At 57.7% G+C, this 42,931-nt stretch carries 31 protein-coding genes and 2 pseudogenes; 18 read left to right on the plus strand and 15 right to left on the minus strand.

Annotated elements, in window-relative coordinates; genetic code table 11:
- The first annotated feature begins 379 nt into the window (after positions 1–379).
- Positions 380–1,450 (plus strand): DUF4331 family protein, encoded by a 1,071-nt coding sequence (locus tag GSQ83_RS17810; RefSeq protein WP_158804246.1) that lies wholly within the window; start codon positions 380–382, stop codon positions 1,448–1,450.
- Positions 1,451–1,767: 317 nt separating this feature from the next.
- On the opposite strand, the gene msrA is transcribed toward GSQ83_RS17810, so the two are convergent.
- From msrA to GSQ83_RS17825, 3 genes and pseudogenes are all read right to left on the minus strand, one after another.
- A complete protein-coding gene (gene msrA / locus GSQ83_RS17815; protein ID WP_254065766.1) occupies positions 1,768–2,232 on the minus strand; it encodes a peptide-methionine (S)-S-oxide reductase MsrA in 465 nt (154 codons plus the stop codon).
- A 61-nt stretch (positions 2,233–2,293) separates the two neighbouring features.
- Positions 2,294–2,737, minus strand: a pseudogene (gene msrB, locus GSQ83_RS17820) (peptide-methionine (R)-S-oxide reductase MsrB).
- Positions 2,738–2,890: 153 nt separating this feature from the next.
- Positions 2,891–3,676, minus strand: a complete 786-nt coding sequence (locus tag GSQ83_RS17825) for a hypothetical protein (RefSeq protein WP_371418035.1) — start codon at positions 3,674–3,676, stop codon at positions 2,891–2,893.
- A gap of 47 nt (positions 3,677–3,723) precedes the next feature.
- Here GSQ83_RS17825 and GSQ83_RS17830 point away from each other — a divergent pair, with 47 nt between their 5' ends.
- On the plus strand, positions 3,724–4,239 hold the full coding sequence (locus tag GSQ83_RS17830) for an IS6 family transposase (RefSeq protein ID WP_256367242.1): 516 nt from the start codon (positions 3,724–3,726) through the stop codon (positions 4,237–4,239).
- Positions 4,240–4,759: 520 nt separating this feature from the next.
- Here GSQ83_RS17830 and GSQ83_RS17835 read toward each other — a convergent pair.
- Entirely contained in the window at positions 4,760–7,678 is a 2,919-nt protein-coding gene (locus tag GSQ83_RS17835) for a winged helix-turn-helix domain-containing protein (RefSeq protein WP_158804251.1), read from the minus strand.
- A gap of 1,666 nt (positions 7,679–9,344) precedes the next feature.
- On the opposite strand from GSQ83_RS17835, the gene GSQ83_RS17840 reads away from it, so the two are divergent.
- Positions 9,345–10,352 (plus strand): LysR family transcriptional regulator, encoded by a 1,008-nt coding sequence (locus tag GSQ83_RS17840; protein ID WP_158804252.1) that lies wholly within the window; start codon positions 9,345–9,347, stop codon positions 10,350–10,352.
- Between the two features lie 116 nt (positions 10,353–10,468).
- Here GSQ83_RS17840 and GSQ83_RS17845 read toward each other — a convergent pair.
- From GSQ83_RS17845 to GSQ83_RS17855, 3 genes and pseudogenes are all read right to left on the minus strand, one after another.
- Positions 10,469–11,694: pseudogene (locus tag GSQ83_RS17845) on the minus strand (IS3 family transposase).
- Between the two features lie 254 nt (positions 11,695–11,948).
- Complete coding sequence (locus GSQ83_RS31385) at positions 11,949–12,209, minus strand: helix-turn-helix domain-containing protein (RefSeq protein WP_158804253.1); 261 nt, start codon at positions 12,207–12,209, stop codon at positions 11,949–11,951.
- Between the two features lie 286 nt (positions 12,210–12,495).
- Positions 12,496–14,013, minus strand: a complete 1,518-nt coding sequence (locus GSQ83_RS17855; protein WP_158804254.1) for an AMP-binding protein — start codon at positions 14,011–14,013, stop codon at positions 12,496–12,498.
- Positions 14,014–14,493: 480 nt separating this feature from the next.
- Between GSQ83_RS17855 and GSQ83_RS17860 the strand changes: the two genes are divergently transcribed.
- Both GSQ83_RS17860 and GSQ83_RS17865 read left to right on the plus strand, forming a co-directional pair.
- Positions 14,494–15,849: a WcbI family polysaccharide biosynthesis putative acetyltransferase gene (locus GSQ83_RS17860; RefSeq protein WP_158804255.1), complete on the plus strand. Its 1,356-nt coding sequence runs from the start codon at positions 14,494–14,496 to the stop codon at positions 15,847–15,849.
- A 113-nt stretch (positions 15,850–15,962) separates the two neighbouring features.
- Positions 15,963–16,865, plus strand: a complete 903-nt coding sequence (locus GSQ83_RS17865; protein WP_158804256.1) for a WcbI family polysaccharide biosynthesis putative acetyltransferase — start codon at positions 15,963–15,965, stop codon at positions 16,863–16,865.
- Between the two features lie 37 nt (positions 16,866–16,902).
- Here GSQ83_RS17865 and GSQ83_RS17870 read toward each other — a convergent pair whose 3' ends face one another.
- The 4 genes from GSQ83_RS17870 to GSQ83_RS17885 all read right to left on the minus strand — a co-directional run bounded on the left by GSQ83_RS17870 (position 16,903) and on the right by GSQ83_RS17885 (position 21,228).
- Entirely contained in the window at positions 16,903–17,877 is a 975-nt protein-coding gene (locus GSQ83_RS17870) for a stealth conserved region 3 domain-containing protein (protein ID WP_158804257.1), read from the minus strand.
- Between the two features lie 685 nt (positions 17,878–18,562).
- Positions 18,563–18,910, minus strand: a complete 348-nt coding sequence (locus GSQ83_RS17875) for a hypothetical protein (RefSeq protein ID WP_158804258.1) — start codon at positions 18,908–18,910, stop codon at positions 18,563–18,565.
- A 22-nt stretch (positions 18,911–18,932) separates the two neighbouring features.
- Positions 18,933–20,210: a glycosyltransferase gene (locus tag GSQ83_RS17880; protein ID WP_158804259.1), complete on the minus strand. Its 1,278-nt coding sequence runs from the start codon at positions 20,208–20,210 to the stop codon at positions 18,933–18,935.
- A 151-nt stretch (positions 20,211–20,361) separates the two neighbouring features.
- Entirely contained in the window at positions 20,362–21,228 is an 867-nt protein-coding gene (locus tag GSQ83_RS17885) for a methyltransferase domain-containing protein (RefSeq protein WP_158804260.1), read from the minus strand.
- A gap of 327 nt (positions 21,229–21,555) precedes the next feature.
- Between GSQ83_RS17885 and GSQ83_RS17890 the strand changes: the two genes are divergently transcribed.
- Both GSQ83_RS17890 and GSQ83_RS17895 read left to right on the plus strand, forming a co-directional pair.
- On the plus strand, positions 21,556–22,077 hold the full coding sequence (locus tag GSQ83_RS17890; RefSeq protein ID WP_158804261.1) for a hypothetical protein: 522 nt from the start codon (positions 21,556–21,558) through the stop codon (positions 22,075–22,077).
- Positions 22,078–22,356: 279 nt separating this feature from the next.
- Positions 22,357–24,990 carry a glycoside hydrolase family 99-like domain-containing protein gene (locus GSQ83_RS17895; protein ID WP_158804262.1) on the plus strand — a complete coding sequence of 878 codons (2,634 nt, stop codon included), beginning with the start codon at positions 22,357–22,359 and terminating at the stop codon, positions 24,988–24,990.
- Between the two features lie 34 nt (positions 24,991–25,024).
- Here GSQ83_RS17895 and GSQ83_RS17900 read toward each other — a convergent pair whose 3' ends face one another.
- A complete protein-coding gene (locus GSQ83_RS17900) occupies positions 25,025–25,282 on the minus strand; it encodes an acyl carrier protein (protein ID WP_158804263.1) in 258 nt (85 codons plus the stop codon).
- Positions 25,283–25,286: 4 nt separating this feature from the next.
- Positions 25,287–27,182 carry an HAD family hydrolase gene (locus tag GSQ83_RS17905; protein ID WP_158804264.1) on the minus strand — a complete coding sequence of 632 codons (1,896 nt, stop codon included), beginning with the start codon at positions 27,180–27,182 and terminating at the stop codon, positions 25,287–25,289.
- Between the two features lie 1,745 nt (positions 27,183–28,927).
- Between GSQ83_RS17905 and GSQ83_RS17910 the strand changes: the two genes are divergently transcribed.
- From GSQ83_RS17910 to GSQ83_RS17945, 8 genes are all read left to right on the plus strand, one after another.
- Positions 28,928–29,848 carry a hypothetical protein gene (locus GSQ83_RS17910; RefSeq protein ID WP_158804265.1) on the plus strand — a complete coding sequence of 307 codons (921 nt, stop codon included), beginning with the start codon at positions 28,928–28,930 and terminating at the stop codon, positions 29,846–29,848.
- Positions 29,849–30,675: 827 nt separating this feature from the next.
- The gene (locus tag GSQ83_RS17915; RefSeq protein ID WP_158804266.1) at positions 30,676–31,362 is read left to right on the plus strand and encodes a ParA family protein; all 687 of its coding nucleotides are present in this window, start codon (positions 30,676–30,678) and stop codon (positions 31,360–31,362) included.
- A 997-nt stretch (positions 31,363–32,359) separates the two neighbouring features.
- Complete coding sequence (locus GSQ83_RS17920; protein WP_256367244.1) at positions 32,360–33,055, plus strand: replication protein RepA; 696 nt, start codon at positions 32,360–32,362, stop codon at positions 33,053–33,055.
- A 491-nt stretch (positions 33,056–33,546) separates the two neighbouring features.
- Positions 33,547–34,125 (plus strand): tyrosine-type recombinase/integrase, encoded by a 579-nt coding sequence (locus tag GSQ83_RS17925; RefSeq protein WP_256367245.1) that lies wholly within the window; start codon positions 33,547–33,549, stop codon positions 34,123–34,125.
- Between the two features lie 4 nt (positions 34,126–34,129).
- Positions 34,130–35,569, plus strand: coding sequence for a DUF6880 family protein (locus GSQ83_RS17930; protein WP_158804268.1), 1,440 nt, complete (start codon positions 34,130–34,132; stop codon positions 35,567–35,569).
- A gap of 397 nt (positions 35,570–35,966) precedes the next feature.
- The gene (locus tag GSQ83_RS17935) at positions 35,967–36,152 is read left to right on the plus strand and encodes a hypothetical protein (RefSeq protein ID WP_158804269.1); all 186 of its coding nucleotides are present in this window, start codon (positions 35,967–35,969) and stop codon (positions 36,150–36,152) included.
- 252 nt (positions 36,153–36,404) lie between these two features.
- Entirely contained in the window at positions 36,405–36,785 is a 381-nt protein-coding gene (locus GSQ83_RS17940; protein WP_158804270.1) for a type II toxin-antitoxin system RelE/ParE family toxin, read from the plus strand.
- Positions 36,769–37,092, plus strand: a complete 324-nt coding sequence (locus tag GSQ83_RS17945) for a DNA-binding transcriptional regulator (RefSeq protein ID WP_158804271.1) — start codon at positions 36,769–36,771, stop codon at positions 37,090–37,092. Before GSQ83_RS17940 ends, GSQ83_RS17945 begins: the two co-directional genes overlap by 17 nt.
- A gap of 297 nt (positions 37,093–37,389) precedes the next feature.
- Here GSQ83_RS17945 and GSQ83_RS17950 read toward each other — a convergent pair whose 3' ends face one another.
- Both GSQ83_RS17950 and GSQ83_RS17955 read right to left on the minus strand, forming a co-directional pair.
- Positions 37,390–37,737, minus strand: coding sequence for a conjugal transfer protein TraD (locus tag GSQ83_RS17950; RefSeq protein WP_158804272.1), 348 nt, complete (start codon positions 37,735–37,737; stop codon positions 37,390–37,392).
- A 37-nt stretch (positions 37,738–37,774) separates the two neighbouring features.
- Positions 37,775–38,056 (minus strand): conjugal transfer protein TraD, encoded by a 282-nt coding sequence (locus GSQ83_RS17955; protein WP_158804273.1) that lies wholly within the window; start codon positions 38,054–38,056, stop codon positions 37,775–37,777.
- A 212-nt stretch (positions 38,057–38,268) separates the two neighbouring features.
- Here GSQ83_RS17955 and traA point away from each other — a divergent pair, with 212 nt between their 5' ends.
- The 3 genes from traA to GSQ83_RS17970 all read left to right on the plus strand — a co-directional run bounded on the left by traA (position 38,269) and on the right by GSQ83_RS17970 (position 42,703).
- On the plus strand, positions 38,269–41,403 hold the full coding sequence (gene traA / locus GSQ83_RS17960) for a Ti-type conjugative transfer relaxase TraA (RefSeq protein WP_158804274.1): 3,135 nt from the start codon (positions 38,269–38,271) through the stop codon (positions 41,401–41,403).
- A 4-nt stretch (positions 41,404–41,407) separates the two neighbouring features.
- Positions 41,408–42,121 carry a DUF6118 family protein gene (locus GSQ83_RS17965; RefSeq protein WP_158804275.1) on the plus strand — a complete coding sequence of 238 codons (714 nt, stop codon included), beginning with the start codon at positions 41,408–41,410 and terminating at the stop codon, positions 42,119–42,121.
- 318 nt (positions 42,122–42,439) lie between these two features.
- A complete protein-coding gene (locus GSQ83_RS17970) occupies positions 42,440–42,703 on the plus strand; it encodes a hypothetical protein (protein WP_158804276.1) in 264 nt (87 codons plus the stop codon).
- The last annotated feature ends 228 nt before the right edge of the window (positions 42,704–42,931 follow it).

A 42,931-nucleotide genomic window follows, 5' to 3' on the forward strand; every position in this document is an offset into this window, starting at 1 on the left:
CCACCCGCTACGACCGCTGCGCACACACCTTCTTCTCCGCCATCTGCATCGCAGCCAGTGTCACCTTCTATCTCAAAGAATGAGTCCTGACCCTAGATCTTAAAGGCAAGTTCTGGAATGGCATATTTGCACTCAACACGAACTTCAGCATGATAGGGTATCTGACGATCGCAGTCTTCGTCGCGAGCTGGGTTTTGGCTGTGGTAATATATCGAATTCGTGGGTATGATCGGATCGGGGGCCGGATAAACTTATGACTTCCGACCGGTTCAAGGTCCTCGCTGCCCACGCGGGACCCAAAACTACCCATTATTGCAGTGTGCGGGGCTAGGTTCGACTTGCCTTCGCACCCGCGCAACGATCAAATTGAGGTTTCGTGATGTCGCACCATTTCGACACACCAAGCGCGCTTGAAGATCCGCGCATAAATGTTTGTGATATGTATCTGTTCTCTGGCCAGCCCGGCACCACGGTGATGGCTATGACGGTAAACCCTGACGCCGGGCTCTCGGCGCCGAGCAGCTTCCGCGAAGAGGGGCTGTATGCCTTTCGGATCGATCTCAATGATGATGGAAGAGAGGAGGTTGTGTTTAAGGTTCGATTCGGCGCTCTTCATCATCCGAATGGAGACGAACATCGGCACGAACAGTCCTTCGAAGTTCGGCGTGCGACCGGATTGGGACCTCTAATGGGATTAGAGGGTGAACTTATTGCCACGGGTAGCACGGGTGTTGTAGTCGAGGGCGCTGGCGGCGTCCGCTTCCTCGCTGGCTTGGCCCCTGACCTATTTGCCGGCGATGCCGTTGCGCTTGGGAGCTTTCGTAAGGCCTTGTACAGTGACCACAGATACGATCGCTCTGTATTCCTTAACGCCAGAAACTTCTTTGCTAGACGAAACGTGACAGCAATCGTGCTCGAGGTCCCAAATTCTCTCATCGGCGAGGGCCGTATTGCTGCCTGGGCAACGGCTTCGCTTTACGGCCACGCACCTGAAGTCCAGGTGTCGCGATGGGGCCTGCCGCTGATCACGAATTTTTACATGCCAGACGCCGAGATGAAGGAACGGTTCAACCGGGCCATGCCAACCGACGATCAGACAACGTTCATTGCGCGGATTGCTGAAGTAACGGAAGAGATTCTTTCGCTGGGGGGCGCGTCCGAACAGTCGGCCGTCTACGTGAAGCAGCTGATCGCGCGCCTGTTCCCGACGATGTTGCCCTACGAGATAGGCACACTCGCACGTTTTGACGTAACCACCTTTAATGGAAGAGCGCTGACTGACGACGCGATGGATGTTATTCTGTCCCTTGCAACGAATAGCCATCTTACAGATGGCGTAGCGCCTGACCCAACGCGAACAAGGGCGCACTTCCCGTATTTCGGGGAACCTTATTCTTCATTTGAGCAAGCTGAATTGGCTCCTGCGCGACCTAAACGGACGCTTACCTAAACGCGCCGTTCGCGCGCCGTGGCGTCCTAAGGCTAGTCCCTCCAGTTTGCCCTTTCTGGGATCGCAAATCGATGTAATCTTTCCACGTGGTTTGTCAACAAGCGCCAACAGGCTCGGGGACCCGCGTGAGTGGCACCCCGAGCACCAGTGCTGAGGGAAAAGCAGCATTCGATTCCGCCTGCCGAGCTCGTCGAGTGTGACGGGGGGCGCAGAATGCCTGAGCATCGATCGAATATGGAACAAGGAGTTTAGGTGCCCTTCGCCCGATGATGCCATGGGTCATAATCCTACCCCGGGTTGCGGTGTTGTCGATGGCGTCACGCCGCCGCGTGTCGGTGGGCAAGCTTCCACCCCGGCCGGACGAAGTGGCATGAATAGCCGTGCGGGATCCGCTCCAGATAATCTTGGTGCTCCGGCTCGGCCTCCCAGAAGTCGCCCGCTTCGGTGACCTCGGTCACGACCTTCCCCGGCCAGAGACCTGACGCATCGACATCAGCGATCGTTTCCTCGGCAATCCGCTTCTGGTCGCAGTTCGCGTAGAAGATAGCTGAGCGGTAGCTTACGCCGCGGTCGTTACCCTGACGGTTCAGGGTCGACGGATCGTGGATTTGGAAATATAACTCAAGGAGTTCCCGAAAGCTCACCTTTTCTGGAAGGAAGGTGATCTCAATCGCTTCGGCGTGCGTGCCGTGGTTTCGATATGTTGCGTTCCTGACGTCGCCACCCGTATAACCGACTCGGGTCGAGACGACGCCAGGCAATCGCCGAATGAGTTGCTGCATTCCCCAGAAGCAGCCACCGGCGAGAATGGCGCATTCAAACGTTGCAGTCATGCTGGGCGTCCTATGCCGAGAAAAGTTTCTTAAAGTCCTCATACCCTTCATGCTCCAACCGATCGCGGTGCACAAAGCGAAGGGAGGCGGAGTTCATGCAGTACCTCAGCCCTCCCTGATCTCTTGGGCCATCCGGGAAGATGTGGCCGAGGTGACTGTTTCCATGCTTAGAACGGACCTCGGTACGGGTCATGCCATGGGTGCTGTCAACCTTTTCGACGATGTTTGCCCCATCGATGGGCCTGGTGAAGCTCGGTCAGCCTGTGCCGCTGTCAAATTTGTCGAGGGAAGCAAAAAGAGGTTCGCCGGAGACGACGTCGACGTAAAGACCAGGCTCTTTGTTGTCCCAGTACTCATTGGCGAAAGCCCGTTCGGTTCCATCCGTCTGTGTTACGCGGAACTGTTCAGGGGTCAGCCGAGACAGGGCTTCCGGACTCCTGTGGTAAGTTTTCATATGCGAATCCTAATAGGCGTTGGAGGAAGGGAGGCTGTGCGCTTTCGTCCAATAAAAGACGGCTATGCAGCCCAGGCAACTGAACCAAATGCGGCATCTCCATTTATGCGCCCCCACGCAAAAGTAGGAAAGGCGGCGGGGCAGGGGACGCTGTCAATACAGTTCCTTGAGTACGTCGGCCGAATACCGTTTGAGTTTTGAGAACTGACCACGACGGACTTTGATGGGCCATTCTGGGTCTACGAGCATACCGCGGCCAATGGCGAACAGATCAAAGTCGTCGCGCTCCATGGCTTGCAGTAGGTCATCGAGGCCGCGAACCTCTCCAACATCGCCAAGTAGCAAAGACTCAACGTGGTCGCTGGTTATGCCGACAGAGCCGACGGAGATAGCAGGTTTTCCCGACAGGCGTTTTGCCCAAGCCGCGAGGTTGTGTTCGCTTCCAAACTCAGTCTCCCAAAAGCGACGCTGAGAGCAATGAAAAGCATCGACTCCGGCATCGACTAGCGGACGCAGAAAGCTCTCCATCTCCTCGGGGCCTTCAAACAGTTTCGCGCTGAAGTCCTGTTGCTTCCACTGCGAAAGGCGCAACGATATCGGAAAGTCGGGTCCAATCCTGCCACGGATTTCTCTGACGGTCTCGGCCGCAAAGCGAACGCGATTTTCCATAGGGCCACCGTAGTCATCGGTGCGGCGGTTCGTCGCTTTCCAAAAACACTGATCGAACGGTTTTGTCAGAAGTCGCGCCAGAAGGATGGTTTGCGGGGAGTGGCTGACGCCGTAACATCGTAGGCGAGGGACTGGGAAGCCGGGGCTGGCGGGATGAACTGCGTGTACTGTGGCTCGAAGGCGGTGACGGAGCGGCGGGAGATCACAGCGCGAGGCTACCGGCGGTTCCGCTGCCGGGACTGCGGGCGGCAGTTCAACGAGCGCAGCAATGGCGTCCTGAACCGGACCTGCCTGCCAAGCGACATCATCGCTTCGTCGTGTTCTGCCGGTTGCGCTATCGGCTGACCCTGCGGGATCTGAGTGAGATCATGGTGCTACGCGGGATCGAAGTCAGCCATGAGGCTATCCGCGACTGGGAGGCAAAGCTGCTGCCGGTCATGGGCGACGCGCTGCGCAAACGGCGTCACGGAACCCGGCGCGGAGCCGGGATCAGCTGGTATATCGACGAGACGCACCTGAAAGTTCGCGGCCGGTGGTGCTACCTCTACCGGGTGATCGACCGGGACGGAAACCTGATCGACGGGATGCTGACCGAGCATCGTGATATGCAGGCGGCCAAGGCCTTCTTCCGCTCGGCGCGGGCGACCATGGGCTTTCGACCGGACCGGGTCACGACAGACGGTCACGGCTCCTACCCCAGAGCGATCCGCACCGTGCTGGGCAAGACCGTGCGGCACCGGACCAGTGCCTACCTGAACATTATCGATATGATGCAGTCTGGTGGCGTGATCAGGCTCTTCCTGAAACAAGGTGATCGTCCACAACGGTTTTAAACCGCTGCGACCCGGCAACCGCAATCGCTATCACTGCGTGACACGAGTTTTCACTCACTTGGCCCTGCCGATCATGCCAATGTGGCCTGATCACGCGCCGCCTCTTTGCGAGGTTTGATCATGAGCCACCGCGAAGAAGGCGGCCGGACAATGTTGCGAGCCGAAAAACGAGCGTCGTGGCACTACGGCTGGGGCTGAGAGGGCTGCACATATGCCACTGGACGGATAACGGAACTCCATAGGAGCTTGGGCATTGCTCAGCCGCTCTGGTTAACGTTTCCTGCTCTTCACAAATTTCAACCATAAGAGGTTCTTCCGGAACCGGGGACCTAGCGAGCCTGCCTTCCCGCAAGCCGTAGCGAATGGGTCAAGGACGGATGTTTCCGCTCTCGACCTGATTGTGACGGCGACGAGGGCGAAGAAGATTGCGGAGTTCGCCGTGTTCTCTACAGAAGCGCTCGGCGGCATCATGGCTTTTGAAGCCTCGCATACACAGGGATTGGGCTCAGTCGGTCAATCTTCAGGGCGTGTATTTCTTGACTGGGCCGCCTGCGGGCGGCAGTGTTTCGAGCAGAGCCCCCGCAGCGCGCAGGTCCGCGGTGCCGAAGCCCTCTGTGAACCGCTCGTAGACGTGGGCTAGACATTGTCGCGCGTCGGCCGGTCGGTTCTGCTTTATTCTCAAGCTTGCGAGACTCGTTGCGGTTCGCAGTTCCCAGGACAAGGCGTTTTGCTGCCTAGCCAGCTCGAGCGCCCCTTCAAAGCATTCCTCGGCCGCTACAACCGAGCCGTCTCCGGTCTGAAGGAGCAACAGTTCGCCCTTTGCCCGCATAAGCTCGGCAAGATACCAGCGCTGGCCACCCAGGTCCGCTCTTGCGAGCGCCTCGTCTATCGTTACAAGCGCGGCGCTAAGCTGTCCTAGTCCGGCATAGCCTTCCGCCAACGCACCCAGGGATTCCGGGAAGAACATCGTCCAGCCGGTTTGTTCACATAGATCGAAAGCTGCGCGCAGCAGGCGTGAACCCTTGTCGAACTCGCGGCGTTTGATCAGCAGCTTGCCCTCCATGTAGTGCGATACGACTTTCCAAAAAGCCGCATTTACGTTGGTGGCGAATTCGTTCAGGCGCGCAACCTTCTGCTCTGCGGCGGGCAGGTCGTCCGTCATCAGCGCAACTGGAAAAGCAGCGATGTGTGTGACCCAGCAGATCGAGAGTTTGTGACCGTTAGCTTCCGCTTCTTCGTAGCTCACAGCTGCTTGGTCAATCGCCTGATCAACAAATCCCTGTAGCCAGAGCACTCGTGCTCTCATCGCTCGGGCCATTATCCGGTGGTCGTACAGGGACAAGAACGTGCGTTCATGTTGCTTCGGCGCTGCATGGTGTTCGATAACGCGTTCCAAGTGCCGCTGCGCTTCGCGTAGATTACCTGTATCGTGCAGCGCAATGCCCAAAAGTCGCTCGCCCAAGACGACGGCAGTCGGGTCGCCGCTGCGATACGCGACACTGGCGAAATGTTCCGCTGCATGGAGCGCCTTGAGACTATCACCATTGATCGAGTCCGTGAGACATTGGCCCCAAAGGGACCCCAACTGAGCCCCAGTGTCCTGCAAGTTCGTGGCAATTTCGAGCGCCCTGGCAAACGCCGTTCTGTGTCGTTTGATAGCTCTCATCGTGATCAAAGAAGCTATCCCGAACGCGAGAAGGAGCTGTAACAACATCGGGGCCATCAGGCTCGCTTCCAGATGGGGGCTTTCCAAACTGCGTTCGGCGTATTTGCCGAACTCGACCAGTAAATCAAGATACAGCCAGAACGAGGCATATGCCGCGGTAAGAACAATGCCGATCTCCGGTTTTCCGGCTGGTGAAAAGGACCAATCAAGCGCCGCCCGGATATTGTCGATCTCTAGGGAAAGGCGCGCCATACCTTCGGTAGCAGCCCGCCCCGACGCTCCTGCATCAAGTCTACCGAAGATCGGGGGCAACGAACTGGGCGAACTGGGCGCGACCAGATCTCGAAAGTATTCGGCGTGGCGCTGCGCCACCTGTTGGGTTTCACCGCCTTCAGTGAGTTTTGCAAGTGCATAAACTCGAGTGGTCTCGAGCATCCGCCACCGGCCGGCGTCCGCCGATCCGTCCTGTGTCACTAGCGACTTGGCAACGAGGTTTGCAACGCCGTCTAAGACGGCATACGAGTCACCGTCGGGGTCGCTCATGACAGCTGTCGCCGCATCAAGTGTGAACCCGGCGGGGAAGATAGCCAGGCGACGCAGAAGGCGTTTTTCCATCATAGGCAGAAGTTCGTAGCTCCAGTCGAGCGTTGCACGGAGCGTCTGGTGACGAGGCAGTGCCGTTCGGCCGCCGTTTGTCAGCAGGCCGAAACGATCGTTAAGATGCGTCTCTACCTCTCGCAGCCCGAGCGTGGCAGTGCGCGCGGCCGCAAACTCTATCGCGAGCGGAATCCCGTCGAGGCGCCGACAGATTGCTGCGACCACGGGCAGGTTCGGCGCATCCGCCGAAAAAGTGGAGTCCAGCGCCATCGCTCTACTAATGAAGAACTGAACTGCACTATGTTTGAGGATGTCGTCAGGCCGGTCTTGATTCTGAGGTGGCACGTCGAGCGGTGGAATTCGATAGACGCACTCGCCGGGAATCCCCAGCACCTCTCGGCTGGTTGCTAGAATTGTCACGTGCGAACATAAACGCACAATTGTGTCCACTAGAACTGCTGCCGCATCGACTAAATGCTCGCAATTGTCCAGAACGAGAAGGAGTCTCTTATCCCCGATGGCTCGAGCTACGGACTCAGAAGAGATCGCGTCGCCGCCTAGCTTCAGGCCAAGGGCGGCGGCGGCGACGGACGGCACTAGGCCCGCGTCTGACAGGGAACCCAGCTCGACGAGCCGGGCATCGCCCCCGAAACTGGGAAACAGGTCGCGGGCAACCTGTAGCGCGAGCACTGTCTTGCCTATACCACCGGGCCCGGTCAGGGTGACAGCCCGAAAAGCGGTCAGCCGATCCCGCAGACGGTGTATGGCGGCGGCTCGGCCGATAAGGTCGGACAATGCCGCTGGAAAATTGGTCGCGAACGGCGGCGTCGGCACCTGCATCGCCTCGCGAAGAATCGGTCTTGGCTCGGGAGCCTCCAGAAGTGGTGTCCAGTCACCGAGTAGTTGGTAGCCACGACCAGGCGATGTCTTCAGCATGATGCGATCGGCGCCAAGCGCCTTGCGAATTGCCCATATATGGACTTGAAGTGTGCTCTCCTCGACGACCGCCCCAGCCCACACGCGCGCCATTATCTGGTCTTTGGTGACGAGCTCGCCGGCAGACTGAAGAAGTACTTCGACGATTTCGAATGCGCGACTGCCAATCGGGACAACAACTTCGCGCCAACGGAGCTCTCGTCGACCCAGGTCGATTTCCCATTCGCCAGACCGATACACTGCTCGCCCGTCCGACCCGCTTCCCATGCCCCCTCCAGCCGCAGTCTTCCCGACCAAGACGGCGGTTAAGATCTTTTAAGACATTTTAAGAGCTGGCCCAAGGGATAATGCGCTTTCGCGGGGTGAGATGGCCATTTGTACGCGTTCTTCTCAGGCATTTGCGATTTGGCGGGCGTTGCTTGCCGCAGTCGGCAAGAGACCGTCCTCACAGGCGTACTTAACGCTGCTCTGGTGCAAAATGCTCGAGCCGCCGGGCGTCTATTGGCGTGCTGAACGTTGAAGGTTCCGCCCCGCGCCTTGTCGACGACGCGTCCGACCATCATGCCTCGGGTGCGCCGCCATGTTCCGAAGTTCAAGAAGCCCTGGCGGCTGTTCGCCGGAGCGACCGGCCAGCCTGGAGGATCGACGAGATATATCAAGATCCGGGGAAAGGGTTTTGTCTCTATCGCCGGTTGACCGGACAGGCACGACGATCAACTGCTGGCTGATCGCCAGCAAAGCGATCAAAAGCCACTAATGCGCTTGCAGACAGTCACCATGGACGGCCATGTCCGCGTCTCACCGCACAGTGCGCGAGTTAAAGGCCAATCAATCCCGTTTCTTAAAGCGCGAGCAAGAGCGAGTAGATAATCTGGCGGATGTCTTCGACAAGCCTTTCGGCGATTGGTCTTCACCCTATCCCTCGCGCGCAGCGGAAGGAGCCATGGTGCCACGACGATACGCCGGTGACCAAGCCTGGCGATCCGGTGAAGCCGCGGCTGCTGGACTGTTTCTATCAGAAAGAGAAGTATGAATTGGCCTAGCCAAATTTCGCAGCAAACATTCGAGCGCTGGTCATACCAAAACGAAACGCGCTTCGCCTTCGAATCCAGCGTCGGCGAACGCGACCGAGCTCTCCAGCGTCGAGGTATCCAAATCAACATGGACCTGGCTATCTTGTCCCACGACTGGTCCCACGTGAGAGGCTGCAAGCCGCCCGACCCACCTAACACTCGCTCGGCAAATAATGCGTGGGCGGCCACCGCAGCAGTCACGAACACGAGGTCCGAAGAGTCCAACGGTCCGGCTGCGGCAAGCCCAGTAGCAGGATGCAAGGGGCCAGAAGATCTAGCCAGGAAAATTTAGATCTGCACCAAGGTTTTCAGGGCCTCTTCCGGAGATAACGTCGTTAGGAGGTGAACCAATGTTCAAGATCACGGCTCTGTTACCATCCCCTCGTACCACGGTTCAATCCAATGTGCTGCGGTGAGAATGATGCCGCCGGCACCGTTCCAGAAGAAGAGGGCTCGCGAGTGGCCGCTGTCGTTCTCACAATGAGTGCATCAGAGTTAATGTCCCAATTTGGGCTGTGGTGGCCCCATGGCCCCTCCGTGCGAGAACCTTCGGGAGGGTTGCCGTGAAGTTCTTGCCTAAATCACCCCCTCGGCGGTTGAGGTTTCGCTGGCGCTCGGGTTCCAGACGAAGTCGAACTTCGAGGCATTTTTCGAGCGATTCGCTGCGCGGCCGCGTCAGATGTGGCGGAGAACCGGTCGCGACCTGAGGACTGAGGATGGTCGGCGACGTGCGCCAAAAGAATATTGCGGAGCCGCGAATGGAATTCGCTCCGTACCCTAAAGGGTCCTTAATCGCTTTGACTTGCCAATCTTGCCCCTGACCGAGGACGCCTATGGAACTTCAACAGATTCGCTATTTTCTAGCTCTAAAGCGGACACTCAATTTCTCCGAAGCCGCGAAGCAATGCAATGTGACTCAGCCAGCTCTCACGAGGGCCGTGCAAAGGCTCGAGCAAGATCTCGGTGGCGAGCTGATCCACCGAGAGGGTCGTCTGACCCATCTGAGCGATCTAGGGAAAGCAGTGTTGCCGATGTTAGAGCGGACTCTCGCCGCAGCCGACTCGGTTACCTCCCAGGCTAAGGATTTCTGGTCTCGGACGAGCGGGAAGCTCCGCATCGGCTTGATCCCGTCGGTCTCTGCTTTTCTGATGACCGAGCCTTTGTCGGAACTGTCACTCCGCGCACCGGGTTTGCAAATCGATCTCATCGAAGATAAGAACGAGAACCTGATCCAAGCTCTGCTAGACGGCGATATCCACGCGGCACTAGGAGATGGGACGGAAGAGTTACCTATGCGCATTGATCATTGGCAACTGTTCGAGGAGCGCTATGTCGTCGTGACTTCGGCCGGTCACCAGTTCGCGAGCCTTACTGAAATCCCGATCGACTTGCTACAGGAGGCAACATGGCTTCAGCGGGACATAGGTGAGGCCACTAACGGTTTCGAAAGTATGTTTCCTGGCGCACCGGGAAAATGGCGCGTTAGCCATCGGGCGCAACAAGAAGCCTATCTTCAGCATATGGCAGCAATCGGAGCGGGTGCTCTGCTCGCTCCTGAACATGCACCGCTTCTGCCGACACTCGTCTCACGCCCAATCAAGAACGATCCGCTCCGTCGAAGAGTGGAACTGTTGACGGTCGCGGGAAGGCGCTATTCCCCGATCTTAGAACTCTTCGTCAAGATCTCGCGTTGCCACAATTGGCAACGTACGCTTGCGAAAGCCTGCCGCGATCCTGCCGCGACTAAATCTTCCTGGCTTCAGACCGACCTCGAGGGCTTCCCCTTGGTTCCGTCGTCGGCTTTGCTTAGTACTGGAGTTGCGGATTTCAACGGGTCCTAATCTCCATTCCAAATGTCTTACGGAACGATCCCCGAAGCGTCCTGGTTGGGAGCATCTTCCCGATACAGTGATTACGACTGCTTGGGTCGGCCGCAACCGCAGTGGAGTTGCCCCCGTTAAACCGGACACGAGGCAGGTTGCGATTGGCTGCGGATGAACTCACGAGGTGAGCGCATGCGCAAGCCGCTATGTGGATGATGTTCGTTGTAATCGTTGATCCAGGTCGGCAGCTGTTGCAAAACAGTCAAAGCATCCGGACGAGGTTGGATGCGGGCGTAGTCGCGCTTGAGGGTCTTCACGAAGGCCTCGCTGCCCCGTTGCTTTCCGGGCTGCGAACCGGTGTGAAGCATGGCACCAGGGCCAGCGCAGCGGCGAATTCTAGCGTCTCACGGGCGACATAGGGGGAGCCGTTATCGCCAACCATTGAACGGGGTGCGGTGCCCGCAGGGCGTTGAATCGCCGTTCGACACAGGCCAGCATGAGGTCGCGCACCATCTCGCCGCTGACGCCGCCGGTGCTGGCCTGCCAGGCGATGATTTCTCGGTCGCAGGTGTCGATGGCGAACACGAGGCGGACGATTTCGCCATTCCAGCAACTGATTTCCAAGCCGTCGGACGACCAGCGCTGATTGGACGCCAGGGCAATGACGCGGCCCTCATGGGCCCGGATTGGTCGATGACCGACATGCGGTTGGAGCAGCAGCTGGCCCTGCGCCATGAGGCGGAAGACACGTTTGTGGTTGATGGGCTCGGCGCCGGATGCTTGACGTGCCCGGTTCAGGAGCGCTGTGATCCGCCGGTAGCCGTAAGTTGGGCGTGCATCCGTCAGCTGGCGGATGGCAGCCAACAGTTCGTCGTCGCCTCGCCGTTGATAGCGGCCGCGGGGTTTGGGGCTGTCAGAAAGCTGCCTGACGAGATTAGACCGGGCGACGCCGAGCGTGTCGGCCACAACCTTCACCGGGAAGTGCCGCGTGGCGGCGACGGCAACTGCCAGACAGGCTTTTTTCCCGAGCGGCGGCGAGCGCTTCCTTGAGGATCTCGACTTCCATGGTTTTACGGCCGAGCAGGCGTTCCAGCTCACGGACGCGTAGTTCGAGATCGCGAGCTTTACTGGCTGCAACGACATCTTCATCGGCTTTGACGGCGACCTGACCGCCCTGGGACATGAGTTGCCTCCACTTGAACAGCAGGCTTGGCGAGACGCCGTGCAGGCGGGCGACGGCTGATACCGTCATCCCAGGCTGCATGGTGGCATCGACCAAGGTGAGCTTCTCATTGGCAGTATAACGGCGGCGGCGCTCGTGTCCGGTGATGATTTCAACGCGTGTGGTGTCATTGGGCATAGGCGCATGCCTAGGCGTAAGCCTAGGTCCTCATGGTTGCGCCAGGTGTCCGGTCGAAATGGGGGCCGCTCCAGCGAGCACGGTGCCCAGGTAGGCGCCGATAGTCGTAGCGACGAAGACGCCAAGAGATTTCACGCTGAGGCCCTAGAAAATGGCAATGGACCATCAAGGTCGTGCGGGAAATGTCAGAAGCATCTCACGAGTTGGGCAGATGGATTACAAAGGCGCCATGCTGACTGTGGGGCGCCGAGAGCCTATGCCGCTACTTCGGCGTCCCGTAGCCGCATGATGGTCTGCCGGCTGGTGCCGTAGTGCCTGGCCAACTCTGAGACACTGTCACCGGCCCTCAGGGCAGCCAGCACGGCCTGCTGCTCTTCGTTCTCTAATGTGACGAAGCGCAACGTCAACCGACTGTGACGCCCGCTGAGTTGGCTGCGCCCCAGTTGTTGATGGGCCGGCGGAGCCACCAGCCGCCGGGGCGCGGTTCCCGTGGTGCAGTCATAATCCCCTGTCATCGCGAGGCGGAAATTAGGCCGCTAATTCGCGCCTTCGGCGCTCGGGACTGTGTCGATAGCAATGCCCGGACGCCGAACCTCACTCGCCCAGGTGCAAAGTTGATGAGCATTAAGTGCGCGGCGGTGGCATGCTAAGCCGAGGCCCGCGGAAGCGAGATCCGTCACAGAATGTAACCCTCTGGCTCGGCTACGAATTGCCTGTAACCGCACTCAACTTCGTTCGCTGACATATCGTCCTTTATGAGCGCTCGTCCTCCCATTCCTAGACGAGACGATTATGACGACCTCAGCCTGGCGACCTCCTTCGAGTGACATTCCGATTCTCTTCTCCAAGAAGATCTTCTATCAGAGCAGCGGAGAGCTTGGCGTCGAGCTTGTCATTAGCGTTTCTCGGCAGTCGCTCAATGGTTCGAAATATCTCAGGAATGCAGTAACTCTCGATCTTGCCGGCCAAAGCTTTTCTCAATTGTATCTCGTCGAACTCGGCGCTTCTTGGGCACTCAATGAGGGCCACAAGGGTCTCGTGCCTCTTTACGACACAGGCGGTAGGCCAGCCGCACTCCCGTATCGCTGCGGAAACTGCAGCGAGCTCGATGCGGTACCCGCGGAATTTGACTTGGAAGTCAAGCCGCTCTCGGAAATAAAGCTTACCTTCTATTCGCTCCGCCCAATCGCCACTAAAATACGCTCGCTCAACGCACCCATCTATTTCCACGTCCCGAAAGGCTAATTTCGTCTGTTCGCTATTGTTCCAATAGCCATTTGCGAGCTGGGGGCCGGTGATGACGATCTCGCCCTCGTCGACGGTCGGGCCCCCCAGCAGATGCAACATCATGCCTGGAATCTGCTCTCCAATGGACACATTGCTTCGGCAATTTAGCGCTAGGTTTTCTGGAGTTAGCCGCACCTCAGTCATCGAAACCGTAGTCTCAGTTGGTCCATATGTGTTTCTCACGTCAGCATAAGGGCACGCGGCGAAGATAGCTCTAACCTGATGGGCCAGTAGCGGCTCCCCGCAGAACAAGAACAAGCGGATCGACGACAGAAAGGCCGCGATGGCCTCGCCAGAAGTAATCATTAGACTCACGACGCTGGGCACCGAGATCCAAATCGTCAGCTTGAGCTGGGCAATTCTACGCGCCGGAACGAGGCGATCACTTTTTGTCTCAAAGGAGCAAAGGGTAGCGCCAGAGCATAGGGCCCCATAAATCTCAAGTACGGCTAAGTCAAACCCGATATTTGCATACTGGGAAACGCGATCCTCTGAATTCAGGCACAGAGTGGAAACGCTCCAAGCGATATAGTGATTCAAGGCCGAACGCGAAATTTCAACACCCTTAGGCGTTCCTGTGGACCCTGATGTGAAGATCACATAAGCTGTAGTTCCACATCTTCCCCTGCCATGAAGAGGTGGCATGCTCAAGACCAAAGCCGGATCAATGTGATATCCGTGCGGTCGCAGGTGAGTCAAACTCGTGCGACACGCTTGATCCGCGACAATCAAGTCCGGGTCGAACAGTTCGGCGATATGTAGCAGTTTCTCCGCTGGCGCCGAGACGTTAAATGGGGCGTAGGTGATACCGGCCAGCAGTGCTCCCAGCATGGCAGCATAAGCTTCCCCACACTGAGGTAAGGCGATCATCACTCGCTGGATGCGAGTTCGAATGAATAGCCCGGCGAACTGCCTGACGGCATATTCGAGTTCGCGATATGTCCAGTCACGCCGGGCGTCAGAAACGGCGGTTGCGGCTGGACGTGTCTGAGCGGACAGCAGAAAGCTGTCAACGACATCATGAACATTCATGTCCGAGAACCCTGAGCAATTAGCCGATGCTACGACGGAATGATAGCGTAAGGCGCAGGACGATGCAACTCATTTGCTCGTCTGTAGAATCGTCAGTCAGCGCGAATGCACGCTCCGGTTGCTTCTCGATAAAATACCTCCCTTGGCTACGTCTAGACATGCTCGGACGCCATTTACTTGCAGCTATCAGTTGAGAACGTGGCGGCTCCATCACTTGATCGAACGGGGAAAGGTTGGCCAAATGTTTTCGAGCGCCTGAGAACTTTTGACAGCCGGGTCGGTGTAGCCAAGCCGGCACCGGTCCAACTACGGCGTCCGGGTTCAGGATGGCGTTGGCCGGCTCCGCACGGAACCTAGGAGAGGCCCATCAACACAGGTGCTTCTTCAGCGAAAGCGACGGCATACTGGGTTTGCCGTTGTCGGCTATGATCAAAAGGCATAGGATTCACACGGGCTGTCCTCTCCATTTGGAAGATCGCGGTGCTTCCCATCGATTTTCTCCCTGGCGGAAATGCTAAGCGGTTCCTGCAAGATGGTTGGTCTTTTCAGGAACCCATTGGCATATGGGCCGTCGGATCAGAAAGCGCGGTTCTGTTGCCCCCTGTCATTGCGTCCGCACCTCGCCGTCTCTCGGTACAGCTCTTTCCACTCATCGCACCTCCTGAGCTCATGCAACAACGTGTTGAGCTGATCCTGAATGGAGTGCTCATCTACCAAACCGCACTGACCGCTGAGGAGAGGAATCTCACATGCGCAATTCCCGATGAACTACTTCAACCTGACGCAACTAACAGACTTGTCATTGTGCATCCTGATGCCGCGGCGCCGCGCGACTTAAACCCTCTCAAGACCGATCCCCGCAGACTGGCAGTTTGTCTTAGGCGCATTGAATTCGAGACGCCGGCCAAGCCAGGCACCCAGGTTGAAGTTGCCAGTGATCAGAGAAACCCGCGCGGCCCGATCGCTGTGGCGCCCCGAAACGAGCGCCGCCTCGTACTATGCAGACGGGACACGCTCTCCAGCGAAATCGCGCAGATACTTCGCTTTTTTCCTCCCTTTGAAGATGCCTTCGACTTACGCTTGATCACCGGTACAACACCATGGTCGATAGTGCTGCAAAGCCTTTCCCCTCAAGATAGCGGACGACTTGCAGCAGTCTGGGATCAGATAGTACCCGAGGCCGTAAATCAAGAGCCCTACCTGCGTGGAATCCTACCGCAATCTGCAACCTATATTAGATTCCCTCGGCTCTTTATCAATTGCCTTTGGCCACTTCGTGGCCACGACCCGAGACTTGCGCTCGAGCCTCAATTTCCTAAAGGACGATATCCCTACACTGATATCGCGGCTGCCGAATTGCGTAACGAACAGCTGAATGACGACGCGCTGTATGCGCGCTATATGCAACGCTCGGCTGAACTGATGCCCGACTTGGATGTAGAGTGGGACCGCGACGTGTCCGCGTGGCGGACGCTAGACGCGCGATGCGACGTGCAGCTTTGTCCTTTTATTATCTCCCATTTTCACACGACACGGCTATTCTATGGCCCCGATCTACCCTGCGCACCGTTGTTAGCCTATCTCGTTGAACAGCTTCTTGGCGGTCTACTCACGCAAATGCAGTTTAGCCCGTCCGACGTCTACAACCAGTTCTCCGACTACATTTACGGATATCAGGGTATGTTTCTCGATCAGGCTCCGGTGCATCCCTTTGTCCTCAGGAAGTTTAATGTGCCGTGGCTTTCGACAACCTATGAGTATCGGAGGGGTCACAGTAAACGTACGTTCCGTGAACATATCATAGACTATATCCACTGGGCTCCGTGGTTCGCGTGACTACAAGCTGACTGTGAAAAATGTGGCACGATTCGGGCCAGCGGGATTCGGCTTAACCAAGTGTAACACACGTCGTGTCCACTAGAACGAGCCACTCTAGGTAGGAAGAGAGTATGATGAGTGATGAAGAGGCTTTGTCGAAGAAACAAGGCAAGCCGGTGTGGCTTATTTACGCTAACTGCCAGGCCGCTGCGATCGCCGCTCTCCTACCGCGCATCGGGCGATTGTCGGATTCGGTCGATATAAAGTATGTCTTCATTCACTCCCTAGAAGAGCGTGGCAAGGGCTGGGACACGTATCCCGCGTCCTATATGGATGGAGTGACGGTTGTTTGGGAGCAAGTAAGTGAGGCCTTTCCGGCCGTGCGCGCTGAGTTTCATCGGCGACTTCCTGAGACTGCCCGTCGGATCAGGTTTCCGGCTTTTACGGCCGGGATGATCTGGCCTTTCGCCGCCCCTGACCCAAGACCGTCCAAACACCGTCCGTATCTATATGGTGATTCTGTTGCAGCGCGGCTCGGACTTAGCTTAGCGGGCCGTCGCTTGACGGACGATCAAATATTCTCTGAGTACATGGCCCTTAGCTACAAGAGGATGCCGGATCTCGATCGAAGTCTTGAGCTGGAGCTCGCAGCGTGGCAGAGGCGCGATCTCGATTCCGATATTTCCGTGTCGGCCTATCTAATTGAGAATTACCGAAAGACACAGCTATTTTACGAGCGCGGGCGCATTACACAGTATCCAGTGCGCTACCTCATAGATCGGCTGCTACAGGAAAGCCTTGACGCGAACGCCGTCAACGTCACCTCCGTTCTGGAGGACGCAGCAAGGCTACTCAAGTACCATCAGGGTTCTGACAACATCAGTCAGCCGATCCATCCGTTTGTAGCCGATAAACTGAAGTTGGAGTGGTTTGATCCAGAAGCTGTCTACAGATGGTTCATGCACGACTGGACGTTTAGAGACTGGATTGTACGATGCGTACGGCTTGCACCGTATGTCGGCGGCAATTTCTAACGTTGCGCGGAATATCACGCCACCAATATCAGTCTCTTCAAGAAACTGGGTCGCTTGTTAGAAGCCTTCGATACTGATCGTAGAACCTGTCAATTACAGGCCTTTCCTTCTCAAGTTCGTTAGCTCCTATGTGGTCGTTCAAGCAGAAAAATGCCGGCCGATCGAGGATAAGCCTGTCCAATCGTAGTTTCCAGTCTACGTGTCCGTCTCCAAGAGGAACGAACCTGTATTCGTCAGCAGTAAGGAATTTTACAGAACCGGACGCGGAACTACTGGCAGCGGTTTCTCGATCAGCTTCCTCGCTGCGCTCCTTGTAGAGGAAATAATGTGCATAAAGAAACGCAAATAACATGTTCGTCGTCGCACGAAAGCGCGACGACGAAGTGGCGAAGAGTTGTGGTCCGAAATTTAGCCAAAGTTCGAAGCATGATGACCGTCTGCATCCAAACGGCGTATGAGTTAGAAAATGCCTTTGCTCAACCTCCAGTCTTTCCGAAAGAAGTGCGTCGGTTCCGATAAGTGCTTGCGCATAAAGATCGTCTTCATCCGCACTGTCCGGCACATAGTGACGTTCCATTCTAAAAACTGGTCGCCCTTCTTGGGAGAAGAAGTCTCCTTTTGAAAGGGGTCGACCAATAAAGAAGTCGTCGTTGAACATGATAAACTGCTCTGACAGCCCATCAATAAAACAGACATTACTTTCTATAGAATTGGAGTTAAACGTTGGAAGATGGTGTCGAGAGCAATAAAACTGCTCGTGGTAAATGACCTCGACACCGGGCACGCCTAGTACGGCTTCCGGTGGCGACTGGCCATTGGTGACAATAAATATCTTGCGCACCCATGGAAGAAATTTGCGAATCGCAGGAACTGAAAAGCTGAGCTCCTCGTTGTCTCTGTATCGACTCGCCAATAGATTACTCCGCGGCCCGGCCGCCTCTTGCCATTTTGCGAGAGAGCGCGCTAGATCGTCGTCAAGCTTCACCCACAGAACGACAGCATCAATAATCATTGCCGGATCCTGTTGACTTGGGATAGACCCAGGTAGTTAGCACTTACATCTGAAATTGGCATAAGTCGTACATCATCTGTTCGCGCTAGCTCAGGGAAGTCTCAGCTGACGACTTCGACCTTAGCTCGATCTCAGCTAAATTGCGAAGAAGGACCGACAGTCGAATGATCGCTTCGTTTACGTCCAAGATCGCTGACATATCGGGTGCGGGGGCTGGCTCAGCTTCAATCAAGGTAGGGCTTTCTAGCTCCGCCAGGACCTGCCGGTGCAACTGAGTCATTCGCAAGGTCCGCATGCAACTATTATATAATTCGGGGGACCGATCCAGGAGCTCAGTGATAAGGCCCAGGTCGGCGGCGAGGGCAGTCGGGAACTCACCTTGAGATAGAATTTGCGTAACAAGCCTTGCACTATGGGAGAGCTCGGAACAGGACCCTATGATGGCGTCGGCCGCATTGAGCGGAATTTGTAAGATCTTGGCAAGCGTCTTCGCCAACAACATGAACGCAAGATCATAGGCGCTCACGTGGGACGCCAACTCACAGTCTAGACCCATGCCGCCTTGAGGTGTTTTGGTCCGGACCAAGTGCCGACTCCAACTAATTCGTCAAAACCGTAGAATGTAGATTCTACATGAGATTACCTATGGATGCCATACAGTTGCGCGTGCTTGGGCCTGGGAGGCTCAAGAGGCGTCACGCCATACCTCTTGGCGAATGCCCTGTTTAAGCCGAACAAGAGCCGGTTTGATAGTTTGAATGAATTCTCGAGGTGAACGCACGCAGACACCGCCATGCATGTGGGCTTCGTAACTAGCGCCTTCTTCCGCTGCAAGCAGGACAACTCGGAAGTGGGTGGAGAGCCAGAAGTCCGGCTTGGATGTTCGATCGTGATCTGCCTTCTCTGTCCCGATAGTCAACCTTGTGGCACTGAACGCCCTGTCGGCCCACTCGATCAGCTGTCGGAGGGCCGCCGCGCCTTCGAGGATCGAGCTCTTGGACCAGCGCGCTGCGCTGCCGATCGCGGCTTCCACCAGTATAAACGCCACTGGCCTACTAACCAGATGGTCGCCGCCGAGCTTGAGGCGTGTCGGAACCGACCACCCCTGTACGCCGCCGAGGTGGAGAAACAGGTTTATCGCCCACAATTCTATGAGACACTGTCCTCGTGGTCCCGTCACTCCCCCCTCTGCTAACTAGACTACCCCCTTTCTGGAGATCATGCGTTGTGCGGATCACGTCTAGTCGTTTAAGCATTCTCAAGCCGGTAGGCCGGTCGTTCGCGACCTTCTCGACGGTCCGCCGCCCCAAACGGCGCAGCTGACGGGCCCAGATCGGATCATCTATAGCTTTTAGCATTAGATAAAGAGCGTGGTCTAGATCCGGCTCCGCCCAATGTTGTCCTTGCCACTGCGGATACTGGCCTTCTTCTACCTTTGTAAGAGAATAACGCACGCAGAGTGAGTTCTCGTCCGACATATAGTCGCAGTTGCCAGACCATCCCGTTGCCAAAGCCAGGCGGTCGGCCATCATTGCCTCAGCCATACCTCTGCCAAATCCCTCGGATCTATGAAGGGATGCGAAGCAGTCGGTGGATTGTATGAGGCTTCGTGCCGCAAAACTCTCTAGACTCTCGGCTAGAACAATCGTTCCACCAGGAACTTCGTCAGAGAGCTCGCGAGCTAGGTTCTTAGCATCCCCATCTCCCAATCTCGCCTTTATTATCAGCTGTATGTCGTCAAATGGCCGAAGCGCCGAAAGCCTCTTAAACAGCTCTACTACTGCCCAAGGGTTTTTCCGATGCACATAAGAACCCATATCGAAAAGGTTCAATACAGTATAAGATGATTCTCTAATACCAAAGAAGCGCCTAGGAAGATAAGTCTTGAAGTCGGATTCGACCGACTGTCCTACGTGATGTGCTACTAATCCTGAAGCTTCCAGCGACTGTTGGACGAAGGATGAGATGGCCCAAATCTCGTGGAAACGAGCCAGACCATCGCGCCACACGGCCGGATAAGTCGGAAGCTCCCAAGCCGGCACGATGATATTGTAACCCTCCGAAAACGACTCGCCCTTATCTGCCAGGTGCGACAGCACCCGCTCAACCTCGTCACCATTTATATGAAAGATCCTGATGTCACTCCCGGACAACGTCAGGGTCTCTGTACCGGCGAGAAGGGCCCTCATGTCGGGATCAGTCCTAGCAGAGTAACGGAAGATGTCGTAGCCCAGGGCCGGCACGCCGACAGCCCTTAGCGCACGTAGCCCCGCACGGACCTGTTCGCCCATTCCGCTTGACGAAAAGGGATGACCAGCGACCACCACATTCATAATGTCAACGCTCCCGAAAAAGGGTACGACCGCGTTAAGCAAGAGGTTGAGAAGATGACAGCCAACGGCCGAGCTAGTCTGCGAAACTCGACGGTGGCTGGATCGAACCACAAAACCCTAGGTCCAGGCTCAATCGATCTAGAACAATCCCTTAAGCGGTAGGCTCTTCCGAAACGGCTCTCAACAAACTGGCAGTGTCAACGCTCGACTGGCCGAGCGATGGCTCTTCGCTTGACCTAACACTTCTAAGTTTTCGACAAACCAAAACGTCATTATAAACCGCATAAAGCCCAACGTACAGATTCTCCACCTGGATGAGCGACACTGAGGTTCCGGAATGGTAAGATAAGAAGTCGATTATGTCATATCCCCAGTCCATCGTAACCAGGCTTCCGTCATGGGACATGGGGTTGCCGTGATATTGCGCAGGTTGGAGATACTCGACCACGCCATTTTCGAGCCTCGCACGACGCGCGCTTGGCTCGACTCCATTTACAAGAGGTACCGTCATAATGTGCGCGCCGCCTGATTCGAGGGTGCGAGCGATCTCCGCTATAGCGAGCTCCGGCGCGAACAGATGCTCGAACACGTCTTGCGTTATCACGAGATCGAAGGACGAGTCGGTGAATGTCTGATGTTCAAGGTCTTCACTGCGGTACTTCTTTACCGGATGTATCGAGCCTTGTGGTAAGGCAGGGTCAAACTGGCTCTTAACGTATCCCGGACACTCGTCTTGAAACCGACGGCTCGCTCCGCGATAAACGGGTGAACTTTCATGAATCCTGAGGTCTTTCCAATTTGGATAGAACAGCTCGACGGCATTAAACAAGGCGCGCTCGCGCGGAAGAGAACCGCATTGTCGGCATTTAAGGCTTCCTCTAAACCAATGCTTGTACCACTTCGGCGAAATCTCGTCATCGCGCTCCGCTCGAAACTCTACGGCTGTCCGGCAGATGCAACAAACGCCGCCGACAGAGAAGATAAACTTCCCGTTTATGAAGCTTGCCTGCTCGTGCATACCATTTCCTCTTCTGCCGGCCACAGCTGAATTAGGAATACCCGTTCCACTCGATCAGGTACTACTCTAAACACTTCTTGGCACGCTGACAGCATTCGCCAAGTTACACCGGAATAAAGTTGCGACCTTGCTGGCGACCGCAACTTTCCGGCACACTGGGCCCCAGCACGCAATCCTTAGTTGCCTTCGCTACTTGGGTTCCTCTCTGGGTGGCAAGTGTGTGTCGGCTTGTTACTATGGGTTAATGGACATGGCGCTCGGCGAAAGCTAATGTCTGACTAAGTTAACTAACTCGTTGATACACCAGCGAGTCTTTGGTGAGCCGCGATGAAAAAGATGTCACTGCCGAGTTCCGAAACGCCAGTGTCGACAGGGCCAGTCGTAGCAAACGGCTTTTTTCCGATCCCCGAAGACTTTTCTGATCACGTTGGCGTGTCTCTCGACGAGTTCAGAGGGTCGCGAAAAGTGCTGGTTAGCCTCGACGTCTTGAGATCACTTATCGGGTTAGCTGCAGCCGGCATTGGCTTTGACGAAGTCACCTACAGAGAGCGTAACCAAGATCTGCGCGAGGCGCTAGCGCGTGGTGCCATTTCCGATCTTCGCACACACTTCATTACGGAGGGCTACTTCGAGAAGCGACCGGGATCACGAGCTCAGGCGTATCCGGTCGACGAGACTTGGTATTTGGAGCACTATCCTGATGTGTTGGAGGGCATAAAAGCTGGTCTAGTCGATACGCCAACTCAGCACTATCTGGTCACAGGTCGCAGAGAAGGCCGATTGCCCCGAGGTGATATCTCAGGTGCCGTACGGCACCTGATCTCGGCGTTGAAGTCGACGGAAGGATAGTTCCCAATGCGCGATCGACTACGGCCGATGTAGTGGGTCTGACTGAGGGGTGGTTGCGTTTACCCTTCATGTATTGGGATGTACGTAGTGGCCATTAAAACAAAAGGAAGGTCTCGACCAATAGATCTGCCAGGACAGACTGGTGCTTCTACTCAAGGGACTCCGAACTCGGATTTCAGCATACGCGCCCTGCTGGATCTCCCGTTTGTGGATGATCGAGTGCTTTTTCGCAATTTTGGCCTACGGCGCCATCAGCATTCTGAGCTTGGAGCCGTGTATATGCGGATGCCCGCCCGTAATAGGGCCACGCTGTCACCATACTTCGACGTTCAGTGGTACATGAGCCAAGTTCCCGGGCTCGCGGAGTCGGACGTCGACCCCTTTTGGCATTTCTGTACCCAAGGGGTCTATCGCAAGCTCTCGCCGCACCCCCTTGTCTCACTCACTCACATGCTTCGTCATCATCCCGATCTTCTCTCGCCTAATGGTGCGCTCGAGCGCCTCGTTAAAGGCTTGGAAGTAGACTGGATCCCGCCCTCACCGTATTTCGATATCAGCTATTACTTAGAAAAGCGACCTAGCGCGAGATTGGCTCCCTATGGGCCACTTCGTGACTTCGTCGAACAAGAAAGCAAGGCTGTCATTGTTCCCAACGAGTACTTTGACGCGGACTTTTATATTGAACGATATCGAGACGTACCCGGCAACATTCGCGATGCTTACCTACACTTCGTCGTCGTCGGCGATCGACAGGCGAGATTCCCTAGTCAGATATTCGATTCCGACTACTATCTAAGGAACAATCCGGATGTCGCTGAGGCCAGATTTCCCCCTCTCATGCACTTCATTGGATGGGGCCGCGCGGAAGGTAGGCGCCCCGTAGGAAGGCGCCGTTTTGATGTACCGGTAGCAGCTGCTCCTCGGAACGAGTTCGCGAGTTACGAACCAGACTTTAAATTAGGCCGCGAACGCTACCTTGAAGCGGAGGCGGTTCTCACCAAACGCAAGCAGGCCCTACTTGCTACTGTTGCTGAGCGCGACATTAGGCCCGTCATAATCTCCGATTTACAGGACGCCCTCGCGGCCCTCTCATTCGAATACCCGCAAGATCCAAAAGTATCGATCCTTATACCGTGCTACAACAATCTTAAGGTCACTTTGGAGTGCCTCCTGTCGATCGCCTATTCGAAGTCGACTTGCAGTTTCGAGATCGTAGTTGCGGACGACTGCTCTCCCGATCTGGAGGTTCAGCAGCTTCGTTCCGTATCGGGACTCGTCTATATTCGTCAACCGAAGACTCTGAACTTCCTAAGGAACTGCAACGCAGCGTTTGGGTCGCTTCGCGGGGAGTATGTCCTACTTCTCAACAACGATGCACAGATATGTGAGGGCGCTCTGGACGCGCTCGTGATGGCTCTGGACAGTAATCCCGCCGTCGCCGCCGTCGGGCCGAAGATACTCTTCCCGAACGGTCGGCTTCAAGAGGCGGGTTGCATAGTTAACAGAGACGCAAGTACGACCATGATAGGGTTGTCGGAAGACCCCGCTCAACCGTGCTACAACTACGATCGTGACGTTGACTACGTGTCGGGGGCGGCCCTTATGTTCCGTCGCTCCCTGGCGAGGGACGATCTATTTGAAGAGCGTCTCGCCCCAGCCTATTGCGAAGACATTGATCTCTGTCTCCATCTTTCATCGAAAGGATACAGGATACGGTACATCGCGAGTGCGACGATCGTCCATCATCTTAGCATGTCATTCTCGGATTATGGAAAGAAAGTTTCCATGATCCGGACGAACCAACAGACACTAATTGAGCTATGGGGAGAACGACTGGCGCGCATGAACGAGGTCCGGGCGATTGCTTTTTATCTTCCGCAGTTTCATCCAATCCCGGAGAATGATCGTTGGTGGGGAGCTGGTTTCACCGAATGGACGAACGTTACGAAGGCGCAGCCTAGCTATCAAGGCCATTACCAACCCCATCTTCCGTCGGACCTCGGATTCTACGACCTTCGGCTTGCGGATGCATTGCGTAAGCAGGCGCATCTGCTGCAGCGTTATGGGCTCGGTGGCTTCTGCATGTATTACTACAACTTTGGTGGCAAGGCCTTACTGGACACACCACTGAGAGTGATTCTAGACAATCCCGATATTGAGTTCCCGTTCTGCTTATGCTGGGCAAACGAGAATTGGAGTCGCAGATGGGACGGCGGCGTTCGCGGAATGCTAATCGAGCAGCAATACGATGACGCAACCATCGACTCTGTCGCGAGCAATGTCTCGCGAGTGGTCATCGACCCTCGGTATATCCGCGTCGATGGAAGAGCGCTGCTTTTGATCTACCGCCCGCTGCTGATTCCGAAGCTCGACAAGGTGCTAGAAAAGATAAGAACAGCTGCACGAACCACTGGAGGCGGCGAACTCCAAATCGTTCTGGTCGAGGGTATGGAGTTCGTCGAGGCGTCAGTCGACCCAATACAGCTGGGATTCGACGCGTCAGTAGAGTTCCCTCCTCAAGGGATCGGCGTGGCTATGAAGGACAAAAGGGAAATCTACAAAAGTGACTGGAATGGCACGCGTTATGATTATCTAGAGACCATGGCTAAGGCGATCCTGACGCGACGGGCGAGCTGGCCAAGCTATACCTCCGTATTTCCGTCCTGGGATAACACTGCGCGCCAACCGCTTTTGGGTACTTCCTTTGATCTTTGTTCGCCGGAGGCATTTCAATTTTACTGCGAAAAGAAGATTGAGCAGTGTAAAGAACGCTTTACTGGTGATAACCGTCTAATGTTTATTAACGCCTGGAATGAGTGGGCGGAGGGCGCCCACCTTGAACCGGATCGAGTCTTCGGACATAGTTGGTTGGAGGCGCTGCACAATGCATTGCTTTCTAGCGGTTCTCTGTAACTTGAGTCGCGCAACTTCGCAATGGCATAGCGTCTTAAGCCGGTCTTCCATCACCAGTCTTCGTGGTAAGTACATTCACTAGGTCGCCCACATTGTTGAGGCCGTCGATTTCACGAGTCTCAAGCTTGACACCGAAACGCTGCTCGACCGCCATTATAATGTCGATCTGTCGGAAACTATCCCAGCCGGGTACGTCCTCAGCCGTCATATCCGGTCTCAACACAAGGTCGTCTCGAAGAAACACGTCGTTGAAGACTTCGGTGAGTACATCATAAAGTTCCGACTCAGTCATGCGGCTAGATCTCCCTAGTCTTTATCAACGGGTTAGCCAGTACGGATACCCCGAGGTCCAGCACGCCTATGCAGCATCCGTCATCATAGGTGGCCACAATGTCGAAGCCTAGTCTAGGATAAAGGTCTTCGACCATTTTGTTTTTACTTGTCGGTCTGAAATCGCCGACCAGCCGCTTAGCGCCTAGGGCTCGGGCATGGTCAACGATGAGCTTTAGCGTGGATTGCTCCACGCCTCGACCAAGTACGCGGCAGCTCATAAGCCATGTGTCGATTAGTACGTCTTTATCGCCCTGCAGACGACCTATAATGATGGCGATGATGCCGTTGTCACCGAAGCGGTCAATGAGACGTAGCTGCAGTCCAAATGCGCTACTATCTTCCATTACTGCCATTACGTCCTCCCTTGTGTATCGGAGGGTGGTCAGGTTAAACTGATTCGTCTTGTTGATGAGTTGTACTACACGCTCCAGTCCAATTCTATCAAAATGTTTCCATCGAAGCTCCATCTCAAGACTCTGAAGATAAGAATCGAGATCCGTGGACGTGTCCGCCAATAAACTACGAACCGTGTTGGCTTGATACTGCCCAGCGCGCGATCGATCTTCGTCTGTTACCGCTAAGCTCTCGAAATAGCCAGCGTCCGCCAAGGTTTGCGGAACGAGAGCCGGGTCACTGGGGACCTCTGGCACAGCTACCATTGGAAGTTCCTGGCGGACGAGCGCGCGTTCGAATGGGCTGTCGTCTACGAAAACAAGCGATTCTAGCCCAATATTGAGCTCTCGTGCCACATGTCGAAGGTTCGACGCCTTGTCGTTCCAGTTAACACAAAAGCAGGCCACGTCTTCTCTTCGCAACAACATTTCCGGATGTTTTTCGAATGGGATCGCGGCGGTCATCTCGTCGTTTTTCGAGCACACTGCCAAAATGACGCCGCGTCTCTTAAGGCTCTGAGCATAGGCTTGCACCGCGGCGAATCCTTCTCCTAACGGACTACCTTGGCCAACAACGATCCCATCAAGCCCATCTTCTCCAATGGTGCCGCCCCAAATCGTGTCATCCAGATCGAGTACTAAACACTTAGCAGACCGTCCTTGCTGCGCCGCAATAAGCCGCGCAACCAAATCGCCGTATAGTGGGGCCGCCGGCGGTGCCACGTCTTGCTTGGAACGGTGCCACAGTGCTGGGTCATGCCAAGCAAGAACTCCATCCTTGTGGACGTGTGCATCTAGCGCCATCAGGTCGACTCCCATCTCATCGGCTTGCAAACGAAGCGCGAAATTGAGCTTCTCGACCATGTAGCGGCGCGAGTCGGGCAGACGATGTTCGTTACTTCCCAATAGTGTGGGTAGGGAGTTGAGGACAGTTTGCTGCAATATAGTGCATTGGAAGCTTCGGCGCGCGAGTGCCCAGCAGTGCCGGATCCGATCGAGGGCGCTATTAAGTGTCGCCTCGGCATCTTGGCTACTAAGCGCGCGATCCACGTTTCGAGCTACGTGATGGGCGTCAAACGAAAACAGAATGGTCGTCGGATTGAACTGGTGAAGCCCTGAGTCAGGATCCATCAGCTCCTGAAGGTACTGGCCGTAAGCGGTTTCATAAGTCGTGATCCAGATACTGCGACGTAGCGCTGCTACACGAATAGCAGCATGCAGGTGCGAAAGTGTCGAGGAACCTAGTATCGCCAATCTAACTGGCCGAGTCCCGATCTCTCCAAGGTGCTCGACGTCGCACACCCGACGCACAATGTCATCCAATGCATTGGTTGACAAAAAGTCGAGGCGCGTATTGGCAAGCGCGATTGCAGCCTTCAGCGGATCGCTAGCGGTGGCGAGCATCTTGATCCCCCGTCGAACCTCGCTCTCAATCGGCAACCAGTGAAGTTGCGGCGCGTTCGCCACTAGTCACTCTCCTTGCAGCACCCGTTGCCTTCCCCTCGGGGCGTCCTATGTCGCGCCGTTAGAGAAAGGCCTTGAAAGTGGCCGTTCGTCGAATTGAGATAGCCCACGTCGTTTCCTCCGGTAGCAAGGTTCACTAACGCCCGATGCAGATATGGACGCGACTCTAGGCATGGAACTCCAGCGCTAGCGCCGGGAAAATCATGAAGGACGCCTCGCGTATAGGTTGCGCTACAACTGCTATTAAAGCCGCGACGGGTACAAATGCGTCGAGGTCACCGGGTGTAGCCACTCTACCTAGCCGAACCAGCGCAGCTGGTTCAATCAGCAGTATTAAACTCAAATTCGGCGCGTGAACACAATAGGTGGGCGCCGTCTCGCTTATTGGACTCCGATAAATGATGCGGGACTGTTGTTTCGTTCATTCCAGAAGAATGTGATAAAAATTTAACATTCTGCGTCGAAACGGGTTGCCCTGGGCGACGCGGCGAGGTAATTGATTGATTCTCTGTTGCGGATACGACCGAGGCCGTGAATCAAGCTTTAGCTGACAGATCGGATCTGTGGAAACGCAGAGCATCTAGTAATGGTCGAGAAGCCCTCTGTTGAGGGTAAATACTGGTCTACCTTTAGCCAATAATTCTAGAACGAGATGCTCGACGTTGGCCGTACTTAGGCACGACTGGGGTCTTCGATGAGGTGAGAAGATGACGGATACTACAATATGCGGCGGTTCTCACGCGTCAAACTTCACAGGCGGCCACGGACACGAGGTAGGCCACAACCCGTTTAGCAGCCCATTTATAGGTGGGTACGGCGCGATGACGGTTAGCGGAGGAGAACATGGGGCAACGCTGTTTGGCGGCGAGCACAATTCTCCGGCTTACCAAGGTGCATTTGGAAATAACACGCTTACTGGCGGCTGGAGCTCCACTAGGCTAGTGCACGGCAGCACGGGAACAAGCGGAGACCTGTACGGCTTCCTTTCGAATCAGAGCCACGGTCTCAGCGAGCTGTTACCCTCCCACCATGCCAGTGATGTAAAACTGACCGTTGCGATTAATGATTTCGTTGGCAGCACAGACATGATTAAGCTTCACGACGGAACGACAATCGCTGTCTCGGATTTGGATCATCACCACTAATTGTCACAGCGTGTCTTTTGGCTGATAGAGAGCGAGCAAAGCAGTGCCTTGCTCGCGGGAGCATCGACCAGAAGTTCATGGGTTTAGCGTTCCAGCAACATCATCATGGATGATGTTGACATAGCCGACTTTCCAGCTCGTCATTTACCTGCGGGCCTATGTCTTCTTGAATCCAGAACTTGAAATGGCACGCAGAGAAAGTCGATGTCCTGGTTAGTAAGAGTGCGGCTCCTAGCACTAGTTGCCTTCCTCCCCATCGTAACGATCGGTGCCACAGAATCCCAGGGTAGTTCTACTAGCAAGATCTCCGACCTGAGTCGGTCGGAGCCAGGAGAAGATTATGTTAGACCTGAGGAGTTTAAGCGCTCGTCGGACCCCGATGATACACACTCTTTATTAGAAGCAGGCCGCTTCGGTTTTGTTAGACTGACCGCCGGGCGGACCTATGTAACTTGTTCAACCATACGTTTATATCATCTGATTGCCGACGGACCGGGAGCCATATTGCGCGCCTGCCGGAACTGGGGAGTTGGCTACCCTGGATCAAGCCGGGCAATGGTTAGAAATCCTAATTGGAATGCCACAGGTAGAATAGATCATGGGTTGATCGTGGAGAATGTCACCCTTGATGCTCGAGCGATTCAGGAACCTGGATCATTCCATTCAATCGCCTTTAGAATGGCTCGACGTATCCGAATCAACAACGTGACATGTTTAGGGGGCGGTGACTGCACGGCCTTCGAGGGGGATGTGGACACAGCTATTGGAAACAGCCGCGCAGTGGGGATGGCCAATGCCTGTTGGGACCACTGGGAATCGTCAAGTTCCGTCCGTGTTATCAATACGAGCTGCGATACAAACTTATACGGCATTTTGTTTACAGGTACGAATACAGCGGAGAATGATCCCGGTGTCGCGAAAGGGGGTGTCTTTTCCTACAATCGACTCCTAGTGCGAGGGCATGCCGGAGCCGCATTGTGGCTGAATGGACTTGGCCCCTTTGGATCCGGCTCATCCAGTGTTGTCGTTGCCCACAACGATATTAGTGCGTGTCATGAGGGTAACGTCGGGATCAAGATCTCCGGATCGAGTTCAGAAATAGCCATCCTCAACAATCTAATTAGTGGAAAAACCTTTGGCCAAGGAATCGTGGTCAGCAATGACTCTGGTGGGCGGCCATCGAACGTGGTGCTAGTCGCGAATGTCGTGGATGGTTTAATTGCCAAACCAATTGACGTCGCTCCAATCTCTGTAGGTGGTGATAACGTGATCGTATCGGGAAATTTCGTCTATGGCTCCTTTCGATCCCCCGCGTATTGGCTTCATGGGAATCATCAGAAGGCACGACAGAATTCTTTCAACGGCAACTATGGCGCTAACATATATGAGACCTCGGGAGCAAAAAACCTAACAATCAACTTAGATAAACTTGGCCGGCCAGCAGATCCTCCAATTCACGAGGGACAGGTTAATATCGGTTCAGCAGCTCGTTCAAACACTGGAAGGCCCGATAATTGCCTTTGAAAATTCCGGCCTGTGCCCATCCTCGCTTGACCGAGTTCCGGCAATTACTACAGCCCATATCAAAGGCGGCATACGATGATGAGTTGTAGCCATCCGCTGTAGGCCGCAGGCGACGATGGTTACGCGAATAGGTCGGGGTCCTGACGATGCATTTCGAGGAGGTTTTTGAGCTCCTCTATGCCTTCGTCGATAAAGGCCATGATGGCGTTTCGCTGATACCATAGACCCAGATGATACCGTCCTCGGGTTCCATGCCGATAGAGATCAGCTCAGCGCTCATTGTGCGCATTATACACACGGAAAGGGCTCCGGAGGCAATAGCCCAAGAAGCCTATCCCCGTTTTATTGTGGCAACCCGCCCTCTCCGCTAGCTTAGGCACGGTAAGTGTTTGTTACCGTGCCTAACGGGAGGCAAGTCATTGTTCCCCGGCCCTACCAAAATAACAGACAGCGGCCAAATGTCGCCCCTTTTGCAGACGCGCATGACGCATGACGCGAAATAGGATTGGGGTGCCAAAAGCCCGAAGCGATTCAGCGTGGCCAGCGGGCGCAGTTACCCAATAAATGATGCTGGACGAAGGGTGTCATGCAGCAATACGTCAATACGCATGACGTACCTCCGAGAGCGATGTGACCTGATCGTCGCCGGCCCCAAGGCGCGCTAGGCGGATACAGCGCAGGCGACGGCCTGTCGCACTTTGTAACGCAGTTTTACACCGATTGGCCCAGGCAGAGGCAATTAGTGTCTTGATGTATGCCGCCAGCCACAAGACGCTTGCCGCAATACGTCAATACACATTAATATCCGCCTTATTGGGGAGGCAACGATGATGATTCTGACCATTGCGAGCTCAAAGGGCGGTCCCGGCAAGACGACCATGGCTGAGTTGATCGTCTGCAGTCTGGCGTCAGAGGGTGTCAACGTAATCGCACTCGACGCCGACCCGACCGGCGGCCTGTCACGCTGGGCGACACGACTTTATGAGGGACCTACCTTTGCGTGTCATCACGAGGCTGACGAGGCGCGCCTCGCTCACTTAATCCACCGCGTTGCGCAAGAGGCTGATGTCGTCGTGGTGGACACCGCGGGCTTCGGAAACCGCGCAGCAACCGTGGCCATGACTGCAGCAGATGCGGTGCTGATTCCGATGGTGCCGGGGGAGGGGGACGTGACGGAGGCAGCCCGGACCGTCGAGCTGGTGGCCGGTGTCGCATCCGCTGCTCGTCGGGAGATTCCATCCCGCGTGGTTCTAAACCGTGTCCGGTCCTCGACCGCTCTCTCACGGCACGCTGCGGCCGAGGCTGGCCCGCTGCCGAAGCTAGAAGCTGGACTGTCGGACCTGGTGGCCTATGGCGAGATGGGCTTTTCCGGCCGCATGCCCACGGGCAAGGCAGGCGCAGAAGCCGCTGCGCTTATCGCCGAGCTGCGGACGATCGGATTCCTTCCAGCGGCGGTTGACAATACGACAAGTGTCAAGACGAAATACGTCAAGACGACGAGGTTGGGACGATGAAGGGTCTCAAAAGCACGCGACAAGCGCCGGCGGCCTCGCCCAACGAAATGCTGCGGATCGCCGGGGCGGCGGCGCCTCAACAGCCCTCGGCGATCGCGCGGACCAATGGCGCGGAAAAATCTGCAATGCTGTCGGTTCGGCTTACCGAAGCCACATTGGACGCCCTTGCCGACTACGCCCTTCAACAGGGCACAACACAACGGCGGGTGATTGCGGAGGCTCTGGCATTCCGTGGGATTGAGGTAGCCGGGCGCGACTTGGAGGACAGGCCGCCACCGCGGCGAAGGGGCAGCAATCGGAGTTAACTTTCTTCCGCTCTCGTGTTGCTGCCGATCAAAGCGGGGCTAGAAAGGGGGGGAGGGACCGCTACTCTTGAGCCTCACATCTTCAGGTCTCTGACCCCCGTCCAATCGTGAAGTGTCTCGAAGCACTTGAACCTGGGAATTTTGGGCAGCTTGGAGCAAATGCGACTCGGGCCAGCTTCATTCATCCCCGTTTGTCCGTGGGGTTAAGCGCTGAGTGAAATTCCTCCCCAGGCCATCCAGGTTTTCCCGTGGGGTTAAGCGCAGGAACCGTGGGGTTAAGCAGCGCGACTCGCACTTATTCCGTGGGGTTAAGCGCACTGTACAACTAGTAGATTCAACTAACCTTCTACTAGCTCTTCGCGCTTAACCCCACAGTTGACGCCTACTGTTACAAGGTGAAAGAAAGACATGTCAGCGAAAGAGGCGGAGGCGAGATAGTGGACAACGACGCAGCTGCCGGAGTGCATCGTCTAGTACTACTACATGGCAAAGACAGGGCACGTGAGATGGTGCCTCAGCACCGCCGAGCGCTTGTTGATATCGCTGCCGAAGTCATGGGCGACGAGACACAAGCCGTAGGGATTTCGTACACGGGCTTTTGCCTAACGTCCCTTCCGCACAAGCGCCTTGCCGATGATCAAACGTGGAAGAAGGTCGGACACCGTGTCTCCTTAGTCGTAGAACCAGGTCATATGCTTTCCCGCGGTGAGACTAAGCTCTATGGCGTTCCGTTTGGCGCACGTGCTCGAATGGTGTTGCTTTACCTCCAAACGCAAGCCGTCAGAACAGGCAGCCGAGAGGTTGAACTGGGCCGTTCGATGCGAGCTTGGCTAGAACGTATGGGCGTCACCGTGGGGGGTGAGACAGCCAAAGCCTTTCGAGAGCAGGCGACACGAATCAGCGCGTGTTCGTTAAAGTTCTTTTGGGAGGGCGATCGCCGCTCCGCCGGATGGTCTGCCGGACGAATCGTAACGTCCGGCTTGTCCTTCCATGCAATCGAGGAGTCTGGCCAGGAGAGTCTCTGGGAGGACCGGGTAGAACTCGATCCAACTTTCTACAAAGCTTTGAAAGAGCATCCTGTTCCAGTGCTAGAAACAGCGATCAAACAGCTTCGGGATCGCTCGATGTCCCTGGACCTGTACGTGTGGCTGGCCTGGCGGCTACATACACTAGAGCGAGAAACGCCCATCTCTTGGCCTGCTGTATTCGGACAATTCGGAGAGGGCTACGTTCAACTTCGCCACTTTAAACCGCGCTTCATTGAGGCCTTGTCCGCCGCTGTCGCGGCCTACCCAGAAGCTCGGGTGTCAGTAGACGAGGACGGCATTAAGCTCCGCCCATCCCGTCCGCCTGTCGCAAAACGCCCATCCCAATTGGCCCGCGCTTAACCCCACACCCGGACGAGGAACACCAGCGGCTGGCGGTGCCGAACCAAGGCATAGACCGTTCGCGCGAGCCCTCGGCGCGATCAATGACAAGCACCCCGGCTTCAACCTCCTGCCGGATGACGCCGATCGGCCTTCTGTTATGTTCGAAGCCCAGCAATCAATCGCCAAACGGACAGCGCGCATCAAACCGCAATGATATCGCCTGGGTCTCCGTGATCTTGACTTTGACGATCGGCTTACCCAGTGAGAGCTTCGCTCCTGGGGGCGCCGCGCGAAACGGATAGCTCCGCGCACAGATATTAGACCTTCCGCTCGTAGATAGCATCGCTGAGCTTAGTCATGGGGCCCCCCAACTTCTCGACCGACATGATCGCGGAACTCTCGACCTTGACGCTCTCGAAGTCCTCATCATTCAGGATCAGATACCGACGGTTTCGCCACGAGCCACGGGCTCACCCGTTCCGGCATCCTGGGAAACCATCTTGATCCGGTTGCCGGGAGCGTCGCCGCCTATCCCAACCTGGCCTGCATCCTGGCGCGGCCGATCGCTGTCCCCAGCCGAGGTGACCAAGCTGCTGCATGCCGCCAAGGTCGGCCACCATGGCGTACGCGACCACCTGCTGTTGCTCATGACCTACCGCCATGGTCTGCGCGTCAGCGAGGCCGTGGGCCTGCGCCGCGACGAACTGGACCTCGACCGCGCACGGCTCTGGGTGAGCCGCCTCAAGGGCGGCCTCTCGGTCGAGCAGCCAATCGCCGGCGACGAACTGCGCGCCATCAAGCGCTATCTTGCCACTCGCACCGATGCGCTGCTCTGGCTGTTCATCTCCGAGCGTTCCCAACCGCTCACCCGGCAGGCGGTCAACTACCTCATCGGCGCCGCAGCCGAACGCGCCAGCTTGCCCGGCGTTCATCCGCATACGCTCCGGCATTCCTGCGGCTTCGCGCTGGCCGACAAAGGCCACGACCTGCGCCTCATCCAGGACTATCTCGGCCATCGCGACCCCAGGCACACCGTCCTTTACACCCGCACCGTAGGCAGGCGGTTCGAAGGCCTCTGGAGCCGCTGACCGCATGCCGTCCAAGAAGACCGTGACCCCGGACAACCTGGCTGCCCTTGGAGCGGAGCGCCTTGCGACGATCCTTGTCGAGCTTGCCGACGGGGATGCGGAGATCAAGCGCCGCCTGCGCCTGGAGCTCGCGGCGCAGGAAGGCGGCGACAGCGTCGCCGCCGAGATCGGCAAGCGCATCACCGCACTCAGGTCTGCCCGATCATTCATCGACTGGCAGAAGCGGCGGGACTTTGTGCGTGACCTCGACCTGCAGCGGGCGATGATCACGGACCGCGTCGCGCCCGCTCGCGCCGACCTGGCACTGGACCTTATGTGGCAGTTCCTGAACCTCGCCGAGCCGGTGATCAATCGCGTGGACGACAGCAACGGCTCGGTCGGGGATGTCTTCCGCTCAGCCTGCGAGGACCTCGGCGCAATCGCGGTCCGGGCCAAGCCCGATCCGGTGGCCCTCGCGGACCGGGTGTACGATGCGCTGCTGGCCAATGACTACGGCGTCTATGACAGCTTGATGCCGGCTATGCTCCCGGCCCTCGGCGACGCCGGGGCATCTCATCTGAAAGGCCGGCTGGTGCAGGCTCTCGCGAAGCGGCCGAGCCCGGGGCAAAGGGATGGGCGCGTAGAGGCCGCGCGCCGGGCGCTGCAGGACATCGCGGACGGGCAGGGCGATATCGACGCCTACATCGCGCTGGTGCCTGCGGCGGCGCGGAGCAACCCGCACAAAGGTGCCGAGATCGGCCATCGGCTTCTCGCGGCTGGCCGGGCGGCCGAGGCACTCGCCGCGCTGGAATTGGCCAGGCCGAAGCGGCGGACTGTCCGCGCCACCGACGACGACACCCTGTTGCTCGCAGGGTATGGCGCTGACAGCGCGTGGGAGGAGGCCTACATCGAAGCCCTCGAGGCGACCGGCCAGCAGGAGCACGCGCAGCGACTTCGCTGGGCGGCATTCGAGGAGCGGCTCTCGTCGACGCATCTGCGTGCGTACCTCAAACGGCTGCCGGATTTCGAGGACGTCGAGGCCGAGGACCGGGCGATGCAACATGCGCTTGGGTTCGGCAGCTTCGCGGCAGCGCTCAACTTCTTCCGGGACTGGCCAGATCAGGCCCGCGCAGCACAGCTCGTGATGACACGGACGCAGGAGATCGACGGGAACCTATATTTCCTGCTCGACCCGGCAGCGCAGCTGATCGAAGGTCGATACCCGATGGCGGCGACACTGCTTCGGCGGGCGATGATCGAGGACACGCTGAATGGGGCCAAGTCTACCCGCTACAAGCACGCGTCCCGGCACCTGCTAGAATGCGTGTCGCTCGCGCCGGGCATCCACAACTTCGGCGGCGTCGAAACGCACGAAAGCTTCGTCGGCCGTCTGCGCGCCAAGCACGGTCGAAAGGTCGGCTTCTGGGGGCAGACTGCGGAAGCGTCGAGAGGGAGCCAGCTCTGATCTCCCCGACAACTTCTAGATGGCCATTTTTGCACAGCTTCGCGGTCACCGGGCAAGAAGGAAAGGGATAGGTTATAGGTTCGGCGCTCGGGCGTGCTATCGACACAGTTCCCAGACGCCGAAGACGAGGTTGAGCGTACCAAACACCGCCTCGCGGCTCAGACGATCAGCCTGAACGACGGTCGCCTCCGCCCCAACAGACGTCGTCCTGCTGGCCTCATGAATGCTATAACTCCCCGCATCCTGGGCGCGGCATCAAGGCTTCGTGCGAACGTGCCAGCTCCGCCACGGGCGGCGCCTGTGTCGTAGAAGCGGCAGCCGGCGATGAGGCGGCTGAGAAGCTGGGGACCCCGATGCTATCGACGTGGTGTTCACTGACGTGCGGACGCCCGGGAAAATGGACGGCATTGACGTGGCCGTGCGCGCTCGCGAACTCCATCCCGGCATCGCAGTGCTTGTTGTTTCTGGTTTTGCCCCGCAGCTGTGGGAGCGCCTTGAGGGGTTGGATCCGCCAGCGGTGTTCCTCCCTAAACCTTACCGGACGCGCGATATCCTCAACAACATACGCCGCCTGGCCGTCTAGAGGACACCCCCGTTGAGTCACATGAACACCCCCATCTCGTCACAACCGAGCACCCGTTGAGTCACTACAACGCCCCAGTTGAGTCACAATCAAAGCCGTAACTTCCTGTTTTTGTTATGTTATTCGTGCCCTTAAGTTAGAATCTAAGAGAACTTGAACTAGAGCAGTGGATAAGCCCCTGGGTCGTTGCGAGCATCTGCCTTCGGCTAGACTTGTGCTTGCATCCGATAGCACTAAGTGCTATGCCACGCTGTGGCCGATGCTGACGAAACCGCGCGGGCTTTTAAGACCGCCTGGTTCGCCAAGGCAGCGCGCAAGGCGCTCGTTAACGATGAGGAGCTTTGTAGAGCCATCGCAGAGGTCCGGAAGGGCCAAGCCGACGACCTCGGAGGAGGTGTGTTCAAGAAGCGCCTGGATAAGAACAGGCATCGAAGCATCATTGTCGCCAAGGGTCGACGCTATTGGGTTTACGCTTACCTTTTTGCGAAGAAAGATCGGGCGAACATTGAGGATGATGAACTGAAGGCGTTTCGCAAACTGGCCGACCTCTACGCCGCAAAGACGGACATCGAGATCGGGAAGGAACTGGAAGCCAAAGAGCTAGTGGAGATTTGCAATGACCGCGAGCCGTAAGTTCAAAAGCGACGCCTTCGAGGCGGTCCACAGCGCCGCCGCCGGCATGTATCGCGTCGGCACGATCGACAAGGCGACCATGAGAGACTTCGATGAAACCTGCTTGGCCATCACGCCGACCATCGCACCAGCGGCAATCAAGCAGCTGCGCGAGAGCAACAAGGTCAGTCAGCCCGTGTTCGCGCGCTACCTCAACACGAGCGAAAGCACGGTCGAAAAGTGGGAGACTGGGGCCAAGAAGCCGAGCGGCGCTGCGCTAAAGTTGCTGAGCATCGTCCAGAAGCACGGGCTCCAAATTCTTGCCTAGCCTATGCTTTGCAACATCTTTGAGCGAGCTTCGCGGTTGGGTCCGATAAGCGCGCGGAGTGGGATATAAGGCGAGTCCTGAGCCGTTGATGACGGCCTCAGGCTCCCAGCGTCTTCGCCTGGAAATCACACTCTGCGAAACTATGACGAGCGGAATCCGATCGTCATGGGTCAGCGACCGGCCATCTGGTCTGTCGAAACCGCCGATCAAAGGTGCCGCGCCATAGACGCTGCCGAGCGCGAGCGGACACTTATCGAGAAGTGGACGCAAGTCGCAGCGGAAGCGAGCAAGCTGAAATTACTCCCGCACCTCCATTCCCAGCGGCTCTTCCTGCCTCAGGTGCATTACCTCAGCGCCAGCCGCCTCCTTATCCGCATCGAAGGCGCGCAGTCCCCGTCGGCGCCATCTGGCACAGAGGTCGGCGACGGTTCCTTCTTCCGATTGCCCGTCTTCCTGAAGCCTTTGTGCGATGTCCAAAAAGGCGCCAAGCAGAGTGGCGCGATCATCGTTGACGAGTTCGACCAGCCCGGCCTTTTGAACGAGGCCACCGAGTTCGATGAGGTGGCGCGTGCGCTCACGGCGATTTCGCACCCATTGCCGGGTATCATCCCGCGCACGAGCGGCCTCCGTTCTGTTCCTTTGCACGGTCAGGCGCCGGAGCTGAGCTGTTGTTGTCTGAAGGTCATGGAGCAGGGTTGCTGGTTGAGGATTTCTTCCCCCGTTTGCCACCTTCCTGAAAGAAGGTCTGCCCCCGTTCGGTCCACCTCGCGACGGCTTCGGGTTGTTTCTTGGATTGTTCGAGAGCGGCGAGCAGTGCGCCGGCGAGCGCCTCGATAGGGAGGGCATCTGCGCCGGTGACCTGGATCAGCTCGCCGAGCTGAGTGGTCTTCTGTGTTTTGACCTTCTTGGCTTTCTCCATGAGCGCTTGGAGTTCGGCATCATAGTCGCGTGGTTTGCGGGCCATTGGTGGGTTCCAGAGCAGTGAGCTGCCGCCGATTCTAGCAACGCCCAAGCCTATGGCCAACTCCTTCGGCTGTCGCTTACGCGCGAAAAGCATCATGTGCAGACCGGAGCGTAAGCGTAGGTCATCAGGCAAATGCGCGCTTATAGGTCATTGCATGACCCGCGCAGAATTGGCTAGATTCGACACCGTCTAGTGGGAGCCGGAGCTGCTGCGTGGCGATCTACCACTTCTCCGCCAAGGTAATCGGCCGCTCTGGCGGACGCAGCGCTATCGCTTCGGCGGCCTACCGGGCTGGCGAGCGGCTGCACGACGACAAGCGCGACCGCAACCATGACTACTCCGACAAGGCTGGCGTCGTGCATCGCGAGATCATGCTGCCGGACGGCGCGCCCGCACGCTGGGCCGACCGCGGCACGCTCTGGAACGAGGTCGAGGCTGGAGAGAAACGCAAGGACGCGCAGCTTGCCCGTGACATTGAAATCTCCCTGCCACGAGAGCTCGGGAAAGCGGAGGCGATCCGGCTGGCGCAGGACTTCGTGCATGAGCAGTTTGTCGCGCGCGGAATGGTCGCCGACCTGAACGTGCATTGGACCCAGGCGCGAGATGGCGGCGAGCAGCCGCACGCGCATGTCATGCTCACCATGAGGGAGGTGTTGCCAGGGCTAGGCGCGCTTGAGGGAAAGGAAGAAGGGGCGTTCGGCAAGAAGGTGATTGCGTGGAATGACCGGGGGCTGTTGACCGGATGGCGGGAGCGTTGGGCCGAGTTAGCGAATGCGCGGTTGCTGGAGTTGGGGCACGACATCCGCATCGATCATCGCTCCTATGCTGAGCAGGGGATCGAGCTTGAGCCGCAGCACAAGATAGGGCCGGTTGGAACCTACCGCGAGGATGAGCGTCAACAGCAGTTGGAGCGGGCCGCTGAGCACCGGGAGATTGCCCGGCGCAATGGAGATAAGCTGCTCGACGAGCCTGCGATCGCGCTGCGTGCGCTGACGCAGCAGCACAGCACCTTCACCCGGCAAGAGCTGGCGCGGTTCGTGGACCGTCACACGGATGGCGCCGCGCAGTTTTCGGCGGTGATGACGAAGGTGGAAGCGGCGCCGGAGCTGGTACGGCTGGGCCAGGACGGCCGCGGACGTGATCGGTTCACCACTCAAGACATGCTGGACGCCGAGCGACGGATGGAAAGGGCGGCGCGCCTGCTCTCCGATCGTGATGGGCATCGCGTGTTGCAGGTCGCTGGGTGGCGGGCGGTGAAGGCGGCGGAGCGCGGCGGGCTGGTGCTGGAAGAGGAGCAGCGCGCGGCGTTTAAGCACGTCACGTCGGGGCCGGACCTTTCGCTTGTTGTGGGCTACGCCGGCAGCGGCAAAAGCACGATGCTGGGGGTGGCACGCGCGACCTGGGAGGCGGAGGGTTTTCAGGTGCGCGGGCTTGCGCTGTCGGGCATCGCGGCCGAGGGGCTTGAGAAAGGTTCGAGGATCGCTTCGCGTACCATCGCCAGTCTCGAATACGCCTGGAAGGAAGGGCGCGAGCCCCTTACCCGCCAGGATGTGCTGGTGATCGACGAGGCCGGGATGATCGGCTCGCGGCAGATGGAGCGGGTGCTGTCTGCCGCGCAGGCGGCCGGAGCTAAGGTCGTGCTGATCGGTGATCCCGAGCAATTGCAGGCGATCGAGGCAGGGGCCGCATTTCGGGCGTTGGCGGAGCGGCATGGCGCGGCCGAAATCACGACGGTGCGCCGGCAGCACGAGGCGTGGCAGCGCGAAGCGACGCGTGAGCTGGCGACCGGACGGACGGAGCAGGCACTGGCGCGGTATGCGGCGGCGGGCATGGTGGTGGCGTCCGACACGCGTGCGGAAGCGCGCGGGGCACTTGTCGCGAGCTGGGATGCGGCGCGGCGGCAGCAACCGGAGGAGAGCCGGGTCATCCTCGCCTACACGCGCGCCGACGTGCGGGATCTGAACGATCTGGCCCGTGCGCAACTGCGGGCGGCCGGCGAGCTGCGGATGCCCGACCAGGTGGTGCAGACGGAGCGCGGCGCACGGGCCTTTGCCGCAGGCGACCGGATCATGTTCCAGAGGAACGAGCGCGGGCTTGGCGGGCATGACGACCGGCGGGACGGGGTGGCGGTGAAGAACGGCTCGTTGGGCACGGTGCTGGCGATCGACGCCGAGGGGCAGCGGTTTACCGTCCGGCTTGATGGCGCGGCGGCACCAGGACAGGCGCAGGGAGGGAACGTGCGCGAGGTGACGTTCGCCCTCGGGGATTACGCGCATATCGACCACGGCTATGCGGCGACGGTGCACAAGGCGCAGGGGGTCACCGTTGATCGGGCGCATGTGTTGGTGACGCCGCACATGGACCGGCATGCGGCCTATGTCGGGCTGACGCGGCACCGGGACGGGGTGGCGCTGCACTACGCCCAAGAGGACTTTGCCGATCTGGCCAAGCTGACGCGTGCGCTCAGCCGGGAGCGGGCGAAGGATACCAGTCTCGACTATGACCGGGATCGCGAGGGTGACGAGCTGTCGCGGCGCTATGCCGAGCGGCGCGGGCTCGACCCGCTGCGGCCAGAAAGCGCGATCGTGGTGCGCGAGGTGGCACACCAGCCTGAGCGCGAAGCGACGACGTCGACCCCCCGGCGGAGCCGGTTTACCGGGCTGAAGCTCAGGGCTGAACAGGACACACTGCGCCAGGCCGAGCCAGTGCGGCAGACCGAGCCGGTCACGGCCATGGAGTCACTCCCTCGCACAACGCCGGAGATCGAGCGCGAGGAACGACTACGGGGCGCACTGACGGCCTATGCCGTGGCGTGGGCGGATGCCGGCCGCATGACGGCAGCCGATCTGCCGGTGCTGGCGCATCAGGCGGAAGCGCTGGAACGAGCTGAGCAGAGGCTGGAAGCTCTGGCGCCTAACCTCCCGCGTGACGCGCGTGCGGCGCTGGAGCGCGCGCCGGAGCTGGCGCGAGATGCCGCAACGCCGGACGGCATGGCGGCGCTGGGGACGGCGATCAGTATCGAGCGGCGTGCGCGGCTTAATCTGGACGAGCGTGGCCGAGCGGCGGTGCGGACGTGGGATACGCTGGAGCGGGCCTATGAAGCGGCCGAGAAGGAGTACGACTGGAAGGCCCAGCGGAAGGTGGGCGCGCGGATGGAAGCGTTCGCCAAGGAGCTGAAATGCGATCTGCCGCTGGACCGCCTGTTACGGCAGCGCGGCCGGGAGCTGGGTGTGGACAAGGGGTCACGGCTCGACCAGGTGGTGCAGGCACGCGAGGCCGACGTTACCCGGACGCTGCGGCGGGAGCTCGGCATTAGCCGGGGGCGCGACATGGGTATGAGCCTGTAAGCCGATGGACCGGATCGAGCCAGGGCACGAAGCACAGGAGCATGACGGGGCTGAGCAGGCGTTCGAGGCATTGCGCGAGGAGGTGACGGCGCTGCGGCGTGGCGTCGAGCTGGTCTATCGCCAAGGGCAGGATGCGAAGAAGCCGACCGATACCGGCCCGGATTATACCCTCACGCTGGGGGCGATCGCGAAGGAGCTGAAAGGTGTCGCCGCGCGACTGGACGCGATGGAGCGTGCTCCGGCGCTGGCCACGACACCGGCGCGGCAGGCTGCCGAGCTGCGCCGGGAATTGCTCCACATCGGGCAGGACGCGCGGGGTGGGCTGGTGCATAGCCAGGCCCAGCTTGACGGGACCGTGCGCGAGCTGCGCGGCATGATCAGGTCCGCCCGTGACAAGCAGGACCAGCAGCAATGGCTTTGGACGGCGGGCGCATGCGGCGCGATGGGCGGCGTGCTGTTGTGGTTCATGCTGACGGCCATGTTGCCTTGGGGTGGCGGCACCTGGCTGGCAGGCCTGGCCTTTGGCGGACGTTGGAACGCCGGTCAGGTCATGATGCAGGACGCCAATTCGGCCGCGTGGAACCGGATGGTGCGGCTTTACAAGGCGTGCCCATCCGATAGTGCGACAGAATTATGCGAGGCCTCGCTGGCGGTAGGGATGATTCCACCGTCACGGCCCCTGCCGCATGAGAACCGCACAAGACAGCAAACGCCGTGAAAGCTAAACAACGACGATTAGCGGCCTTGATACCGATGGTTGACTATAAGACGGTTGGGAACCGATTAGGGACTGGTCCGAGCCAAAGCCCATCACGAAGTTGCCTTAGCCGTCTTCATCGCCAGCAGGTCCCGCCTTCATCATCTTCGAACCCCCGCCTCTTTGAGCCGCAGGTTCATCATCAAGAACAGCCCAGTAACCCCACCTGCATCACGTCTATGTCAAGATGGTCCTCGTGTCCGGAACTTCGGACCACGGTCATTGCGTTCGCGCCGCATCGCCCAATTTCCTCATCTATTTTATCGTCAGGAAGTAGACATGAGCGACGTTCAAGCGGGGAGTGCCTCATCGACTTCCAAAGACGTCGCAGATGATCTTGCGGTTTTGAAAAGTGACGTGGCGGCTCTCATCAAAGAGATGAAGGATCTGGCCATACGAGAGGGAAGTCGGATCGGACAGAACGCAGCCGAAAAGATTAGCGGCAGCGCCTCCGACATCTATGGCGGGTGTCAAAACAAACTCAGCGTTCCGCAGAGGCTGTCGGTCAGCATGTTCAGGACTGGCCCGTCTCCAGTCTGCTGATTGCCTTCGTCGGTGGCTTTGCCATCTCCAAACTCTTCACCCGCTGAGGACGCATTGAATGCCATCGATGGGCAGCCTGGTGAAGTTGGGCACCACTCTAGCGTTCAATCCGATGACGATGGTGCAGAACGCGCTAGCGTCGGTGCGACGCACTGCAATTTTGATTGTTTGCGCTCTGGTCGCTGGTCTGATCGTCTTGCCGGCAATTGGCTGCCTGATGGCGGCGCT

This window comes from Acidisoma sp. L85, assembly GCF_009765865.1.
Classification (GTDB): Bacteria; Pseudomonadota; Alphaproteobacteria; order Acetobacterales; family Acetobacteraceae; genus Acidisoma.

Excerpts from the sequence above, each read along its gene's own strand:
- GSQ83_RS17885 (WP_158804260.1), bottom strand. The coding sequence starts at position 21,228 with ATGCACGAGCAGGCAAGCTTCATAAACGGGAAGTTTATCTTCTCTGTC.
- GSQ83_RS17880 (WP_158804259.1), bottom strand. The coding sequence starts at position 20,210 with ATGAATGTGGTGGTCGCTGGTCATCCCTTTTCGTCAAGCGGAATGGGC.
- GSQ83_RS17890 (WP_158804261.1), top strand. The coding sequence starts at position 21,556 with ATGAAAAAGATGTCACTGCCGAGTTCCGAAACGCCAGTGTCGACAGGG.
- GSQ83_RS17840 (WP_158804252.1), top strand. The coding sequence starts at position 9,345 with ATGGAACTTCAACAGATTCGCTATTTTCTAGCTCTAAAGCGGACACTC.
- GSQ83_RS17930 (WP_158804268.1), top strand. The coding sequence starts at position 34,130 with ATGCCGTCCAAGAAGACCGTGACCCCGGACAACCTGGCTGCCCTTGGA.
- GSQ83_RS17920 (WP_256367244.1), top strand. The coding sequence starts at position 32,360 with ATGCTTTCCCGCGGTGAGACTAAGCTCTATGGCGTTCCGTTTGGCGCA.
- GSQ83_RS17865 (WP_158804256.1), top strand. The coding sequence starts at position 15,963 with ATGATGAGTGATGAAGAGGCTTTGTCGAAGAAACAAGGCAAGCCGGTG.
- GSQ83_RS17895 (WP_158804262.1), top strand. The coding sequence starts at position 22,357 with ATGCGGATGCCCGCCCGTAATAGGGCCACGCTGTCACCATACTTCGAC.
- GSQ83_RS17955 (WP_158804273.1), bottom strand. The coding sequence starts at position 38,056 with ATGGCCCGCAAACCACGCGACTATGATGCCGAACTCCAAGCGCTCATG.
- GSQ83_RS17945 (WP_158804271.1), top strand. The coding sequence starts at position 36,769 with ATGACCGCGAGCCGTAAGTTCAAAAGCGACGCCTTCGAGGCGGTCCAC.
- GSQ83_RS17965 (WP_158804275.1), top strand. The coding sequence starts at position 41,408 with ATGGACCGGATCGAGCCAGGGCACGAAGCACAGGAGCATGACGGGGCT.
- GSQ83_RS17970 (WP_158804276.1), top strand. The coding sequence starts at position 42,440 with ATGAGCGACGTTCAAGCGGGGAGTGCCTCATCGACTTCCAAAGACGTC.
- GSQ83_RS17935 (WP_158804269.1), top strand. The coding sequence starts at position 35,967 with ATGGACGGCATTGACGTGGCCGTGCGCGCTCGCGAACTCCATCCCGGC.
- GSQ83_RS17900 (WP_158804263.1), bottom strand. The coding sequence starts at position 25,282 with ATGACTGAGTCGGAACTTTATGATGTACTCACCGAAGTCTTCAACGAC.
- GSQ83_RS17855 (WP_158804254.1), bottom strand. The coding sequence starts at position 14,013 with ATGAATGTTCATGATGTCGTTGACAGCTTTCTGCTGTCCGCTCAGACA.
- GSQ83_RS17915 (WP_158804266.1), top strand. The coding sequence starts at position 30,676 with ATGATGATTCTGACCATTGCGAGCTCAAAGGGCGGTCCCGGCAAGACG.
- GSQ83_RS31385 (WP_158804253.1), bottom strand. The coding sequence starts at position 12,209 with ATGACAGGGGATTATGACTGCACCACGGGAACCGCGCCCCGGCGGCTG.
- GSQ83_RS17870 (WP_158804257.1), bottom strand. The coding sequence starts at position 17,877 with ATGATTATTGATGCTGTCGTTCTGTGGGTGAAGCTTGACGACGATCTA.
- msrA (WP_254065766.1), bottom strand. The coding sequence starts at position 2,232 with ATGCAGCAACTCATTCGGCGATTGCCTGGCGTCGTCTCGACCCGAGTC.
- GSQ83_RS17810 (WP_158804246.1), top strand. The coding sequence starts at position 380 with ATGTCGCACCATTTCGACACACCAAGCGCGCTTGAAGATCCGCGCATA.